The 57,220-nt window shown below is 59.4% G+C and carries 53 protein-coding genes and 1 pseudogene (2 of these 54 cut by a window edge); 14 read left to right on the forward strand and 40 right to left on the reverse strand.

Translation table 11 applies throughout. The features are described from left to right. Positions 1-251, forward strand: the 3' portion of a protein-coding gene (locus ACIOVF_RS16880) for an acyl-CoA thioesterase (RefSeq protein ID WP_045186257.1). Its footprint begins 235 nt before the window's first position; 251 of the gene's 486 nt are visible here — the last part of the coding sequence; its start codon lies beyond the left edge, outside the window; it ends in the stop codon at positions 249-251. Between the two features lie 9 nt (positions 252-260). Here the strand turns inward: ACIOVF_RS16880 and pdxY are convergent, their stop codons facing one another. Further along, complete coding sequence (gene pdxY / locus ACIOVF_RS16885) at positions 261-1,133, reverse strand: pyridoxal kinase PdxY (RefSeq protein WP_045199459.1); 873 nt, start codon at positions 1,131-1,133, stop codon at positions 261-263. 119 nt (positions 1,134-1,252) lie between these two features. Here pdxY and ACIOVF_RS16890 point away from each other — a divergent pair, with 119 nt between their 5' ends. Further along, the gene (locus ACIOVF_RS16890) at positions 1,253-1,645 is read left to right on the forward strand and encodes a DUF3301 domain-containing protein (protein ID WP_045199457.1); all 393 of its coding nucleotides are present in this window, start codon (positions 1,253-1,255) and stop codon (positions 1,643-1,645) included. On the opposite strand, the gene ACIOVF_RS16895 is transcribed toward ACIOVF_RS16890, so the two are convergent. From ACIOVF_RS16895 to zigA, 3 genes are read right to left on the reverse strand one after another with little or no spacing between them, the layout of a single operon-like run. Then, complete coding sequence (locus ACIOVF_RS16895) at positions 1,642-2,613, reverse strand: CobW family GTP-binding protein (RefSeq protein WP_401290906.1); 972 nt, start codon at positions 2,611-2,613, stop codon at positions 1,642-1,644. The genes ACIOVF_RS16890 and ACIOVF_RS16895 overlap by 4 nt on opposite strands. 42 nt (positions 2,614-2,655) lie before the next feature. After that, positions 2,656-3,264, reverse strand: coding sequence for a DUF1826 domain-containing protein (locus ACIOVF_RS16900; RefSeq protein WP_401290909.1), 609 nt, complete (start codon positions 3,262-3,264; stop codon positions 2,656-2,658). Continuing rightward, positions 3,264-4,472, reverse strand: coding sequence for a zinc metallochaperone GTPase ZigA (gene zigA / locus ACIOVF_RS16905; RefSeq protein WP_195885341.1), 1,209 nt, complete (start codon positions 4,470-4,472; stop codon positions 3,264-3,266). The genes ACIOVF_RS16900 and zigA overlap by 1 nt, the downstream gene beginning before the upstream one ends. Positions 4,473-4,591: 119 nt before the next feature. Here zigA and ACIOVF_RS16910 point away from each other — a divergent pair, with 119 nt between their 5' ends. Continuing rightward, the gene (locus tag ACIOVF_RS16910) at positions 4,592-4,978 is read left to right on the forward strand and encodes a hypothetical protein (protein ID WP_045199449.1); all 387 of its coding nucleotides are present in this window, start codon (positions 4,592-4,594) and stop codon (positions 4,976-4,978) included. A gap of 23 nt (positions 4,979-5,001) precedes the next feature. Continuing rightward, positions 5,002-5,889 carry a GTP cyclohydrolase FolE2 gene (gene folE2 / locus ACIOVF_RS16915; RefSeq protein ID WP_401290914.1) on the forward strand — a complete coding sequence of 296 codons (888 nt, stop codon included), beginning with the start codon at positions 5,002-5,004 and terminating at the stop codon, positions 5,887-5,889. A 6-nt stretch (positions 5,890-5,895) separates the two neighbouring features. Here folE2 and ACIOVF_RS16920 read toward each other — a convergent pair whose 3' ends face one another. After that, positions 5,896-6,423 carry a DUF3617 domain-containing protein gene (locus ACIOVF_RS16920; protein ID WP_401290917.1) on the reverse strand — a complete coding sequence of 176 codons (528 nt, stop codon included), beginning with the start codon at positions 6,421-6,423 and terminating at the stop codon, positions 5,896-5,898. Positions 6,424-6,550: 127 nt separating this feature from the next. On the opposite strand from ACIOVF_RS16920, the gene cls reads away from it, so the two are divergent. Further along, positions 6,551-7,990, forward strand: a complete 1,440-nt coding sequence (gene cls / locus ACIOVF_RS16925; protein WP_045199443.1) for a cardiolipin synthase — start codon at positions 6,551-6,553, stop codon at positions 7,988-7,990. A gap of 6 nt (positions 7,991-7,996) precedes the next feature. Here the strand turns inward: cls and cfaB are convergent, their stop codons facing one another. After that, positions 7,997-9,181, reverse strand: coding sequence for a C17 cyclopropane fatty acid synthase CfaB (gene cfaB / locus ACIOVF_RS16930; RefSeq protein WP_401290920.1), 1,185 nt, complete (start codon positions 9,179-9,181; stop codon positions 7,997-7,999). A 209-nt stretch (positions 9,182-9,390) separates the two neighbouring features. Between cfaB and lpdA the strand changes: the two genes are divergently transcribed. Then, complete coding sequence (lpdA, locus tag ACIOVF_RS16935; protein ID WP_401290923.1) at positions 9,391-10,791, forward strand: dihydrolipoyl dehydrogenase; 1,401 nt, start codon at positions 9,391-9,393, stop codon at positions 10,789-10,791. Positions 10,792-10,853: 62 nt separating this feature from the next. Here lpdA and hcnC read toward each other — a convergent pair whose 3' ends face one another. The 30 genes and pseudogenes from hcnC to rpmH form a co-directional block, all read right to left on the reverse strand. Further along, the gene (hcnC, locus tag ACIOVF_RS16940) at positions 10,854-12,110 is read right to left on the reverse strand and encodes a cyanide-forming glycine dehydrogenase subunit HcnC (protein WP_093377819.1); all 1,257 of its coding nucleotides are present in this window, start codon (positions 12,108-12,110) and stop codon (positions 10,854-10,856) included. A gap of 3 nt (positions 12,111-12,113) precedes the next feature. Beyond that, positions 12,114-13,508, reverse strand: a complete 1,395-nt coding sequence (gene hcnB / locus ACIOVF_RS16945; protein WP_401290927.1) for a cyanide-forming glycine dehydrogenase subunit HcnB — start codon at positions 13,506-13,508, stop codon at positions 12,114-12,116. Beyond that, entirely contained in the window at positions 13,505-13,819 is a 315-nt protein-coding gene (hcnA, locus tag ACIOVF_RS16950; protein ID WP_093377810.1) for a cyanide-forming glycine dehydrogenase subunit HcnA, read from the reverse strand. The genes hcnB and hcnA overlap by 4 nt, the downstream gene beginning before the upstream one ends. Positions 13,820-14,014: 195 nt before the next feature. Next, positions 14,015-14,329: pseudogene (locus ACIOVF_RS16955) on the reverse strand (transposase); the annotation flags it as partial. A 34-nt stretch (positions 14,330-14,363) separates the two neighbouring features. Continuing rightward, positions 14,364-15,425 (reverse strand): DNA polymerase IV, encoded by a 1,062-nt coding sequence (gene dinB / locus ACIOVF_RS16960; protein ID WP_156160221.1) that lies wholly within the window; start codon positions 15,423-15,425, stop codon positions 14,364-14,366. A gap of 44 nt (positions 15,426-15,469) precedes the next feature. After that, positions 15,470-17,614: an ornithine decarboxylase gene (locus ACIOVF_RS16965; RefSeq protein ID WP_401290932.1), complete on the reverse strand. Its 2,145-nt coding sequence runs from the start codon at positions 17,612-17,614 to the stop codon at positions 15,470-15,472. Continuing rightward, entirely contained in the window at positions 17,589-18,803 is a 1,215-nt protein-coding gene (locus tag ACIOVF_RS16970; RefSeq protein WP_401290935.1) for an MFS transporter, read from the reverse strand. The genes ACIOVF_RS16965 and ACIOVF_RS16970 overlap by 26 nt, the downstream gene beginning before the upstream one ends. Positions 18,804-18,825: 22 nt before the next feature. Next, positions 18,826-20,232: a coproporphyrinogen-III oxidase family protein gene (locus ACIOVF_RS16975; protein WP_401290938.1), complete on the reverse strand. Its 1,407-nt coding sequence runs from the start codon at positions 20,230-20,232 to the stop codon at positions 18,826-18,828. Next, a complete protein-coding gene (gene speD, locus ACIOVF_RS16980) occupies positions 20,216-20,605 on the reverse strand; it encodes an adenosylmethionine decarboxylase (RefSeq protein WP_401290941.1) in 390 nt (129 codons plus the stop codon). Before speD ends, ACIOVF_RS16975 begins: the two co-directional genes overlap by 17 nt. Before the next feature lie 628 nt (positions 20,606-21,233). Further along, positions 21,234-23,069, reverse strand: coding sequence for a glutamine--fructose-6-phosphate transaminase (isomerizing) (gene glmS, locus ACIOVF_RS16985; protein ID WP_401290944.1), 1,836 nt, complete (start codon positions 23,067-23,069; stop codon positions 21,234-21,236). Positions 23,070-23,080: 11 nt separating this feature from the next. Next, entirely contained in the window at positions 23,081-23,848 is a 768-nt protein-coding gene (locus ACIOVF_RS16990; protein ID WP_401290947.1) for a DeoR/GlpR family DNA-binding transcription regulator, read from the reverse strand. Between the two features lie 187 nt (positions 23,849-24,035). Then, complete coding sequence (gene glmU, locus ACIOVF_RS16995) at positions 24,036-25,403, reverse strand: bifunctional UDP-N-acetylglucosamine diphosphorylase/glucosamine-1-phosphate N-acetyltransferase GlmU (RefSeq protein ID WP_093377778.1); 1,368 nt, start codon at positions 25,401-25,403, stop codon at positions 24,036-24,038. 123 nt (positions 25,404-25,526) lie between these two features. Continuing rightward, a complete protein-coding gene (locus ACIOVF_RS17000; protein WP_045199415.1) occupies positions 25,527-25,946 on the reverse strand; it encodes a F0F1 ATP synthase subunit epsilon in 420 nt (139 codons plus the stop codon). Between the two features lie 44 nt (positions 25,947-25,990). Further along, complete coding sequence (atpD, locus tag ACIOVF_RS17005) at positions 25,991-27,367, reverse strand: F0F1 ATP synthase subunit beta (RefSeq protein ID WP_045199413.1); 1,377 nt, start codon at positions 27,365-27,367, stop codon at positions 25,991-25,993. Positions 27,368-27,394: 27 nt separating this feature from the next. Further along, a complete protein-coding gene (atpG, locus tag ACIOVF_RS17010) occupies positions 27,395-28,255 on the reverse strand; it encodes a F0F1 ATP synthase subunit gamma (protein WP_045199412.1) in 861 nt (286 codons plus the stop codon). Positions 28,256-28,305: 50 nt separating this feature from the next. Beyond that, complete coding sequence (gene atpA, locus ACIOVF_RS17015; protein WP_401290952.1) at positions 28,306-29,850, reverse strand: F0F1 ATP synthase subunit alpha; 1,545 nt, start codon at positions 29,848-29,850, stop codon at positions 28,306-28,308. Between the two features lie 21 nt (positions 29,851-29,871). Continuing rightward, complete coding sequence (locus tag ACIOVF_RS17020; protein WP_045199409.1) at positions 29,872-30,408, reverse strand: F0F1 ATP synthase subunit delta; 537 nt, start codon at positions 30,406-30,408, stop codon at positions 29,872-29,874. 12 nt (positions 30,409-30,420) lie between these two features. Beyond that, positions 30,421-30,891: a F0F1 ATP synthase subunit B gene (locus ACIOVF_RS17025; protein ID WP_010222733.1), complete on the reverse strand. Its 471-nt coding sequence runs from the start codon at positions 30,889-30,891 to the stop codon at positions 30,421-30,423. A 57-nt stretch (positions 30,892-30,948) separates the two neighbouring features. Continuing rightward, the gene (gene atpE, locus ACIOVF_RS17030; RefSeq protein WP_003097235.1) at positions 30,949-31,206 is read right to left on the reverse strand and encodes a F0F1 ATP synthase subunit C; all 258 of its coding nucleotides are present in this window, start codon (positions 31,204-31,206) and stop codon (positions 30,949-30,951) included. 143 nt (positions 31,207-31,349) lie between these two features. Then, complete coding sequence (gene atpB / locus ACIOVF_RS17035) at positions 31,350-32,219, reverse strand: F0F1 ATP synthase subunit A (protein WP_045199403.1); 870 nt, start codon at positions 32,217-32,219, stop codon at positions 31,350-31,352. A gap of 16 nt (positions 32,220-32,235) precedes the next feature. After that, the gene (locus tag ACIOVF_RS17040) at positions 32,236-32,643 is read right to left on the reverse strand and encodes a F0F1 ATP synthase subunit I (protein ID WP_401290957.1); all 408 of its coding nucleotides are present in this window, start codon (positions 32,641-32,643) and stop codon (positions 32,236-32,238) included. 149 nt (positions 32,644-32,792) lie between these two features. Beyond that, positions 32,793-33,665 (reverse strand): ParB/RepB/Spo0J family partition protein, encoded by an 873-nt coding sequence (locus tag ACIOVF_RS17045; protein ID WP_045199401.1) that lies wholly within the window; start codon positions 33,663-33,665, stop codon positions 32,793-32,795. Positions 33,666-33,674: 9 nt separating this feature from the next. Then, complete coding sequence (locus ACIOVF_RS17050) at positions 33,675-34,466, reverse strand: ParA family protein (RefSeq protein ID WP_010222720.1); 792 nt, start codon at positions 34,464-34,466, stop codon at positions 33,675-33,677. 18 nt (positions 34,467-34,484) lie between these two features. Beyond that, positions 34,485-35,129, reverse strand: a complete 645-nt coding sequence (rsmG, locus tag ACIOVF_RS17055; RefSeq protein ID WP_045199399.1) for a 16S rRNA (guanine(527)-N(7))-methyltransferase RsmG — start codon at positions 35,127-35,129, stop codon at positions 34,485-34,487. Then, complete coding sequence (gene mnmG, locus ACIOVF_RS17060) at positions 35,126-37,018, reverse strand: tRNA uridine-5-carboxymethylaminomethyl(34) synthesis enzyme MnmG (protein ID WP_045199648.1); 1,893 nt, start codon at positions 37,016-37,018, stop codon at positions 35,126-35,128. Before mnmG ends, rsmG begins: the two co-directional genes overlap by 4 nt. A gap of 518 nt (positions 37,019-37,536) precedes the next feature. Beyond that, on the reverse strand, positions 37,537-38,907 hold the full coding sequence (mnmE, locus tag ACIOVF_RS17065) for a tRNA uridine-5-carboxymethylaminomethyl(34) synthesis GTPase MnmE (RefSeq protein ID WP_401290962.1): 1,371 nt from the start codon (positions 38,905-38,907) through the stop codon (positions 37,537-37,539). Positions 38,908-38,990: 83 nt separating this feature from the next. After that, positions 38,991-40,673, reverse strand: coding sequence for a membrane protein insertase YidC (yidC, locus tag ACIOVF_RS17070; RefSeq protein WP_045199395.1), 1,683 nt, complete (start codon positions 40,671-40,673; stop codon positions 38,991-38,993). A 2-nt stretch (positions 40,674-40,675) separates the two neighbouring features. Then, entirely contained in the window at positions 40,676-40,921 is a 246-nt protein-coding gene (yidD, locus tag ACIOVF_RS17075; protein ID WP_080764817.1) for a membrane protein insertion efficiency factor YidD, read from the reverse strand. Beyond that, on the reverse strand, positions 40,914-41,318 hold the full coding sequence (gene rnpA, locus ACIOVF_RS17080; protein WP_213604342.1) for a ribonuclease P protein component: 405 nt from the start codon (positions 41,316-41,318) through the stop codon (positions 40,914-40,916). Before rnpA ends, yidD begins: the two co-directional genes overlap by 8 nt. Before the next feature lie 13 nt (positions 41,319-41,331). Then, the gene (rpmH, locus tag ACIOVF_RS17085; protein WP_002551315.1) at positions 41,332-41,466 is read right to left on the reverse strand and encodes a 50S ribosomal protein L34; all 135 of its coding nucleotides are present in this window, start codon (positions 41,464-41,466) and stop codon (positions 41,332-41,334) included. Positions 41,467-42,058: 592 nt separating this feature from the next. On the opposite strand from rpmH, the gene dnaA reads away from it, so the two are divergent. Genes dnaA through gyrB form a run of 4 tightly spaced genes read left to right on the forward strand, consistent with a single transcriptional unit; the run spans position 42,059 to position 48,265 of the window. Then, positions 42,059-43,576 carry a chromosomal replication initiator protein DnaA gene (gene dnaA / locus ACIOVF_RS17090; RefSeq protein WP_093377769.1) on the forward strand — a complete coding sequence of 506 codons (1,518 nt, stop codon included), beginning with the start codon at positions 42,059-42,061 and terminating at the stop codon, positions 43,574-43,576. 40 nt (positions 43,577-43,616) lie between these two features. After that, positions 43,617-44,720 (forward strand): DNA polymerase III subunit beta, encoded by a 1,104-nt coding sequence (dnaN, locus tag ACIOVF_RS17095; RefSeq protein WP_038997897.1) that lies wholly within the window; start codon positions 43,617-43,619, stop codon positions 44,718-44,720. Positions 44,721-44,739: 19 nt separating this feature from the next. Continuing rightward, complete coding sequence (gene recF, locus ACIOVF_RS17100) at positions 44,740-45,843, forward strand: DNA replication/repair protein RecF (RefSeq protein ID WP_010222707.1); 1,104 nt, start codon at positions 44,740-44,742, stop codon at positions 45,841-45,843. 4 nt (positions 45,844-45,847) lie between these two features. Further along, a complete protein-coding gene (gene gyrB / locus ACIOVF_RS17105) occupies positions 45,848-48,265 on the forward strand; it encodes a DNA topoisomerase (ATP-hydrolyzing) subunit B (protein WP_045199388.1) in 2,418 nt (805 codons plus the stop codon). 90 nt (positions 48,266-48,355) lie between these two features. Here gyrB and ACIOVF_RS17110 read toward each other — a convergent pair whose 3' ends face one another. The 3 genes from ACIOVF_RS17110 to ACIOVF_RS17120 all read right to left on the reverse strand — a co-directional run bounded on the left by ACIOVF_RS17110 (position 48,356) and on the right by ACIOVF_RS17120 (position 52,232). Then, positions 48,356-49,246, reverse strand: coding sequence for a DUF2950 domain-containing protein (locus ACIOVF_RS17110; protein ID WP_045199386.1), 891 nt, complete (start codon positions 49,244-49,246; stop codon positions 48,356-48,358). A 14-nt stretch (positions 49,247-49,260) separates the two neighbouring features. Beyond that, complete coding sequence (locus tag ACIOVF_RS17115; protein WP_401290970.1) at positions 49,261-50,766, reverse strand: DUF3300 domain-containing protein; 1,506 nt, start codon at positions 50,764-50,766, stop codon at positions 49,261-49,263. Positions 50,767-50,918: 152 nt separating this feature from the next. Then, positions 50,919-52,232, reverse strand: coding sequence for a sigma-54 interaction domain-containing protein (locus tag ACIOVF_RS17120; RefSeq protein ID WP_401290973.1), 1,314 nt, complete (start codon positions 52,230-52,232; stop codon positions 50,919-50,921). 239 nt (positions 52,233-52,471) lie between these two features. Here ACIOVF_RS17120 and ACIOVF_RS17125 point away from each other — a divergent pair, with 239 nt between their 5' ends. Genes ACIOVF_RS17125 through ACIOVF_RS17135 form a run of 3 tightly spaced genes read left to right on the forward strand, consistent with a single transcriptional unit; the run spans position 52,472 to position 55,485 of the window. Further along, positions 52,472-53,356, forward strand: a complete 885-nt coding sequence (locus tag ACIOVF_RS17125; RefSeq protein ID WP_045199380.1) for an MBL fold metallo-hydrolase — start codon at positions 52,472-52,474, stop codon at positions 53,354-53,356. Positions 53,357-53,392: 36 nt separating this feature from the next. Beyond that, positions 53,393-54,670: an FAD/NAD(P)-binding oxidoreductase gene (locus ACIOVF_RS17130; protein ID WP_401290977.1), complete on the forward strand. Its 1,278-nt coding sequence runs from the start codon at positions 53,393-53,395 to the stop codon at positions 54,668-54,670. After that, positions 54,667-55,485: a sulfite exporter TauE/SafE family protein gene (locus tag ACIOVF_RS17135; RefSeq protein WP_093377741.1), complete on the forward strand. Its 819-nt coding sequence runs from the start codon at positions 54,667-54,669 to the stop codon at positions 55,483-55,485. Before ACIOVF_RS17130 ends, ACIOVF_RS17135 begins: the two co-directional genes overlap by 4 nt. A gap of 4 nt (positions 55,486-55,489) precedes the next feature. Here the strand turns inward: ACIOVF_RS17135 and ACIOVF_RS17140 are convergent, their stop codons facing one another. Continuing rightward, entirely contained in the window at positions 55,490-56,377 is an 888-nt protein-coding gene (locus ACIOVF_RS17140; RefSeq protein WP_045199374.1) for a LysR family transcriptional regulator, read from the reverse strand. A 137-nt stretch (positions 56,378-56,514) separates the two neighbouring features. On the opposite strand from ACIOVF_RS17140, the gene ACIOVF_RS17145 reads away from it, so the two are divergent. Continuing rightward, positions 56,515-57,220, forward strand: partial view of a GMC family oxidoreductase gene (locus ACIOVF_RS17145; protein ID WP_401290982.1) — the 5' end (the start) only. The gene runs 944 nt beyond the window's last position; only the first 706 of its 1,650 coding nucleotides appear in the window; its start codon is at positions 56,515-56,517; the stop codon falls past the right edge of the window.

Below are 57,220 nucleotides of genomic sequence, written 5' to 3' on the forward strand. Positions count from 1 at the left end.
CCGGCAACACCTCGATGGAAGTCGGCATCAAGGTGGTCACTGAGAATATTCGCGAGCGTTCGGTGCGCCACAGCAACAGCTGCTTCTTCACCATGGTCGCCGTCGACGACGACCGCAAGCCGGTTGCGGTGCCGCCGCGCCAGCCTGAAAGCAGCGAAGAGAAGCGCCGTTTCCTCCAGGGTAAACAGCGCCGGCTGATCCGTCAGGAGCTGGAAAAGCGCTACCAGGAGCTCAAGGGCGATGCCCTTTAAGACCGCCCGTTAAAAGGCCAGAGGCTGCGCCGCAAAGCGCAGCCGCGGGTGCACGATGCGATCTTGCGCCCGCACCAGTTCCAGCTCGTAGCTGGCACAGGCCTGGGTTTCCAGCAGCACTTCGTGCACCGCGGCGGCGGTGAATTCAAACGCCGCTACCCAGTCATCGCCCAGCAGCAAGCGCGCCAGGAACAAGCCTGATGTCAGGTCACCAACGCCTACCGGCTGGCGGGCGAATGCCAGCAGCGGGCGGCGGATGTGCCAGCTCCCTTCGCCGGTCACCAGCAGCATCTCGAAATCTTCCGCGCCACGCCCCGGGTACGCCAGGTGCTTGACCAGCACCGCTTTCGGGCCGCGCTCCAGCAGGCTGCGGGCCATGTCGACACAGTCTTGCAACGACTCGGCACGGCGCCCGCAGAAGCTGTCCAGTTCCAGCTGGTTCGGGCACAGCACATCAGCACGGGCCAGCGCTTCTTCGAGCAGAAACTCGCTGACCTCGGCCGGAACGATACAGCCCTTCTCGGGATGGCCCATCACCGGGTCGCAGAGGTACAAGGCGCGCGGGTTGGCCGCCTTGATCCGGGCCACGCCGCTGAGGATCGCCCGCCCCTGCTCGGCACTGCCCAGGTAGCCGGACAACACCGCATCGCAGTTGCCCAGCTCACCGATCGTCGCAATCCCTTCTACCAGTGCAGGTATTTGCGCTGGAGCAAGCACTTCTCCGGTCCACTGGCCATACTGAGTATGGTTGGAGAACTGCACGGTATTGAGCGGCCAGACCTTCACCCCGACCCGCTGCATGGGAAACACTGCGGCGCTGTTGCCGGCATGGCCGAAAACCACGTGGGACTGGATGGCGAGCAGATGCGGTGTACGTTTCATGCAGGTCTTCCGAAAGCGTAGGAATGAAAAACAAGGCGCGCAGTATGGCGCTAAATGCCACCTGTACGACAGACCGGGGAGGCAGTTAAGCTGGGCATACCTCGTTGGAGCATATGTAAATGTTGACCCTGGGAAATCTCTTCGTGCTGATGCTGCTGGCCACGGCAGGCGCCTGGTTGTGGCATAACCACGGCTTGCGTGAAAAGGCTCTGGAGCGGGTCAAGCAGCACTGCGCCAAGCTCGACCTGGAGCTGCTCGATGGCAATGTCGCGCTCAAGCGCATCGGCTTTGTTCGCGATGCCAACGGCCGCAAACGCCTGGCCCGGGTGTACAACTTCGAATTCACCGTGACCGGCGAACAGCGCCACCCCGGTACCGTCACCCAGTTCGGCGCCCATACCATGCAGATCGAACTGGCGCCCTACCCGTTCGAGATCAAGACGCCGCCACACCACGATAACGTGGTCGAGATGAACCAGTGGCGTCAGGACCACAACCGCTGGCGTAACTAGACGCGGCAGGCCAGCATGGCCTGTTTTAGCGCTTCAGGAGCTTGCGGCTCGGCGAAAATCAGCTCCAGCCGCGAGTCGCGCCGCCATTCGCTGCGGCTCCACAGCAAGGACGGCTGTCCAGCCAGGGCATTGAGCGCTTGCCAGCCGTCCAGGCTGTGGATAACTGCCTTGGCCCGGCGCCAGTCTAACTCCCGCAGAAATTGCTCGATGCGGGCACGATCAAACACCTGAGCCGGGTGCCAGCGCCAACCAATGCTCCAGCCCTCCGCCGCCTCCTGGATGCTGCAAATTGGCTCCTGCGGATTTGTCCACAGGCTGCCTATGACTGCGGAAACACTGGCTGATGCCAGTTTATCCACAGCCAGGGAATGGCTTGGCGGAGCACTTGCCACCGGCACTTCGGACAACGGCAGATGGCCGAAATCGGTCCAGTACAGGCGAGCATCCGCCAGCCGGGAAGTTATCCACAAGCGCTGTAGTTCGTCCAGACCAGCGGATTTATTCAGCACCAGCAGCCCGGCGCTGGCCAGGGTCGAGTGCTGAGCTTGCGGCAAGGCAACACCCGCAGCCAGCTGCTCGGCATCGAGCACCAGTACCGCCGGTTGTACCGCCAGCACCCCCTGCCAGGGCGGTAAGCGCAGTTGCTGCAACAACTGCAACGGATGGCCCAACCCGGATGGTTCGATAAACAGCCTATGCGGCTTGGCCTTGCGCAACAGGCGACCCAGGCCGACCTGGAATGGCATGCCGTTGACGCAGCACAAGCAACCGCCGGCCACCTCTCCCAGGGCAATCCCATCGTCATCGGTTGCCAGCAGCGCTGCGTCCAGGCCGATCTGGCCGAACTCGTTGATCAGCACCGCCCAGCGCTCATCGGCGGGCCGCTGCGCCAGCAACTGGCGAATCAGGCTGGTCTTCCCGGCGCCGAGCGGGCCGGCAATCACGTGGGTAGGAATGTTCTGCAGCATGGGACGGAGAGTGCCTGAAATTTTCGTCACTATGCCGTTATATCAGGCCATCCAGTCAAGGCTGAGGATCAAACGCCGCTCACCATTGGCCAAGGCCGGCGAACGATGGACCAGCCCGCCTCCCTGATTACCAAGCCATCTCTCGCCCTTGAGCAAAGCCACCTCACCCTCGGCCAATTGGCGGATTGCCTCGGCATGCGGTTGCTCCCGAGCCAGTTGCGTACGGTCGATTGCACCTTCTCCCAGCCATTCACTGCCCGGCCCGACGTAGGTGCTCAGTAAACGCAGAGGGACGTGATCGACATGAAACCGCGGGCACATGGCGTTGCCCAGCACCTGCAGGCGCAGGCCGACTCGCCGGGCGTCGAGCAAGCAGGCGTAGGCAGCCACCAGCCAGGCAACGTCGGTAACAAACGCCACATGGCCTTCCAGGTCGGCATACCCGCCCAGCAAGCCACTGAGGTCCGGCAACTGTTGTTGCTCATCCAGCTCGATGACCCGGCTTTCACCCAGTGGCTGGTTCAGCGACAGCAGCAAGCGGGCAAAGTCTTCGATCTGCACCGGCAAGCGGCGCTGCCATACCGCGAGATTGACGCCATCCTGCAACGCCTCGGTGAGCACTTGAGGCGTGTCGCCGAAGGCCTGGCGCATCACGCCGCGTCCTCGTCAAACCACGGGCCGAACGGGTCGGGTAGTTGCCGCCAACTGTTCACGCCTGCGGCCATTTCTGCATCGTCGAGCAGGCAGCTCGAGAGCTCGGCATCCAGCCGGGCGAAGTCGATATTCTGACCGATGAATACCAGCTCCTGGCGGCAATCACCACACTCTGCAGTCCAGTTCTTGAAGATCTGCGCGCTGCTCTGCTCATCCTGCGGCCACTGCTCACGGGGTACGAAGCGCCACCAGCGCCCGGCAAAACCGTGGCGCATCATGCCGCCGGCCTGCGACCAACTGCCGGCATCCTGGTGCTTGCTGGCGAGCCAGAAGAAGCCCTTGGAGCGCAGCAACCGGCCGTTGTCCCAGGGCCTGTGGATAAAATCGTAAAAGCGCTGTGGATGCAGCGGCCGGCGCGCTTGCCAGGTGGTCGCGGCAATTCCGTATTCCTCGGTTTCCGGCACGTGTTCGCCGCGCAGTTCCTGCAGCCAGCCAGGCGCCTGGGCGGCGCGGTCGAAGTCGAACAGACCGGTGTTGAGGATCTGCTGCAGCGCTACCTGACCCATGACCATCGGCACGATCTGCGCCTGGGCGTTAAGGCTGCGCAAGATCGCGCTGAGCTCTTCGCGCTCGGCGCTGCTGATCAGATCGATCTTGCTCAACAGAATCACGTCAGCGAACTCCACCTGCTCAATCAAGAGGTCACTGATCGAGCGCTCGTCTTCGTCACCAAGGGTTTCGCCGCGGCTGGCCAGGCTTTCGGCGGCCTGATAATCACGCAGGAAGTTCAAGCCATCGACCACCGTGACCATGGTATCCAGGCGCGCCTGATCAGCCAGGCTGCGGCCTTGCTCGTCACGAAAGGTAAAGGTCTCGGCGACCGGCAGCGGCTCGGAGATGCCGGTGGACTCGATCAACAGGTAATCGAAACGACCCTCGCGGGCCAAGCGCGCGACCTCTTCGAGCAGGTCTTCTCGTAAGGTGCAGCAGATGCAGCCGTTGCTCATCTCCACCAGCTTTTCTTCGGCGCGGTTGAGGCTGACGTTGCGCTGCACCTCGCTGGCGTCGATGTTGATTTCACTCATGTCGTTTACGATCACCGCGACCCGCAGGTTGTCGCGGTTTTTCAGCACGTGATTAAGCAGCGTGCTTTTACCGGCACCCAAAAAGCCGGAAAGCACAGTGACGGGAAGACGGTTGGGCATGGGGGCTATCCTCATCGGGGCGAGTGCATTCGAACGATGCATTGCGCAATGTTATATTATAACAATACAATCTCGCCAACCCACTTCGCTCAGAACATGACCAAAGGCCGACCTGGAAGATGAAATCACGTTGCCTTTTTGCCTTCGCTGCATTGCTGCTGTGCGAATCCGCCGTTGCAAACGGCGCGCCCCTCAGCAACGGCCTGGCACTTTGTACCCGCAGTGCAACCTTGCTTGCCTGCAGCGATGCCCAGGGCAATTACTACAGCGTGCAAACCCAGGGCAGTACCACCTACCTGCGCGGCTTCGAAATGGAGGGCCGCCGGCTGTGGGCACAAACCAATAGCCGCTACGGCCAGCTGACCTTCTTCACAGGCGTGGCGAGCAACGGCGAAACCTGGGTCGGATACAGCCAGCGTGTGGGCTGGACCACCTTGAACAAGGTCTCCAGTTCCAGCGGGCAGCGTTTCAATCTGCGCTGCAATCGCCTGAGCGGCTGCCAATAGCCTTCTTGAAAAGTGAACCCCTGATGAGCGCTTTCACCCTTCCTGACATCGCTGCCCAAGCCACCACTTCCCAGTTGCCATTGGATTGGGTCGGCATGTGTGGCATTGCCCTGCCGCTACAGTTCAATGGGCAGATGTTGCCAGCAACTGCCGACGCGGGCGTCAGCCTTGATGATGGCGCCTCCCGCGGCATTCACATGTCGCGCTTGTACCTGGCGCTGGAAGCCCTCCAGCATCAATCCTTAAGCCCGGCGCTGATCCATAAAGTTCTGGAGGATTTTCTCGACAGTCATATAGGCCTTTCCGCCAGTGCGTTCCTGACCCTGCGATTCGAACTGATGCTCAAACGCCCTGCCCTAATCAGTCAATTGGCGGGTTGGAAAGGCTATCCAGTGACATTGAATGCACAAGTGAAAGACGGAGTGTTCCACGTGGAACTATTCGTCGATGTGGAATATTCCTCCACCTGCCCGTGCTCCGCTGCCTTAGCCCGACAGCTAATTCAGCAGCAATTCATTACCGATTTTGGCGATTGCAGCTTGAGTCATGAGGCTGTCTTGAGTTGGCTGGGCAGTGCTCAAGGCATTGTCGCCACGCCGCACAGCCAACGCAGTGTGGCAAAGCTGCAGGTTCGTCTGTGCGAAGGGTTTAACGAACTGCCGATTGAACCACTGATTAATCAGGCCGAAAGTGCCTTGGGCACCGCAGTACAAACAGCGGTAAAGCGCGCCGATGAGCAGGCCTTTGCCTTGGCTAATGGGCAGAATCTGATGTTCTGTGAAGACGCCGCCCGACGCTTGAATCTGGCCCTGAAAACTCTGCCGTGGCTCGGTGGCTTCTACCTGCGCGTGGAACACGCCGAAAGTTTGCATGCCCACGACGCAGTGGCCCACAGCCAATGGCGCTGGTGAAGCGCCTCAGATTCGCGGTTTGACCGTACCGCAATCATTGCCCAACCACAGCGCACGAGTGTTCATGCTGCCCTGCTGCTGCACACCAGAAGCATTGAAGGTGCCGTTAACCTTGGTCGTGAACTCGCGGTCGCTGACGAACGTCGCTTCACCATTGCCCTGGGCTTTCGGACAACTGAAGGTGAACTTCCAGACATTGCCGTTGCGCTCGGTAATTTTCTGAGTACAGCCAGACTTGGGATCCTGCAGCGGTATGTCGTTGGTTTTCACCTGCTCTGGCGTCAAGCAGGAACGTACACCCTGACCGGCCACACTGATACCTTGCTTGGCCAGACCACCCTCGATCATCGCCCGCTGTTCCGGCGGCAGGTTCTTCAATTGGCCAAGCATAAAGCCCATGTCCGGAAGCGGTTTGCCATCGACCTGCATGTTGCTGGTGGTCAGCTCCCACAACCCAGGTTGCAGCATCTGCGCATGCACCAAAGGACTTGCCAGACCCAGCATCAGCGCCAGCAGCGGCAGACGATATTTCATGTAGTGACTCCTCGATACTCCAGCCCCAAGCTGGAACACAGCTTAGACGTCAATTTGTGCTTTCGGTTGCAAGTGCTGGCATGAACATGCTCTGTTAGGGGCAGAGCCTTCGGACAGCAGGATGCGTATGGATTACCACAGCCCCTACTTCTTCGGTTACCTCATTGGCGTGATACACCTGCTGGGTGCAATCGCCGCCCTGCACGCCGTGTTCACTGTGCGTACGGCCCAGGGTGCAATTGCCTGGGCGTTGTCGCTGCTGTTCATTCCCTACTTCACCCTCATCCCTTACCTGGTTTTTGGCAGCCGCACCTTCGATGCCTACATCCAGGCCCGGCGCCAGGCCAACCGCGAGATGCACGTGGCTATGGCCGATCTCAACTGGCGACCCTGGGTCGAGGAAGCCCTGGCCGCGCGCAATTCGGAGTCCTATGGTGCGCTGCGGGCGATGCCCAAGCTGGGGCGCATGCCGTGCCTGGCCAACAACCAGGTACGCCTGCTGGTCGACGGCAAGGCCACCTTCGACGCAATCTTTCGCGCCGTCGCTAGCGCACGCGATACGGTGCTGGTGCAGTTCTTCATCATTCACGACGATGACCTGGGCCGACAGCTGCAAGCGCTGCTGCTAAAAAAAGCAGCCGAAGGCGTGAAGGTCTATGTGCTCTATGACAGCGTTGGCAGCCACGCCCTGCCCTCTGCCTACAGCCACAAGCTGCGCGAAGGCGGCGTCAACATCCGCGCCTTCGCTACCCGCCGCGGCTGGTTCAATCGCTTTCAGGTCAACTTTCGCAATCACCGCAAGATCGTCGTGGTCGATGGCTTGCTGGGGTTTCTTGGCGGGCACAACGTGGGCGATGAGTACCTCGGCGCCAACCCCAAGCTGTCGCCCTGGCGCGATACCCATGTCCAGGTCAGTGGGCCGGTGCTGGCCTGCCTGCAGGAGTCGTTCGCGGAAGACTGGTTCTGGGCATCGCGAAAACTGCCGCCGCTGATCCTGCCGGACACCTACCCGGAAGATGGCGTGCTTTGTCAGGTGCTGGCCAGTGGACCGGCCGACCCGCAAGAAACCTGTTCGCTGTTCTTCGTCGAAGCCATCCACTCGGCACGCGAACGCCTGTGGATCACCAGCCCGTACTTCATCCCCGACGAAGCGGTGTTCGCTGCCTTGCGCCTGGCGGTGTTGCGCGGGGTAGATGTACGCATCCTGATTCCTTCGCGCGCAGACCACCGCATCGTTTACGCCGCCTCCAGCCTGTTCGCCTTTGAGGCGGTGCGCGCCGGGGTGCGGATGTTTCGTTTCGAGCCGGGGTTCCTGCATCAGAAGGTGGTGCTGATCGACAACGAGATCAGCGCCATCGGCAGCGCCAACCTCGACAACCGATCGTTCCGGCTCAACTTCGAGATCATGCTGCTGACCGTCGATCGCGCGTTTGCCGATCAGGTCGAAGCAATGCTCAGCCATGACTTCGATCGGTCCCGGGAAATCACCGCCGAAGACACCCGCGATACGCACCGCCTGCAACAACTGGGGATGCGTATCGCCCGGCTGATCTCACCGATTCTGTAAGGCGTTCTAGCGGTAGAAGTCTTCGCGGGTCAGCGGCAGGTCATGGCTGCCATCGGCGAAAGGCTTCACCGCCAGGATCTGGTGCAGGTTGATCCAGCCCTTGGCAAAGGCATAGGAGCAACCCGCCAGGTACAGGCGCCAGATGCGTAGGGCCTTCTCCGGTACCAGCGCGCCCGCCTTGTCGAGTTGCGCTTCGAGACGGTTGCTCCAGTGCTCGAGGGTGCGCGCGTAATGCAGGCGCAGGCTCTCGACGTCGACGATCTCCAGGCCTGCTTCACTGATCCGTGCACTGATCATCGACAAGTGCGGCAGCTCGCCATGGGGGAACACGTAGCGCTCGATGAAACTGCCGGCACCGCGCCCGACCGGTCGCCCGTCGGTGTGCCTGGAGGTAATGCCGTGGTTCATCACCAGGCCGCCCTCGCGCACCGCACCAAACAGACGTTGGCAATACAGCGCCAGGTTGGCGTGGCCGACGTGCTCGAACATGCCGACACTTACTACCTTGTCGAAGCGGCCGTCCTGGGGCAGGTCGCGGTAATCGAGAATCTGCAGTTCCACCTGCCCTTCCAGGCCATCGGCCTTGACCCGCTCACGACCGAGCTTGAGCTGCTCTTTGCTCAGGGTGATGCCAAACACCTTGGCACCGAACTCCCTGGCCGCATAGCGCGCCAGCCCGCCCCAGCCACAACCGACATCCAGCAGATAGTCACCCTTTTTCAGGCGCAGCTTGCGGCACAGGTGCTCGAACTTGTTCTGCTGAGCTTGCTCAAGGGTGTTGGTAGGCGATTTGAAATAGGCGCAGGAATAAGCCATGTCGCTGTCCAGCCACAGCTGGTAGAAGGCGTTGGACAGGTCGTAATGATAGGAAATCGCTGCCGCATCGGTAGCCTTGTCATGCTCGGTACGCACCGGCTGGTCGTCTTCTTCATCCTTGAGCAAGGCCACGCTGAGTTCGTCACAGACGCGGATCACCTCACCGATGGAGCCCTCCAGTTCCAGCTTGCCTTCAACGAACGCTGCGCCCAGCTCATCCAGGCTCGGATGAGTCAACTGGGTGATCAGTTGCGGGTCCTTGACCAGGATGGTGACCTGCGGCTTCGGACCCAGATCGAACTCATGGCCATCCCAGAGCTTCAGTCGCAGCGGCAGTTGCAGGCTTTGCAGAACAGGTGGAAGTTGCGCAAGCATGAAATGAGCCTCCTTTTTTCATCGGACGTCTGCCAAAAAGGGTAGTTCATCTGTGGGAAGTTTCAGCCAATGCGGACCATAGTCTGAGCCTATCTGGCCCGTTCCAGACCTTGCGCCGGAGCCTGGAGCCTACGATTCATTGTATACAATCGAGCGATTTGCAGATTAGTCTTGGCGCCATTGTCGATTCTTCATCCTGGAGTACAACAATGAAAACCTATGATGTAGTAATCATTGGCGGCGGGCCCGGCGGCTACAACGCGGCTATTCGTGCCGGTCAGTTGGGCTTGAGCGTAGCGTGCGTGGAAGGTCGTTCGACCCTCGGCGGCACTTGCCTGAACGTCGGCTGCATGCCATCCAAGGCCCTGTTGCATGCCTCCGAATTGTATGAGGCGGCGGTTGGCAGCGAGTTCGCCAACCTCGGCATCGAGGTCAAACCGACCCTCAACCTTGCGCAGATGATGAAGCAGAAGGATGAGAGCGTCAGCGGCCTGACCAAGGGCATCGAATTTCTGTTCCGCAAGAACAAGGTCGACTGGATCAAGGGCTGGGGCAAGCTCGATGGTGTCGGCCGGGTCAAGGTCACCGACGACCAGGGCGCGGTAACCGAGTTGCAGGCCAAGGACGTCGTCATTGCCACCGGCTCCGAGCCGACGCCGCTGCCTGGCGTGACCATCGACAACCAGCGCATCATCGACTCCACCGGCGCCCTGGCCCTGAGTGAAGTGCCCAAGCACCTGGTGGTAATCGGCGCCGGGGTCATCGGCCTGGAGCTGGGTTCGGTATGGCGCCGCCTGGGCAGCCAGGTGACTGTGGTCGAGTACCTCGATCGCATCTGCCCCGGTACTGATGAAGAAGCGGCAAAAACCCTGCAACGCGCCCTGGCCAAGCAGGGCATGAAGTTCAAGCTCGGCAGCAAGGTCACCCAGGCCAGCGCTTCGGCGCAAGGGGTGACCCTGAGCCTGGAGGCTGCCGCAGGCGGCAGCGCCGAAACCCTCGAAGCCGACTACGTACTGGTCGCCATTGGCCGTCGCCCCTACACCCAGGGCCTAGGCCTGGAAAGCGTCGGCCTTGAGACCGACAAGCGCGGCATGCTCGCCAACCAGCACCACCGCACCAGCGTCCCAGGCGTATGGGTAATTGGCGATGTCACCTCCGGGGCGATGCTCGCGCACAAGGCCGAGGACGAGGCTATCTCCTGCATCGAACAGATTGCCGGCAAGGCCCACGAGGTCAACTACAACCTGATTCCGGCGGTCATCTACACCCGTCCGGAACTGGCCAGCGTCGGCAAGACCGAAGAGCAGCTCAAGGCCGAAGGCCGCGAGTACAAGGTCGGCAAGTTCCCCTTCAGCGCCAACAGCCGGGCCAAGATCAACCACGAGACCGAAGGCTTCGCCAAGGTTCTCGCAGATGCCCGCACCGATGAAGTATTGGGCGTGCACCTGGTTGGCCCAAGCGTCAGCGAGATGATCGGTGAATATTGCGTGGCCATGGAGTTCAGCGCTTCGGCCGAAGACATCGCCCTCACCTGCCACCCGCACCCGACCCGCTCCGAAGCCCTGCGCCAGGCGGCGATGAACGTCGACGGCAAGGCGATGCAGGTCTGATCAGTCAGGCCGGTCGAACGGATGAAGCCGGCCTTCAAGGCTGAAGGCCGGCTTATCCACAATCAGGCCAGGGCAGCCTGTTGGTTTTCCACAGCCAGCAGGTCAAAACGCGAGGCCAGGAACGGGGTGATATCCAGCGGCAGGGTTTCCTGGTTCACGACCTTGTCGATCAGCACGCCAGTGATGGCCGAGGTAAGGATGCCGGTGCGAAAGTGTCCACAGGCATTCACGTAGCCGCTGACTTCGCTGACCGGCCCCAGGATCGGCAGCTCGTCCGGCGAGCCCGGGCGCAAGCCGGCCCAGGTGCGCTTGAGGTTGATCTGCGCCAGCTCCGGCACGCAGCGCACCGCGCCCTGAACCAGGCCGTTGATCTCCGGGAAAGTGTTGCTGACGTCGAAGCCTTTGTCCTCGGTGGTGCTGCCGATCAGGATCTCGCCGTTGTCCTTCTGCGCCATGTAACAGTCGCTGGTGGTCAGGCAGCCTTGCAGCAGCTTGGGCATGCGCTCGGTGAGGATGATCTGGCCTTTGACCGGCTTGACCGGAATCCGCAGGCCAGTGGCCCACTCGCTCAAGTCTGCGGCCCAGGCGCCGGCGGCGTTGATCAAGGTATCGCAGTGAAAGGTGCCCTCTTCGGCGGTTTGCACGCCGCTGACCCGCGAACCCTGATGCAGCACACCAGTAATGTTGGTGTTGTGGAACAGGTCGACACCGTTCTGGCGCGCCGCCTCCATATAGGAATCGGCCAGGCGGAACGGGCTGACCTGGTGATCGCAGAGAAACTCCAGGGCACCATGGGCCTCATGGCTCACCGCAGGTTCGGCCTGGCGCAGGGCATCGCGGTCGAGCCAGCGCACCTGGTCGGCCAGGTGCGGGATCTGCGCAACGATGTGCTCGGCGTAGAGGCGGTCTTCATCGTCGTAGATCACGTACTTGAGGCCCGTGCGCTCGAACTTGAAGTCCATGCCGTGGCGCTCGATCAGCTCGCGGTGCAGCTGTGGATAAAGTGCGTTGGACTGCAAGGCAAAGTCGAAGAACGACTGCGGCAGGATGTGCGGCGTGCTCGAATCCACCGCCACTGCCGCGCCATGGGCTTCGCGCTTGTGCTTGGCCGACATCATGCGAAAGAAGATTACTCCGCAGCCCAGGCCCACGGACTCACCAATGGCCCACAGGCCACCGGCAGACGCGCGGGTGGCATTGCCCGGGCGCTTGGCATCGATCAGGGCGATCTTCAGGTTCTTGCGTTTGGACAGCTGGTAGGCGCAGGACGCACCGATCACACCGCCACCGGCGATGACCACATCATAGGTTCTGTTCATGCTTCAGGCTTCCGTGCCGAGTTGCTGAAATGCGGAAAATGGAATCGGGTCGATCGGGAAACGTGGCCGCAGCCAGCCGACATCGGCGCGCCCGGTGGCCTCTCGCAAGCGATCGCTGCAATAGCCCACGCACATACGCCCCTGGCAGTCGCCCATGCTCACCCGGGTGCGCATCTTCAGCCCGGCCATGTCTTCGACGCCTTGCTCCAGGGCGCGGTCGATGTCGCTGCGAGTGACGTGCTCGCACCGGCAGATAACGGTGTCGGGCTGCGGCAGGTCGATCTGTTTGGTGCCGCGGTGGGTGTAACGCTCTACACCGGCGCGAAAACGTTTGATCGCCGCCAGCTGTCCGAGGTATTTCTCGCGCAGTTCGATCGCCTCTTCTGCGTTGAGTACCTCCTGCTGGAGGAGGATCGAGACGGCGGCGATACGCCCGGTGAGCATCGCCGCCTCACCACCACGAATGCCGCCCATGTCGCCGGCCAGGTGGATGTGCGGCTGGCTGCTTTGCTGCCATACGTTGCATTCCGCGCGCAGGTAGCCGTCTTCGTTGAAGCCGTGGTCCAGGCCCAGTTGCTGGCTGAGCTGGGTGCGTGGAATAAAGCCATAGCCCACCGCCAGGGTTTGCGCCGGCTCGCGCTGGGCGCGGGAAAGGTCTGGCTGCCAGTCGTCACCGTAGGGCGCCACAGTCACTTCAGCCAGCTCGCCCTCACCCTTGGCTTCGACAATCCCCCAGCCGTAGTACATGGGGATGCCATTGAGCTTCATGTAGCCGAGCATGCTCAGGCCATCGAGGAACAGCTGCGGCTTGTTCATCAGCGCCAGGCTTTCGCGGGCAATCTTGCTGAACGGGCAGGCTTCATAGACGCCGGCAACCTTAGCCCCGGCTGCGTGCAGCTGGCAGGCCACCAACGGCAACAACGGCCCGGTGCCAGCGATCACGGTATTGCCCAGGGGTTTGACCACGCCGCTCTTGATCTGCAGTTGCAACCCGCCGAGCAGCATCACGCCCGGCAAGGTCCAGCCGGCGAAAGGTACGTTGCGCTCGTGGCAACCGGCTGACAGCAGCAGGTGGGAATAGTCGATTTCGTGCAGGGTTTCTTCGGCATCGAGGACCATCAGACGCTGCTCGTCACCACCGACCACGCGGCTGTTAAGGCGCAGGTCGATGCGATCGGCGCAGGCGGCGAAGTCCTTGTGCAGTTTTTTCAGCGCCTTACTGTAGCGGGCACCCAGGTAGCCCAGGTCGACGCCGCTGCGCAGCGGTCCGCGAAACACCACGCCACCCGGGCGTGAGGCTTCATCAAACAACAGGCTCGAGACGCCGTGCCTGGCCAGCTCGATAGCCGCTGCCATACCTGCCGAACCACCACCGACAATAACTGGACGCAAGCTCATGGTGCCTCCTGCCCGGCAAAACGGTTGGTCCCGGTTTCGACCCGCATGCCCGGCTGTACCTCGGTTTGGCAGGCGCGGCGCTTGGGCCGGCCGTTGATCGACACCAGGCAGCAATGGCACACGCCCATGCCGCAGAAAGCGCCGGTCAATTGTTGGTGATCGTTAAGCGCCACCTGGCGCAGGCCCACGGCGTTAAGCACGCTGAGCACGGTTTCACCGGCAGCGACCGCCACCGCCTGGCCGTTGAGTTCGATGGTCATGTCCGCCCGCGACAGGGGCTGGATATCTAGCTTTCGCTCCAGAGTCTGCATAGCTTTTCGTCCGTGAAAAAGAAACATGGACTGCGCACACTAAGCCAAGCGCGCGTCAGGACTATTGATCCAGGCCAGCTAATGGGTCCGATTGCCGGACAAACTGGCAGTACTGCGCTCAGGTCCTCGTTATGGACGCTTTCACTCCCGTCGCGCCGCAGATACACGTCAGGCACAGCATTTGACCAGTTGCTCCTTGAGGGGGACCGGATCGAGGGTCCAGGTATCCATGTCGATCAGGCCGTCATCGTTGAGGCGCACATGCAGCCGCTCCACTACACGATCCAGGGTTCCATCATCACGCCAGTCGCGAAAACGTTGATACACCGTCGACCAAGCGCCAAAGCGTTCCGGCAAGTCGCGCCATGCTGCACCGGAGCAAAGAATCCAGAAGATCCCGTTGATCATCTGCCGGTCGTCATTGCGAGGCCGGCCGGTCTTTTGTGTGCTTGAAACCAGATCCATGATCAACATCCACGCAGCATTGGGAAGTTCGTAGCGCCTAACCATTCGGGGCCTCCTGCCACTCGGGTTTACTTGTTGTTTACCAGGGGAGTTCAAGTTGAATGTCGTCCTGGATCTTTCTTTTGACCTTTACCGAGAGCCCGATCAAACGCACCGACCGGCCCTCGCGCCTGGTGTCCCAAAGCAACCTGCACAGGGCAGTCACCGTTTCTTGGCTGAGGGTGTTGGAAGCCGCCTCCGTAGACGAGATCGAGAAGTCCGAGAACTTGAGCTTTACCAGGTTTTTGATAATCAGATAGTCATTACCCATTTCGGCAACGCGCTCCCTCAAACCCTCCAGCAATCTGTCCAGCTCTTGCAGGCAGCTGGAAAAATCGTGGCAGTCGAAAGGTAGTGTTCGTTCAATACCAATCGACTTGATCTGGGTTACCCGCTCTTCCTGTTCTTCAATTCCCTGACATCGCTCCCACACGTAAAACCCATGCACGCCGAGGTAGCGCATGAGCAACGGGATTTTCTCTTCGGTGACGTGTTTGCATTGCCGACAGCCGAGGTTCTCGAGCACCGCGTAGGTCTTGGGGCCGACGCCTGGGATCTTGCGCACATCAAGCTCATCGAGAAAACCACGGACGTCCTTGGGCACGATGACAAACAGACCATTGGGTTTTTGCACCTCGGAGGCAATTTTCGCCAAATACTTCAACGGCGCGACGCCGGCAGAGGCAGTCAGCCCCAGCTCCTGCTCAATCACCGCACGGATATGCACGGCCATATGGGTTGCCGAACCGTTGAATGCAGATTGGCCGGTGACCTCGAGCGATGCCTCGTCCAGTGACAGAAACTCGACTTTGTCGGTATAGCGGCGAAATATGGCATCAAGCTTTCGCGTCACGGCTTCATACACTTCAAACCGGGTCGGCAGCAGCACCAGCTCCGGGCAGAGTCGTTGTGCAGTTGCGGTGGCCAGACCACTCCTTACCCCAAACTCCCTGGCCAGATAGTTCGCAGTGCTGATCACCCCTCGCTCAGCCGCTGTCCCGCCCACAGCCACAGGGCGCCCTACCAGGTGAGGAGCGTCCAGAAGTTCCACGGAGACAAAGAACGAGTCCATGTCGACATGGATGAACTTGCGCTCGTTCATGTCTTTGGTAGATTCCACCATTGGCTCTCTTGCACCGTTGAACATCAGCCAGTGACCAGAACGTGAACTTGCAGGCTCACGCTGGCGTCAGCATTGAGCCGCTGGTATACGCCTTGAATATGCGGAGCAAAGTCCGGGTATTGGTTACTCAGTGCTTCAATGGCGCTCAGGTAGCGAATCAACGAGCTGTTCCAGCGTTCCCCAGGCGCGATGCACATAACCCCCGGCGGGTAAGGGATTACGCCTTCTGCGGCAATACAGCCTAAAGCTTGTTCGAGTGCGACCAATTGGTAGTTACCACGGATGAAAGCCTGCTGCGCCGCATAGGGCGTCAACTCGGCCTGCGCCGACGTCACCGAACTGAAAATGTCCGATTGCAGTTGCTCAATCTGATACTGCGAGAACAGGGTGTTGATGGCGCAGCACAATTCGCGCAGCGATAAATCGTTATAGCGAGCTTGGCCGCTTGCCAGTGAAGGCAGCGCCTCAGCCACCGGGACTTCGTCCTCGATCATCTGCTCAAGTTGCGCCAGAGTGTGCGCCAGGCGAGAGAGCTGCGCAGCCTCGGTAGAGGGCGAAACCAACAGGGTAACGTTGTAGAAGTCAGATTTCTCCGGAGTGAAATTCATCTCGCGCAGGTAGGCGGTGACGATACTCGCTGGAATAGCGGGCAACCCGCCCTGCTCGTCAGTGTGCAACTTGCGCGTTGTAAAGATGACCTTGCAAGGGTCCAGGTAGTGCAAGTCAGACTCGATCGGGCTGGCCCCCAGCGTCTCGTGGCGAACCGGTTGAAACACTTGGGCATACACCTCCAGCGATGTATCGCCCTGCCCCGCCGGCAACCGCCTGTCGCCATAGTAAGGCTGAATAACACGGCAACGCTGGGCAACCTCGCGCCTGAAACCCATGGCCATTGCCACTGCCGCACTCCACGCGCGCTTGCCGTTGCCATTGGCATGGATCGCGGCATTGACTTCCAATGACATCAACAATGGATAGAACGGGCTGGTCGAGGCGTGCAGCATGAACGCGCTGTTGAATACCGATCGTGAGCAGTAGCGTGGCTGGTTACGTATGTGACTGTCTTTTTTATGGATCTGCGAGGTCTGGGACAGGCCTGACATCTGCTTGTGGACCGATTGCGTGACGATGATCCCCGGGCAATCCGCCGTCAGGGCAATGTTCAACGGCGAGCGCTGCGCCAGTAGCTCAACAAAAGGTTCGTAGCCCAACCAGGCGGAATCGAAGAGTACGTAGTCACACAGGTGACCAATCCGTTGCAGCAGAGCAGCGGCGTCGACCACAACGCCATCGCAGGTTGCGTGCTGAACAACTGCCAGACGAAATGGGCGCTGCTGTCGCGCCTTGGACGGATCGATACGGGCCGCCTTCAGGCGTAGTTGTTGCTCATCCAGGGCATGTCTTTTGTAGCCACCCAGCACGCCACACCCATCGCGGAAATTATCGAGGTATACCGGCCTGGCGGCACTTTGTACCAATGCGCCCAGGTACACCGACTTGTGGTTGTTGCGATCCATCAATACCAGATCGCCCGCAGCCAGCAACGCGCTGGTGACGACTTTGTTTGCGGTGGAAGTACCATTGAGCACGAAGTAGGTTTCATCGGCGTTGAACACTTCTGCGGCCAGCCGTTCAGCCTGGGCCACCGGACCTTCATGGCTGAGTACGTCACCCAGCTCGGGAGCCGCGTGCGGCACATCGACCTTGAATACCTCGCTGCCAAGCAATTGCTTGAAGCGCAGCCCGGCCGGATGCAGGTCCAGGCACTGGCCGCCCTGATGCCCGGGGCAAGCAAAGGTAGGCCGTTTGCGCGAGACAAACTCTGCGACTGCCGAGGTAAAAGGTGGCAGTGAAGCCAGGTCAAATGCCTTGGCAGTTTCAACTACCCGCGCAATATCGTGCGCACTCAGCGGTACCTGGAGCAAGGTTGGTTGAAGATCCGCAAGCACTGCCGGAAGTGCAGCGTACCCGTTGCCATGGAGCACAAACAGTGGCGTGCCCCAGGCCGCGACGCAATCGACCACATCTGCCGACAGCGCATCCTCAACGCACAGCACCAACGCCGATGCTGACGCCAACTGACCGCGCCCTGCAAATGTCCCAAGCGCCACGCCGGGAAGTGCTTCAATCCCGACTGCCGCACTACAAACAATCCTTGTCTGTAACATCTTTTTTTGCGCTCCAACCTAGCGGTGCAATACACAGCATGAACGTCATGCCAACAAACGTAGCCGGCCCCACAAGCAGAAACATAAGGCTGGCGATCAGCCCGGACACTGCATCACCAATAACCGCCGTGAAGTAGTACAGGGAAAAATTCTTGCCGACTTCATTGGGACTGGACAGCGTCTGGATATTGGTAATGATGGCAATGTCAACAAAGGCGCCGACAAAACCCACGCACAGCAACAGAACTATAAACAGGTACGTATTGAACTGCAGGGCGACGGCAGCCAGTAAAAATAGCCCGCCATACAGTAACCAATAAATAATCACCGAGCGGGCGGTGGTTGACTTGTTGAGTGTTACATACAGCATGCCACCGATAACCGTACCGAAAGCCAGCAGGGCAAAGATATACCCCACCGCAGCCTCGGACTGAAAATGATCCATAACCGATGCCGGCAAGATGAAGCGAATAACCGACGTGGCAAACATTGCACACACGGTGGTGCAACAGATCACGGTAAACAGGGGTGTATTGAGCTTGCGTAAACTACCCACGCTGCGTGTGGTGTCCTTGTAGATTGCCCAAACATCGAAGCGCCCCTTCGAAGTTGTCACGCTCGAGACCAGGGTGGCGCTACAGGCGGCCGACAGCAACAAACTGACCGAGAAAAACGCAAACGCATAACTGGCATCGAGCACGATCGAAATCAGTGAAAATATCAACGGTCCGATAATCGAAGACACATCTTCGATCACTTGCACCCCGCTGTTTACCGACGCCAGATGGTCGTCGTCCACTATATCGGGGAAATAGGCACGAAAGCTCGGCGTGTACAGGCAATCAAGTGCGGTCATCACCATCGAGGCGATAATAACCACCGCCACCGTGGCCTCGGCAAATTCAAACAACACAAACAGCAGTGCGGCCACTACGCTTTTTAAAAGTTCTGCCGAAATCAGTGTGTGTTTTTTCTGCCGATGGTCTGCTAGCCAGCCACCAATCGGCGAAAACAATGCACTGGGCAAGTAACGAAAAAAGTACACCAGGCCAATCAGCAAAAAGTCGGCCTCAGTCAAGGTCACCACGGCCACTGCAAAGGCTGTTTCGAAAGCAAACTCACCGCATTTTGAAAAAAAGTAGGCGGCTGACAGCCGTTGTGTACCGTGGTTTAACGCTAGTGCCTGCATATCCATTGCCTGCTGGGTGGTTCTAGCCTGCGGAGTAGATTAACTCGTCCCGAGTAATGTCGCGTCCGTTGGCATTAAGCTTCTCGAAGACTATCTTTTTCAAGATGTTTTGTTCACTTTCAGGAATTAAGTAAAACATAATGTTGCTGTACCATAACCAACCCAGCCTGGTCAGTTCGAAGGTCGCATCCGTTTCAACTATCAGGTCGGCCTTGACCAGTTCCTGAACCCTGTCCAGTAGCCCTTGCGGCATCTGGCTCATCGCCACTTTGGATTTTTCGATTTCGCCGTGATACGGCAGGCGCAGTACCAGTGGCTTGACCAGATCAAGCACCGGAGCATGCTGGCTGACCTGGCAGACATAGTCACCTGCGGTCATCTTGGCGATGTATTGCTCACGCAATGAGGTGTTGGTAATCACATTTTCAGCCACCGACGAGATGGCGCCGACGCCGAAGCCCAGCAGGTCATGGTTTGTATAGCCATAGACGTGCTCGTGGTAAATGAACGAGTAGTCGCGGGTGATCAGAGGCGACGCTGCGCTCGCCTGGCGCACGTAGCCATGGCCGTTATACGGGACAAAACCCTTGTGGCGCATATGCTCGTCAATCATCAGCTTCATGTTCAGCTTGCGCATGGCCGGGAACACTTGCGCCGTACGCTCCCTGATTTGCTTGTGCAGCTTTACCGAGGTGGCGACATTGTTGATCGGGTAAATGTCGATGTTGCTCAGGCCCAGTTCGACCGCTTTGTCGATGTCACACAGGGTCTGGTTTTCGTTACTGCCGTTCATCCCATACATGATGTCGCACAACACGTGCCCGAAGGTCGGCACCAGCAACGCGGCGGCGCGTTCGATTTCGCGGATGTCCTCATTCAGGTTAAACAGCTTGCGCCAGGTCGGGTCGATGGTCTGTAAACCGAAGCGGGCATGGGTCACGCCAATGTCCGCGAGTGCAAGGGTGCGTTCTCGGGTGACACTGGTGATATTGAACTCGAAGGAGAACTCTTCCACCGTCGACATATCGAAGTAGTGGTGTAATGCCTCACCGATGTCATAGATATTCTGCGGCGACAATAGCGACGGCGTTCCCCCTCCAAAGAAAATGGCCCTGACCGGTACTGCCTTGAAGTCGACCAAGCGCGATTTGTACTCAATTTCCTTGATCAGCGCCTTGGTGTAACGGTTAATATCCTCTTCGTTTTTGTACAAGCCGCGGGTGAACGGGCAGAACGAACAGATCGCTTCACAGAACGGAATATGAAAGTACAACGCCCGTGAGGTTGATTGGCTGTTGGCATGGTTCAGCAGCGTTGTCAGTTGTGTTTCACTGGGGCGAAACACGTCCAGTGATTGCGAAGGAAAAAAGAAATTGTACAAGGGGAACTGGTAATCGAACTTGACCATTCCGTTATTGACAAGTTTCATTCACCACCCCTTCTTCTACAAGCACATGACTGCCGCGCAGCAACGTGCGCGTCGTTACCTGCACTTCGTTGCCGAAGAAACCCTGAATGCCTTCATTGATTGAGACATTGTTGGAACCGCAGGTATAAACGTCGATGCTGATGTAATGAGTTTCCGGGTAGGTGTGGTAGGACAGGTGCGACTCAGACAACAAGTACAAACCGGTAACGCCTTCACCTCCGGCACTGAACTTGTGCGTCAAATGGTCCAACACCGTGAAACGCGAACGTTGCAAGGTACCGAGGAAAAAGTTATGCAACGCCGGCGCGTCCTTCAACAAGCGCGCATCAGCACCGGTAATATCCCAAATAGTATGATAGCCAAAGTCGTCCATGAAGGTCGTTGCTCCTGTCCCTGAGAGGCCGAGTAAGTACAATTAAAAAGAGGGGGAAATTTCTTTCCCCCTCTTTTATCACGCTCTTACCACAAGCAAACACCCTTGGTGGTAACGCCAGTCACTTCAGTTTGAAACAGGTCAATTGCAGAGTTCATAATACATTCCTTGTTTACGATTTTGAGTTGGCCTGTAACAGCAGGCGTCACAAAACTAGCAGGAAGTATTTCGCGGAAAAGTCGAAATTTGTAAATAAATCTTTCTAAGCGAGTTACACTTTAAATATCGCCGACGTTTCCAAACAATTAGCTAACGTGCTGCCTTCAAGATGCTCCATGGAAATGGGCATTGGCTACCGCTCCACTCACAGTGAAGTAGTCCTTTTCGCACAAGCGTAGGCGGGGAAGAAGATGCGAAAAAAAGTGTGTCTGACGCGAGGTCGAGTATTTTTCTGGCACGCCGAATCGCTCACGTAGCACAAAAACCCGAACGATTGGCTACGAACAAGCGAGTCGATTTCAGCACTGCTGATCAACAGGCAGCGTCCGGAATCAGCCGCTGCCTGAGAATCAGAAACCAGGCCCCTTCTCCCATCACTGGCAGGAAAAGGGACCAGGCACAGCGCTCGTTACTCGACAGTTACCGATTTCGCCAGGTTACGCGGCTGGTCGACGTCGGTGCCCTTGAGCACAGCGACGTAGTAAGACAGCAACTGCAGCGGAATGGTGTAGAGGATCGGCGCCAGAGCGTCGATGATGTGCGGCACTGCGATCACGTGGGTGCCTTCGCCATTGCTCATGCCAGCCTGTTCGTCGGCGAAGACGATCAGCTCACCGCCACGGGCGCGGACTTCCTGCAGGTTTGACTTGAGCTTTTCCAGCAGCTCATTGTTCGGCGCCACGGTGACTACTGGCATGTCGCTGTCGACCAGCGCCAGCGGGCCATGCTTGAGCTCACCGGCCGGGTAGGCTTCGGCGTGGATGTAGGAGATCTCTTTGAGCTTCAGCGCACCCTCCATGGCCACCGGGAACTGCGCGCCGCGGCCCAGGAACAGGGTGTGGTGCTTGTCGGCGAACAGCTCGGCGGTCTTCTCGACGATCGCATCCATGGCCAGGGCTTCGCCCAGGCGAGTTGGCAGGCGACGCAGCTCTTCCACCAGCTCCGCTTCGACGCCTGCAGCCAGGGTGCCGCGCACCTGGCCCAGAGACAGGGTCAGCAGCATCAGCGAAACCAGCTGGGTGGTGAAGGCCTTGGTCGAGGCCACGCCGATTTCCGGACCAGCCTGGGTCAGCAGGGTCAGGTCCGACTCGCGCACCAGCGAGCTGATGCCGACGTTGCAGATCGCCAGGCTGCCGAGGAAGCCCAGTTCCTTGGCGTTGCGCAGGGCGGCCAGGGTGTCGGCGGTTTCACCCGACTGCGAGATCGAGACGAACAGGGTGTCAGGCTGCACCACCACCTTGCGGTAGCGGAACTCGCTGGCGACTTCGACCTGGCAAGGAATACCGGCCAGGCTTTCCAGCCAGTAACGGGCAACCATGCCGGCATGGTAGCTGGTGCCGCAGGCAACGATCTGTACATTGCGCACCTTGGCAAACAGTTCAGCAGCTTGCGGGCCGAAGGCCTGGACCATGACGTGGTCCTTGCCCAGGCGGCCTTCCAGGGTGCGTTGCACCACGGTTGGTTGCTCGTGGATTTCCTTGAGCATGAAGTGACGGTAGGCGCCCTTGTCGGCAGCTTCGGCACCTTCGTGGTACTGCACGGTCTCGCGCTGCACTGCAGTGCCGGCGACGTCCCAGATGGTGACCTGGTCGCGGCGAATTTCGGCGATGTCGCCCTCTTCCAGGTACATGAAGCGGTCGGTAACCTGGCGCAGGGCCAACTGGTCGGAAGCCAGGAAATTCTCGCCATGGCCCAGGCCGATCACCAACGGGCTACCGCTGCGGGCGGCCAACAAGCGGTCTGGCTGCTTGGCGCTGATCACGGCCAGGCCGTAGGCGCCATGCAGTTGCTTGACTGTAGCCTTGACGGCATCGGCCAGGTCCGGCAAGGTTTTGAGGGTGTGCGCCAGCAAGTGAACGATCACCTCGGTGTCGGTCTCGGAGCTGAAGACGTAACCCAGGCCCTTGAGCTGTTCGCGCAACTCTTCGTGGTTCTCGATGATGCCGTTGTGCACCACTGCCAGTTCATGACCAGAGAAATGCGGGTGGGCATTGTGTTCGGTTGGCGCGCCGTGAGTCGCCCAACGGGTGTGGGCGATACCCAGGTTGCCAGCCAGCGGTTCGGCGGCAACGGCGGCTTCCAGCTCGCTGACCTTGCCGATACGGCGACGGCGCTCAAGGTTGCCCTGCTGGGTGAAGACGGCCAGACCTGCGCTGTCATAGCCGCGGTACTCGAGGCGCTTGAGGCCTTCGATCAGAATGGTTGTGATGTTACGTTCGGCGACGGCACCAACGATTCCACACATTATTCATGCTCCTAGGTGATAGCGGCGCAAATCACGTTGATGCCGCGGGCTTCAATCTGTACGCGTGCCTCATGGGGCAGGCGCTCATCGGTAATCAGGGTGTTGACGCTGCTCCAGGGCAGCTCAAGGTTGGGAATCTTGCGCCCGACCTTGTCGGACTCGACCATGACGATCACTTCCCGGGCGACTTCAGCCATCACCCGGCTCAGGCCCAGCAGTTCGTTGAACGTGGTGGTGCCGCGCGCCAGGTCAATGCCGTCGGCGCCAATGAACAGTTGGTCGAAGTCGTATGAGCGTAGTACCTGCTCGGCCACCTGGCCCTGGAACGATTCGGAATGCGGGTCCCAGGTACCGCCGGTCATCAACAGTACCGGCTCATGCTCCAGCTCGCTAAGGGCGCGGGCCACATTCAACGAGTTGGTCATGACCACCAGGCCCGGTTGATGACCCAGCTGCGGGATCATCGCGGCGGTGGTGCTGCCGCTGTCGATGATGATGCGGGCATGTTCGCGGATACGGCCTACGGCAGCCTTGGCGATCGCTTGTTTATAAAGCGAAACCGGCTGGCCCTGTTCGGTAAACAGTTCCTGCGGCAGGGTCACTGCCCCACCGTAGCGGCGCAACAGCAGGCCATTGGCTTCGAGGGCTGCGAGGTCCTTGCGAATGGTCACTTCGGAGGTTTCGAAACGCTTGGCCAAGGCGTCGACGCTCACCTCGCCCTGCTCATTGAGCAAAGCCAGGATGTTATGACGTCGTTGGGGGGTGTTACGTTTCGACATGGCGCGCTTAAGTTTCGATTCGAAAGATAATGATGCCAATCAAAACCTATAGTGGCTGATGTGTCAAGAACAGCGGAGAAAAAATTTTCCTGTGAATAACTTGCATAGCAGCAAAATTTTATCCACAGAACGAAAAAGGCCGACTTATGCACAATGCAGTCGGCCCTTTCTATTAGCTGTGAGTAACTCAGCTCTTTTTGAGCTTCTCCGGCCGCTTCCAGCCATCAATGTTGCGCTGACGCGCACGACCGACTGCCAGCTGCGCCGCCTCGACGTTCTGAGTAATGGTCGAACCGGCGGCAGTGGTAGCGCCGTCGAGGATATCCACAGGCGCGACCAATGAGTTGTTCGAACCGATGAACACGTCTGCGCCAAGTACTGTCTTGAACTTGTTGGCGCCATCGTAGTTGCAGGTGATGGTACCGGCACCGATGTTGGTGCGTGCGCCGACCTCGGCATCGCCCAGATAAGTCAGGTGACCGGCCTTGGCGCCTTCACCGAGGTGGGCGTTCTTCAGTTCAACAAAGTTACCCACATGGGCGCGAGCGTCGAGCACGCTGCCAGGGCGCAGGCGGGCAAACGGGCCGGCATCGCTGCCCTCACCCATGATTGCGCCTTCCAGGTGGCTGTTGGCTTTGACCACCACGCCTTTGCGCAGGGTGCTGTTCTTGATCACGCAGTTCGGGCCGATGACCACGTCGTCTTCGATCACCACGCGGCCTTCAAGGATCACGTTGATATCGATGAGCACATCGCGACCAACGGTCACCTCACCGCGCACATCGAAGCGCGCCGGGTCACGCAGGGTCACACCCTGGGCCATCAGACTGCGGCCTGCGCGCAACTGGTAGTGACGCTCCAGCTCGGCAAGCTGACGACGGTCATTGGCGCCCTGCACTTCCATCGGGTCCAGCGGCTGCTCGGTCGCGACCACCAGGCCATCGGCTACAGCCATGGCGATGACGTCAGTGAGGTAGTACTCGCCCTGGGCGTTGTTGTTCGACAGACGGCCCAGCCAGTCAGCCAGGCGCGCGCCCGGGACGGCGAGAATACCGGTGTTGCCTTCCTTGATGGCTTTCTGTGCGTCGCTGGCATCTTTGTGCTCGACGATCGCTGCCACCTGGCCCTGCGCATCACGGACAATACGGCCATAACCGGTCGGGTCATCCAGGGTCACAGTCAGCAGGCCGAGCTGCTGTGGGGTGACCTTGGCAAGCAGGCGCTTGAGGGTATCGACTTCGATCAGCGGAACGTCACCGTAAAGGATCAGTACGGTTTCGGCGCTCAACGCCGGCAGTGCCTGGGCGACGGCGTGGCCGGTACCCAGTTGCTTGTCCTGGAGGACAAAATTAAGGTCATCGGCGGCCAGGCGCTCACGTACCAGCTCCGCACCGTGCCCGATCACCACATGAATGCCCTGCGGCTGCAACTGGCGGGCGCTGTGGATAACATGGCCGAGCATGGAGTCGCCGGCGACCGGATGCAGTACCTTGGGCAGCGCCGAGCGCATGCGGGTACCTTGGCCGGCGGCGAGAATTACGATATCGAGAGACATTGACTGGCTACCAATCCTGGAAGGTCAGCGCTGTGACCAGAAGAAGAAATTCGGAAAAAGAAAAAGGGTAGCCGAGGCTACCCTTTAACTCAATCGCAACAGAAAGTGATCGGCGAGTGCCGGTTACTTCATTTTGCGAATTTGCTGGACGGTACGCAGCTGGGCTGCGGCCTCGGCCAGACGTGCGGCAGCGGCGCCGTAATCGAACTCCGCGCCTTTTTCGTTCAGGGCGTTCTCGGCAGCCTTGAGGGCTTCCTGAGCCTGAGCTTCATCCAGGTCGCTGGCACGTTGCACGGTATCGGCAAGCACCTTGACCATGTTCGGCTGAACCTCGAGGAAACCACCAGAGATGTAGAACACCTCTTGGGCGCCACCCTGCTTGGTCAGCGTGATCGGACCTGGCTTCAGATTAGTGATCAGCGGGGCGTGGCCTGGAGCGATACCAAGATCACCCAGGTTGCCGTGCGCAATCACCATCTCGACCAGACCGGAGAAAATTTCCCCTTCCGCGCTGACGATATCGCAATGGACTGTCATAGCCATCTGCTTGCCTCAACCTGATTAGCGCCCCTTGCGGGGCGCCGGGATTACAGTTTCTTGGCTTTCTCGACGGCTTCTTCGATGCTGCCGACCATGTAGAACGCTTGTTCTGGCAGGTGGTCGTAGTCACCTTTGAGGATGCCGCTGAAGCCTGCAATGGTGTCTTTCAGGGAAACGTATTTGCCTGGAGAACCGGTGAAGACTTCGGCCACGAAGAACGGCTGGGACAGGAAGCGCTGGATCTTACGAGCGCGCGATACCAGCTGCTTGTCGGCTTCGGACAGTTCGTCCATACCGAGGATGGCGATGATGTCCTTCAGCTCTTTGTAGCGCTGCAGAACATACTGAACGCCACGAGCGGTGTCGTAGTGCTCGTTGCCGATCACGTTCGGGTCCAGCTGGCGCGAAGTCGAGTCCAGTGGATCGACCGCTGGGTAGATACCCAGGGAGGCGATGTCACGGGACAGTACGACGGTAGCGTCCAAGTGGGCGAAGGTGGTCGCTGGCGACGGGTCGGTCAGGTCGTCCGCAGGTACGTATACGGCCTGGATCGAGGTGATCGAACCTTCCTTGGTCGAAGTGATACGCTCTTGCAGAACGCCCATCTCTTCAGCCAGGGTCGGCTGGTAACCTACTGCCGAAGGCATACGGCCCAACAGTGCGGATACTTCGGTACCGGCCAGGGTGTAACGATAGATGTTGTCGACGAACAGCAGAACGTCGTTACCTTCGTCACGGAACTTCTCAGCCATGGTCAGGCCGGTCAGCGCTACGCGCAGACGGTTTCCTGGTGGCTCGTTCATCTGACCGTAGACCAGCGCTACCTTGTCGAGAACGTTGGAGTCCTTCATCTCGTGGTAGAAGTCGTTACCCTCACGAGTACGCTCACCCACACCGGCGAACACGGAATAACCGCTGTGCTCGATGGCGATGTTACGGATCAGTTCCATCATGTTTACGGTTTTGCCTACACCGGCACCACCGAACAGACCGACTTTACCACCCTTGGCGAACGGGCAAACCAGGTCGATAACCTTGATGCCGGTTTCCAGCAGGTCGTTGCCGCCTGCCTGGTCAGCGAACGAAGGAGCGTCGCGGTGGATACCCCAGCGCTCTTCTTCACCAATCGGGCCAGCTTCGTCGATCGGGTTACCCAGTACGTCCATGATCCGGCCCAGGGTCGCTTTACCGACTGGTACGGAGATGGCTGCGCCGGTGTCTGTAACGTCCAGACCGCGCTTCAAGCCTTCGGTCGAGCCCATCGCAATGGTACGAACCACGCCGTCGCCCAGCTGCTGCTGAACTTCCAGGGTGGTTTCCGCGCCTACTACTTTCAGCGCGTTGTAAACACTCGGCACGGCGTCACGTGGGAATTCCACGTCGATGACGGCGCCGATGATTTGAACGATACGTCCGCTACTCATAGCTGGATCCTCTGAATATTTGAACCGTTAAACCGCGGCAGCGCCGCCGACGATTTCCGAGATCTCTTGGGTGATCGCAGCCTGACGCGCCTTGTTGTAGATCAGCTGCAATTCGCTGATCAGGTCACCGGCGTTGTCGGTGGCGTTCTTCATCGCGATCATCCGGGCAGCTTGTTCAGCTGCGTTGTTCTCGACCACCGCCTGGTAGACCTGCGACTCCACGTAACGCACCATCAGGCCGTCCAGCAGCTCTTTGGCGTCAGGTTCGTAGAGGTAGTCCCAGTGGTGCTTGAGTTCTTGATCCGGGGTTGCAACCAACGGAATCAACTGCTCGACCGTTGGGGTTTGCGTCATGGTATTGACGAACTTGTTCGATACCACGGACAGACGATCGATACGACCATCCAGGTAAGCGTCCAGCATGACCTTGACGCTGCCGATCAGATCATTGATCGACGGCTCTTCGCCCAGGTGGCTGATCGCTGCAACGACGTTACCGCCGAAGCTGCGGAAAAACGCCGCACCCTTGCTGCCAACCACGCAAAGATCGATCTCGATACCTTGCTCGCGGTTGACCGCCATGTCCTTGACCAGGGCCTTGAACAGGTTGGTGTTCAAGCCACCGCACAGACCACGGTCACTGCTCACGACGACATAACCGACGCGCTTTACTTCGCGTTCGATCATGAAGGGGTGGCGGTATTCCGGGTTGGCGTTGGCCAGATGACCGATAACCTGGCGGATACGCTCCGCGTAAGGACGGCTAGCAGCCATGCGCATTTGTGCCTTGCGCATTTTACTGACCGCCACTTTTTCCATGGCGCTGGTAATTTTTTGCGTGCTTTTGATGCTCGCAATCTTACTGCGAATCTCTTTTGCGCCTGCCATGTAACACCTATCAGGTTAGCAAGCGGGGGCCGCAAAGCCCCCGCTGCGGCTTACCAGGTTTGGGTGGCCTTGAACTTCTCGATACCGGCTTTGATGCCAGCGTCGATTTCGTCGTTGAAGTCACCCTTCACGTTGATCTTCGCCATCAGTTCGGCGTGATCACGGTTGAAGTAAGCGATCAGTGCTTGTTCGAAGCTACCGATCTTGGCGATTTCAACGTCGGTCAGGAACCCACGCTCAGCGGCATACAGCGACAGCGCCATGTCCGCGATGGACATTGGAGCGTATTGCTTCTGCTTCATCAGCTCGGTAACACGTTGACCGTGTTCGAGTTGCTTACGGGTGGCTTCGTCCAGGTCAGAAGCGAACTGGGCGAATGCCGCCAGTTCACGGTACTGAGCCAGAGCGGTACGGATACCACCGGAGAGCTTCTTGATGATCTTGGTCTGAGCGGCACAACCCACACGGGATACCGAAACACCGGCGGTCACTGCAGGGCGGATGCCCGAGATGAACATGGCCGATTCCAGGAAGATCTGACCGTCGGTGATGGAAATCACGTTGGTCGGAACGAACGCGGAAACGTCGCCAGCCTGGGTTTCGATGATCGGCAGTGCGGTCAGGGAACCGGTCTTGCCAGTTACAGCACCGTTGGTGAACTTCTCGACGTACTCTTCGGAAACGCGCGATGCACGCTCCAGCAGACGGGAGTGGAGATAGAACACGTCACCTGGGTACGCTTCACGTCCTGGTGGACGGCGCAGCAGCAGGGAGATCTGACGGTAGGCAACGGCCTGCTTGGACAGGTCATCGTATACGATCAGCGCGTCTTCACCGCGGTCACGGAAGAACTCGCCCATGGTGCAACCGGCGTATGGCGCCAGGAATTGCAGTGCGGCGGATTCCGAAGCACTGGCAACCACCACGATGGTGTTGGCCAGGGCGCCGTTTTCTTCCAGCTTGCGAACGATGTTGGCAACGGTGGAACGCTTCTGGCCGACAGCAACATAAACACAGAAAATACCGGAGTCTTTCTGGTTGATGATGGCGTCGATCGCCATGGCGGTCTTACCGATCTGACGGTCACCGATGATCAGCTCGCGCTGGCCACGGCCGACCGGGATCATGGCGTCGACAGATTTGTAGCCAGTCTGTACAGGCTGGTCTACCGACTTACGCCAGATCACGCCCGGAGCAACTTTCTCGACCGCGTCGGTCTCGGTGTTGCCCAGTGGGCCTTTGCCGTCGATTGGGTTGCCCAGTGCGTCAACAACGCGACCCAGCAGTTCCTTACCAACTGGAACTTCGAGGATGCGGCCGGTGCACTTGGCGCTCATGCCTTCAGCGAGGGTGTCGTAGGCGCCCAGGATTACCGCACCAACGGAGTCTTGCTCCAGGTTGAGGGCCATACCGAACACGCCACCTGGAAACTCGATCATTTCGCCGTACATGACGTCGGCCAGACCGTGAATCCGCACGATACCGTCAGAAACGCTGACGACGGTACCCTCGTTGCGGGCTTGGGAGGTCACGTCGAGTTTCTCGATGCGACCCTTGATGATTTCACTAATTTCGGAAGGATTGAGTTGCTGCATTGCTCTGCTGCCCCTTCAAACTCAAGATTTCAATGCTTCGGCCAGTTTCGCGATTTTGCCGCGAACCGAGCCATCGATTACCAGGTCGCCGGCGCGGATCACGACACCACCGATAAGGGAGGCGTCCTCCGTCGCATGCAGGCGCACTTCCCGGCTGAGCCGTGCACTGAGAACCTTGGCGAGTTTGTCTTGCTGTTCTTGGTCCAACGCAAAAGCACTAGTGACTTCCACGTCCACGGATTTCTCTTGTTCAGCCTTGTACAGGTCGAACAAAGCCGAAATCTCCGGCAACAGCAGGAGACGGTCGTTTTCCGCGGCAACATGAATGAAATTCTGTGCCTGTGCATCGAACTTGTCACCGCACACGTCAATAAACGTGGCGGCCTTTTCTGCGCTCGTCAGTCGCGGGGCCTTGAGCAGGCGCTGCATCGTGTCGTCTTCCGACACTGCAGCAGCCAGGCCGAGCATGGCTGACCAATTGGCCAGTTGCTGATGGGCCTGGGCGTGCTCAAAGGCCGCCTTAGCGTAAGGTCGGGCCAACGTGGTCAGTTCTGCCATGATCGCCCTCGCTTAAATTTCAGCGGCCAGTTTATTAACCAGCTCCGCATGCGCGTTTTGATCGATTGTGGCGCCAAGGATCTTTTCAGCACCGCCGACAGCCAGCAGACCCACTTGGGCACGCAGGGCGTCTTTGACACCGTTAATTTCCTGTTCGATCTCGGCCTGAGCCTGAGCCTTCACACGGTCAGCTTCGACGCGGGCCTGATCACGGGCTTCCTCGACGATCTGAGCACCGCGCTTCTTGGCTTGCTCAATGATTTCGGCTGCCTGAGCTTTCGCTTCGCGCAGTTGCTGACCCGCTTTGTCTTGGGCCAACTCCAGGTCGCGAGCTGCTCGGTTGGCAGCGTCCAGTCCATCCGCGATCTTCTTCTGACGTTCTTGCAATGCCGCGATGACCGGAGGCCACACGAACTTCATGCAGAACAGCACAAAAATGAAGAACGCAACGGACTGACCAATCAGGGTTGCATTAATGTTCACGCCAACACCTCGCTCGTTCTTTGTCCATCACACCAAACCACTCGAGAATTCGAGTGATTAGCCGGCGATTTGACCAACGAAGGGATTAGCGAAGGTGAAGAACAGAGCGATACCAACACCGATCATGGTTACGGCGTCGAGCAGACCGGCAACGATGAACATTTTAACTTGCAGCATTGGAACCATCTCTGGCTGACGAGCAGCGCCTTCCAGGAACTTGCCGCCCAGCAGGCCGAAACCAATGGCGGTACCCAGAGCACCCAGGCCGATCAGCAGAGCAACAGCGATAGCGGTAAGACCAACTACAGTTTCCATCTTTCCTCCCGACTTTTACGTCGTATTGGTTAGGTTTTTTAGTTTGAAGCGGTAAAACAAAATCGTTTGGTACAGCTGCCCTTGCGGACTTTTTCGACCCTCCCCCGGACTGGCGCAAGGGTCATCAGACACGCCAGGCGGTCTTAATGGTTATCTTCGTGAGCCATCGACAGGTAGACGATGGTAAGCATCATGAAGATGAACGCTTGCAGGGTGATGATCAGGATGTGGAACACAGCCCACGCCCACTGCAGCACCACGCCCAGGCCGCTGAGCCAGAGCAGGCCGCTGCCGAACATCACGGCAATCAGGATGAACACCAGCTCGCCGGCATACATGTTGCCGAACAGACGCAGGGCCAGCGAGATTGGCTTGGCAATCAGGGTGACGAATTCGAGCAGGAAGTTGACCGGAATCAGCAGGATCTGAACGAAGATGTTCTTGCTGCCAAACGGGTGCAGGGTCAGTTCGCCGAGGAAGCCGCCGATGCCCTTGACCTTGATGCTGTAGAAAATGATCAGGGCGAAGACGCTGAAGGCCATGGCCAGGGTCGCGTTCGGGTCGGTGGTCGAAACGGCACGGAACGGAATGTGCGGATCACCGGAGATCAGGATGGCCAGCTGTGGAATCCAGTCGACCGGGATCAGGTCGACGGCGTTCATCAGGAAGACCCAGACGAAAATGGTCAGCGCCAGTGGGGCGATCACCGGGCTGCGGCCGTGGAAGCTGTCCTTGACGCTGCCGTCGACGAACTCAACCAGCACTTCTACGAAGTTCTGCAGGCCGCCAGGCTGGCCGGAAGTCGCCTTCTTGGCTGCCATGCGGAACAGGAATACGAACAGCAGACCCAGTGCGACCGACCAACCCAGGGTGTCCAGGTGGAAAGCCCAGAAGCCCATTGCCTTGGCTTCTGCTGCGGAATGGGCAAAGCCCCAACCGCCGTCTGGTAGTTGACCGAAGGTCAGGTTCTGCAAGTGGTGCTGGATATAGCCCGAAGCGGTTTCTGCTGCCATGGTTGCCTCAAACGCCCTAAGGTCTCGAAAGTCTTATATTCATCAGCAGGGGCGCGAACCAGCTGACCAACTGGGTCAGCAGAAAGACACCGAAGACTGCTAACGGCGCCAATGGCTTCACTCCTGCAAACGTCAGTGCAAAAAGCACTGCCGTCAAAATCAATTTGCCTGCCTCGCCAGCGTAGAACGACTTGACGATGGCCTGCGCTGCCCTGGCTCCGGTAAACCGAAAAGCCTTCCAGGCGAAATACACATTCGGCAGCCAGGCAATCAGCCCTCCGCAGAGTGCCGAATATCCACTGACCGCCCCGTGCCACTGCCACAACGCCAAAGTTGCCAGCAGAAACACGACACATTGAGCCAACAGTACCGGAAAAACCGCCCAGCGATGGAAAGGCAAGCGGTTTGGCGTGCGGGTTTCCATCACAACTGCTCCTCGAAAGTCGACCAACCAGTCAGCTATGACTTGGCATAATTTGTGCCGACAAAATGCGCGCAGAGTATAGGGGCGGTTTAACCCCTATTCAACTGCCGGGTAGTGATTTCCGACTGCGCGCTACAAAAGGAATTGTTTCAGCGGATGTGAGCAAGCACACCTTGCAACTCATCTAGTGAGTTGTAACGGATAACTAACTGGCCCTTGCCCTTGTTGCCGTGACGAATCTGTACGGCCGAGCCCAGACGCTCTGCCAGACGCTGTTCGAGGCGGGTGATGTCCGGGTCCGGCTTGGCAGGTTCTGCAGCCTCAGGCTTGCCGTTGAGCCACTGGCGAACCAGTGCTTCGGTCTGGCGTACGGTCAGGCCGCGTGCGACAACGTGACGCGCCCCGTCGACCTGCTGTTCATCCGGCAATCCGAGCAATGCCCGGGCGTGACCCATCTCCAGGTCGCCGTGGGACAGCATGGTCTTGATCACTTCCGGCAACGAAATCAGGCGCAGCAAGTTGGCCACGGTGACCCGCGACTTGCCCACGGCATCGGCGACCTGTTGCTGGGTCAACTGGAACTCCTGCTGCAGGCGCTGCAGGGCAATGGCCTCTTCCACCGGGTTGAGGTCTTCGCGCTGGATGTTCTCGATCAGGGCCATGGCGATGGCCGCTTCATCGGGCACATCGCGGACCATGGCCGGGATGGTGTCCATGCCGGCCTGCTGGCTCGCGCGCCAGCGGCGTTCACCGGCGATGATCTCGAATTTGTTGTCGGCGATCGGGCGCACCACGATCGGCTGCATCACGCCCTGGCTCTTGATCGAGTGGGCGAGTTCTTCCAGTGCCTGCGGGTCCATATCCCGGCGCGGCTGGTACTTGCCGCGCTGGATCAGGTCGAGCGGCAGGTGTTGCAGTTCCTTTTGGTCGACCTGGACAGCCTGCTCTTCGAGCGCGCTGACGGTCGGACCACTGAGCAGTGCATCCAACCCACGTCCGAGACCCCGTTTCTTAACGGCCATGCGGATTCCTTAAGTTGTCTGTGCAGTGCGGGTTTGACGACGTTGACGACGAACCAGTTCCCCGGCCAGGGCCAGGTACGCGAGGGCGCCACGCGATTGCTTGTCGTATGCCAGGGCCGGCATGCCGAAGCTCGGAGCCTCGGCCAGGCGGATGTTGCGTGGAATCACGGTGTCGTACAGCTGGTCGCCGAAGTGTTCCTTGAGCTGCGCGGACACATCGTTGATCAGGCTCAGGCGCGGGTCGTACATGGTCCGCAGCAGGCCTTCGACCTTGAGCTGCGGGTTCAGACGCTCGCCGATCCGCTTGATGTTATCCACAAGGTCGCTCAAGCCTTCCAGGGCAAAGTATTCACATTGCATCGGAATGATCACGCCATCGGCGGCGACCAGGGCGTTGAGGGTCAGCATCGACAGCGACGGCGGGCAGTCGATCAGGATGTAGTCGTAATTCTCGCGGATCGGCGCCAGCGCGGTGCGCAGGCGGCTCTCCTTCATCTGCATTTCCAGCAGAACCACTTCGGCAGCGGTCAGGTCGCGGTTGGCCGGCAGCAGTTGATAGCCGCCGTGCTCGGAGAAGTGCATGGCCTGGGCCAGGTCGCATTCGCCGATCAACAGGTCATAGACCGAATGTTCCAGGACGTGTTTATCCACACCGCTACCCATGGTGGCGTTGCCCTGTGGATCGAGATCGATCAGCAGCACGCGGCGCTTGGTTGCCACCAGCGATGCTGCGAGATTGATACAGGTGGTGGTTTTGCCCACACCACCTTTCTGGTTCGCGATAGCGAATACCTTAGCCATTCTTGCTTGTGTTCCCAATCATGCCGTGCGGCGCAGTATCAGCAGATGGCGTTGGCCTTGGCAACCCGGAACGGTCAAGGCCTGCTCGCTATCCACTCTGAAATCTGCCGGCAATGCTACCAGCTCATCGGCAGGATGCAGCCCTTTCATTGCCAGCCACTGCGTCTGGGCGTCGCCGAGGTGGCGCGTCCAGTTGGTGAAGTTCTCCATGCTGCTGAAAGCACGGGAAACAATTCCGGTGAAAGGCAGCTCCGGTTGGAACTCCTCGACCCGCTTGTGGATAACTGTGAGGTTATCCAGTTTGAGCTCCAGCTTTACCTGGGTCAGGAAGCGGGTTTTCTTGCCGTTGCTGTCGAGCACCGTGACTTGCTTGTGCGGATGCAGGATAGCCAATGGAATGCCCGGCATGCCACCGCCGCTGCCGACATCCAGCCAGCGCTCGCTGTGGATAAACGGCATGACGCTGAGGCTGTCGAGCAGATGGCGGGACACCATTTCGTCCGGATTGCGCACGGCGGTCAGGTTGTAGGCCTTGTTCCACTTGATCAGCAAGGCCAGGTAGGCCAGTAGTTGTGCGTGCTGGGCCTCGCTCAGCTCGACACCGAGCTGGCGGGCGCCTGTGGACAACTCTTCGGCGTGTTGAGGGGTGACCTGAGAACTCAAGCGCTTTGCTCCAACTCGCGGCCTGCGCCGCGTTTTTTCAGATGAATCAGCAACAGGGAAATCGCCGCCGGGGTCACGCCGGGGATACGCGAAGCCTGGCCCAGGGTCTCGGGCCGGGTCTGGCCGAGCTTGCCCTGGATTTCCTTGGACAACCCGGAAATACCGCTGTAGTCGATATCGTCGGGCAGGCGGGTGTCTTCGCTGGCGCGCAGCCGGGCGATTTCTTCCTGTTGCCGGTCGATGTAGCCGGCGTATTTGGTTTTGATCTCGACCTGTTCGGCGACTTGCGGGTCGATATCCGAGCCGCCGGTGACTTCCATCAGCCCGGCGTAATCGATTTCCGGACGGGTCAGCAGGTTGAGCAGGTTGTATTCATGGCTCAACGGCGTGCCAAATTTTTCGGCAATTGCCTGGCCTTGCGCGGTGTCCGGGCGTACCCAGGTGGACTTCAGGCGCTGCTCTTCCAGGGCAATGCCTTCGCGCTTGGCGCTGAATGCGGCCCAGCGCGCGTCATCGACCAGGCCCAGCTCGCGGCCTTTTTCGGTCAGGCGCAGGTCGGCGTTGTCTTCGCGCAGGATCAGCCGGTACTCGGCCCGCGAAGTGAACATACGGTAGGGCTCCTGGGTACCCAGGGTGATCAGGTCGTCGACCAGCACACCGATATACGCCTCGTCGCGACGCGGGCACCAGCTTTCACGGCCTTGGGCGCGCAACGCGGCGTTGGTCCCGGCAAGCAAACCCTGGGCGCCGGCTTCTTCGTAACCGGTGGTGCCGTTGATCTGGCCAGCAAAGAACAGGCCGCCGATGACCTTGGTTTCCAGGCTGTACTTGAGATCACGCGGATCGAAGTAGTCGTACTCGATGGCATAGCCCGGGCGCACGATGTGGGCGTTTTCCATGCCGCGGATCGAACGCACGATCTGCAACTGCACATCGAACGGCAAGGATGTGGATATCCCGTTCGGGTACAGCTCGTGGGTGTTCAGGCCTTCCGGCTCGATGAACACCTGGTGGCTTTCCTTGTCGGCAAAGCGGTGGATCTTGTCTTCGATCGACGGGCAATAGCGCGGGCCGATGCCTTCGATGACGCCGGAGTACATCGGCGAACGATCGAGGTTCGAGGCAATGATCTCGTGGGTACGGGCGTTGGTATGGGTAATCCAGCAGCTGACCTGACGCGGGTGCTGTTCCTTGGAGCCCATGAACGACATCACCGGAATCGGCGTATCCCCCGGTTGCTCGGTCATGACCGAGAAATCCACCGAGCGACCATCGATGCGTGGCGGCGTGCCGGTTTTCAGCCGGCCAACACGCAGCGGCAGTTCCCGCAGGCGGCGCGCCAAGGCAATCGAGGGTGGATCGCCGGCACGGCCACCGGAGTAATTCTGCAAACCGATGTGGATAAGTCCGCCGAGGAAGGTGCCGGTGGTCAATACCACGGAGTCGGCGAGAAAACGCAGACCCATTTGTGTCACCACGCCGCGTACCTGGTCCTGCTCGACGATCAGGTCGTCGCACGACTGCTGGAATATCCACAGGTTGGGCTGGTTCTCGAGAATCTCGCGCACCACCGATTTGTAGATGGCGCGGTCGGCCTGGGCGCGAGTAGCGCGCACTGCCGGGCCTTTGCGGTTGTTCAACACACGGAACTGGATACCGCTCTTGTCAGTGGCCAGTGCCATGGCACCGCCGAGCGCATCGATTTCCTTGACCAGGTGGCTCTTGCCGATGCCACCGATGGCCGGGTTGCAACTCATATGACCGAGGGTTTCCACGTTGTGGGTCAGCAGCAGGGTTTTTACACCCATGCGTGCAGACGCAAGCGCAGCCTCGGTACCGGCATGGCCGCCGCCGATGACGATCACTTCAAAACGGGAAGGGAAATCCACCACGCACCTCGTGCCTGTTTCGGGAATAGATAGGGATAACGCACAAGTATAGGGACTTACCCCCCTCTAAAGGAACCTTTTGCACAAAATTTAACCAGGCTGTGGATGAATGGCGTGCAATAGAAATTAAAAGAGAGAAATTTATTAAAGCTTTGTTTTTATGTTTATTCTTAGTCAGCCACCTTTCTGTGGATAAGGCTCTACAGGCCTTTATTTACCTTATGTACAGAGATTCAAAACCCTGTGGTCTACCGGGCATGAGCGTTCTGGATAAGCGCTTTAAGCCTGTGGATGAAATGGCCAGTTACCCACAAGCGCAGTTATCTCCAGCTTTGAAGGCCAGTTATCAACGGAGCTGAAGGTGGGTTTTCCACAGGGCTTATTTCAGAGAATTGTGGATAGACACGCAGGAGTGAGTACAGCACGAGCACTGTGGCTGTACTGACCAGGAGAGAGGATGGGTGAAAATTTGATGCTGCAGCCGGGTCCGTTGCAGACCCGGCTGTGGATAACGACCTTTACTTGCCGATGCAGAAGCTGGAGAAGATTCGCCCGAGCAAGTCATCGGAGCTGAAAGCCCCGGTAATTTCACCCAGGGCCTGTTGTGCCTGGCGTAGATCCTCTGCCAGCAGCTCACCCGCACCGGCTAGGGTCAGCTGCGCACGACCGTGCTCCAGGTGCGCGCTAGCCTGGCGCAATGCCTCCAGATGGCGCCTGCGGGCGCTGAAGCTGCTTTCGGCAGTCTGTTCATAACCCATGCAGGCCTTCAGGTGCTCGCGCAGCAGCTCCAGGCCCAAGTCGCTGTCCTTGGCACTGAGGGTAATGGTGACGTGGCCATCTTCGCTCTGCTCCATGGCAATGGCTTCGCCGCTCAGGTCAGCCTTGTTGCGAATCAGCGTGACCTTGGCCGGATCCGGACGCAGATCGAGGAATTCTGGCCACAGGGCAAACGGATCACTGGCTTCCGGCGCTGTGGAATCCACCACCAGCAACACCCGGTCGGCTTCGTTGATGGCCTTGAGGGCGCGCTGCACACCGATCTTTTCCACATGATCGTCGGTGTCGCGCAACCCGGCGGTGTCGACCACGTGCAGCGGCATACCGTCGATGTGGATATGTTCGCGCAGGATGTCGCGGGTGGTACCGGCGATATCGGTGACAATCGCTGCCTCGCGACCCGCCAGTACGTTAAGCAGGCTCGACTTGCCGGCATTCGGCCGGCCGGCAATCACCACTGTCATGCCGTCACGCAGCAAGGCGCCCTGCCCGGCTTCACGCTGCACTGTGGATAAATTATTGCGCACGTCATCGAGCATGCTCAGCACATGACCGTCGGCGAGAAAGTCGATTTCTTCCTCGGGGAAGTCGATCGCAGCTTCCACGTAGATGCGCAGGCTGATCAATTTCTCCGTGAGGTTATCCACACGACGGGAAAATTCGCCCTGCAGCGAGCGCAAGGCATTACGCGCCGCCTGTGTAGAACTGGCTTCGATCAGGTCGGCGATTGCCTCGGCCTGGGCCAGGTCGAGTTTGTCATTGAGGAACGCACGCTCGCTGAATTCACCCGGGCGCGCCAGGCGGCAACCCAGTTGTACACAGCGCTGCAGGAGCATATCGAGCACCACCGGGCCGCCGTGGCCCTGCAGCTCCAGCACGTCTTCACCGGTGAAAGAGTTGGGCCCGGGGAAAAACAGCGCGATGCCTTCATCCAGCACCAGGCCATCTTCCGCGCGGAACGGGCCGTAATGGGCGTGCCGCGGTGTTAGCGGTTTTCCACAGATGGCCAGCCCGGCTTGTTTGGCCAGAGGCCCGGATAGCCGCACGATCCCCACACCCCCACGTCCCTGGGCGGTAGCGATGGCGGCAATGGTTTCACGCACAGTGTTCATGCTCGAAGGCCTCACGACAAAAACGACAGATAGCAAAACGCCCCACGAGGGGGCGTTTATCCACAGGTTAGCTGGCTAACCCGTCAAGCAGCGGCTTTCTTGGTAGCCTTTTCGATGCTGCGGGTGATGTACCACTGCTGTGCGATCGACAGGCAGTTGTTCACAACCCAGTACAGCACCAGACCTGCAGGGAACCACAGGAAGAAGAAGGTGAAGATGATTGGCATCAGCTTCATCACCTTGGCCTGCATCGGATCCGGCGGAGTCGGGTTCAGTTGCTGCTGGATGAACATGGTTGCGCCCATGATGATCGGCAGGATGAAGAACGGATCCTTGATCGACAGGTCAGTGATCCAGAACATCCACGGCGCCTGACGCATCTCGACGCTTTCCAGCAGAACCCAGTACAGCGAGAGGAAGACCGGCATCTGCACCAGGATCGGCAGGCAGCCGCCCAGCGGGTTGATCTTCTCTTTCTTGTACAGCTCCATCATGGCTTGCGACATTTTCTGCCGGTCATCGCCGTGCTGCTCTTTGAGGATTGCCAGTTTCGGCGCAACGGCACGCATGCGCGCCATCGAACGGTAGCTGGCAGCCGACAGCGGGAAGAACAGACCTTTGATCAACATGGTCAGGACGATGATCGACCAGCCCCAGTTGCCGAGCAGGCTGTGGATATGTTGCAGCAGCCAGAAGATTGGCTGGGCAATGAACCACAGGATGCCGTAGTCGACGGTCAGTTCCAGACCTGGGGACAACTCTTTGAGCTTCTCCTGGATCTTGGGACCGGCGTACAGCATGGTGCTGGTTTCGCCTTTGCCACCAGCGGCAACGTTCAGTGCCGGGCCGGTGAAACCGATGATGTAGTTGCCCTGGCTGTCTTTACGGGTCTGAACGATGTTGTTGTCAGACTTGTTTGGAATCCAGGCAGTTACAAAGTAGTGCTGCAGCCAGGCAACCCAGCCGCCGGTAACATTTTCTTTCAGATTTCCCTTGTCGATGTCTTTCATCGACACCTTTTTGTAGGGCTCCGAACTTGTCCACAGGGCCGCACCGAGATAAGTCGCGGTACCGGTTGCGGTGCTCGAGGAAGGATCCGAGCTCGCGTCGCGCTTGAGTTGCGCGAACAGGTTACCGGTCCAAGGCTGGGCGCTCTGGTTGTCGATCAGGTAGGTGACGGTCAGGTCGTACTCACCGCGCTTGAAGCTGAAGCGCTTGATGTAGTTGACGCCGGCATCGCTGAACTTCAGGTCGACGACCAGTTGGTCCTGACCATCGGCCAGTTGGAAACTTTTCTGATCAGCGGCATACAGCGGACGGCCGGACGAACGCGCATCCGGGCCGTTGGCGCCAGTCAGACCGCTCTGTGCCAGGTAAGTACGCTCGCCACCGTTGTCGAACAACTGGAACGGAATGTCCGGATGATCCTGGCGGCGTGGGTATTTCGGCAGCGTCAGCTGGGCGATATCACCACCGTTTGGATCGATAGCCAGATCGAGGACATCAGTCTTGACCCGAATCAGGTCCTTGCTGACCACTACCGGGGCAAGTTCTGCTGGGCTGGATTCAGCGTTGGCGCTCGGTACATCGGCGCTGGCGCCAGTGTTACCGGCCTGCGCGGTGTCCGGCAGGGCCGGGGCAACGTTGCTGGCAGCAGTATTCTGAGTCGGCAGGGCAGCCTGGCCATAGTCCTGGTTCCAGTTAAGGACCATGACGTAGGACACGATTGCCAGGGCGACGATCAGGATCGTGCGTTTAATATCCATGATTACTCGGCTATCGAAGAAGTACGGGAAGAGGAGGCAGGTGGAACCGGGTCAAAACCACCGGCATTCCACGGATGACAACGCCCCAGGCGACGAACGGTAAGCCACCCGCCGCGTAAAAGGCCATGTGTTTCGATGGCTTCGTACGCATAGCAGGAGCAACTGGGGTAGAAACGACAGTGACTGGCCATCAGTGGACTAATGGCATAGCGGTAAAACTGGATCGGAACGAGCGCCAGTTTACGCATCTTGACTGTCTACCCCCACAGAGTCGGTGTTAACCACTGGAGCGGGCCGACTGCGTGCAAGGCGCTTCCAGAGCTTGCCAAAATGTTGGTGCAATTCTGGGTTTTCAATCTCGCCCAACCCTTTGCGCGCGACGATCACGATATCCCAACCAACAAGCGAATGCTGGTTCAGGCGAAACGAATCGCGCATCAGGCGTTTCAGGCGATTGCGTTGAACGGAGAGCTTGACGCTCTTTTTCCCGATCACAAGCCCCAGGCGGGGATGATCAAGACCGTTCTCGCGAGCAAGGATCAGCAGGCATTTCCCTGGAACCTTGCCGGTTGGGGAGTCGAAGACCGCTTTGAAGTGTCGGGGAACAAGCAGACGCTTTTCCCGACTGAAGTCCTGACTCACCACCAGTGCCGAAAAATCAAACTGCCAGGCGCTTACGGCCTTTGGCACGGCGACGCGACAGAACGGCACGACCGTTCTTGGTGGCCATACGGGCACGGAAACCGTGAGTGCGAGCGCGCTTGATGGTGCTTGGTTGGAAAGTACGTTTCATGGCGTGTTACCTGGTTCGTCGACAACGGGCCGGAATGGCCCCCGTTTTAAGAGACCGGCGATTCTAGAGAAAGCAGGGCCGTAGGTCAATTTCCAACCAGCTTTTCCTTATGGACGGAAAATCGGCTTCGTTCCAGGCACCGCTCGGGGTGTGCTGACAGGTTGTGAGTAACGGATCACTTAAACATAGAAAAAAAGAGAGGACTTATTTAAAGCTTTTTAGTGAATCTTATAAAGCTTATGTGGAAGATTTCTGTGGATAACACGCTACAGCCCTTTAAATATCGTATGTACAGAGAAAAGAAACTCTGTCGAGAAGAGGTGCTCTGACTGTGCTGTAGCCTCGGAAAAGCTGTGGATCAAATGGTCTGTTATCCACAGGCGGGTTATCCACCGATTTCGACCCCCAGTTGTGCAAAGACCTCAGGGTAGGTTATCCACAGGGCTTATTCACAAGCTCAAAACGACATTTTGGTCACTAAACTGCTGATTTATCGCCATCCTCAACGCAGCTGCATGTGGATAACTGCGCTGGCGCTGGGTACAATGGGCGCTTGTTTTTGCCTCACCGGCTTTCAACTCAGGGGATATCCGTGTCAGTGGAACTTTGGCAGCAGTGCGTGGAGCTTCTGCGCGATGAACTGCCTGCCCAGCAATTCAACACCTGGATCCGTCCGCTACAGGTCGAAGCCGAAGGCGACGAGTTGCGCGTCTATGCGCCTAACCGTTTCGTTCTCGACTGGGTCAATGAAAAGTACCTGAGCCGTCTGCTCGAACTGCTGGGTGAACACGGCAACGGTATTGCGCCTGCCCTTTCCTTATTAATAGGCAGCAGACGCAGTTCGGCACCACGTGCCGCACCCAATGCGCCGCTGGCTGCAGCCGTCGCCGCCTCGCAGGCCCAGGCTGCCCAAACCGCGGTGGTCAGCGAACCGGTCGCCGCACCTGTTGCAGCGCCGGCACCGGTGGCAGAAGTCGAGCAAGCGCCTTCGCGTGACAGCTTCGATTCCATGGGCGAGGCCAACGCCGCGCCAGCTCCAAGTGGCCGCACCGAACAACGCACCGTGCAGGTCGAAGGTGCGCTCAAGCACACCAGCTACCTGAACCGCACCTTTACCTTCGAGAACTTCGTCGAAGGTAAGTCCAACCAGCTGGCCCGCGCCGCAGCCTGGCAGGTTGCCGACAACCCCAAGCATGGCTACAACCCGCTGTTCCTGTACGGCGGCGTGGGCCTGGGTAAAACGCACTTGATGCATGCTGTGGGTAACCACCTGCTCAAGAAGAACCCGAATGCCAAGGTGGTGTACCTGCACTCCGAGCGTTTCGTCGCCGACATGGTCAAGGCGCTGCAGCTCAATGCCATCAACGAATTCAAGCGCTTCTACCGTTCGGTCGACGCGCTGCTGATCGATGACATTCAGTTCTTTGCCCGTAAAGAGCGTTCCCAGGAAGAGTTTTTCCATACCTTCAACGCCCTGCTCGAAGGCGGCCAGCAAGTCATTCTGACCAGCGACCGTTATCCGAAGGAAATCGAAGGCCTGGAAGAGCGCCTGAAGTCGCGCTTTGGCTGGGGCCTGACCGTTGCGGTAGAGCCTCCGGAGTTGGAAACCCGGGTAGCGATCCTGATGAAGAAGGCCGACCAGGCCAAGGTCGACCTGCCCCACGATGCGGCTTTCTTTATCGCCCAGCGTATTCGCTCGAACGTGCGTGAACTCGAAGGCGCCCTGAAGCGGGTGATTGCTCATTCACACTTCATGGGCCGCGACATCACCATCGAGCTGATTCGCGAATCGCTCAAGGATCTTCTGGCACTGCAGGACAAACTGGTGAGTGTGGATAACATCCAGCGCACCGTTGCCGAGTACTACAAGATCAAGATCTCCGATCTGTTGTCCAAACGTCGTTCCCGTTCGGTAGCCCGTCCGCGGCAGGTCGCCATGGCCTTGTCCAAAGAGCTGACCAACCACAGCCTGCCGGAGATCGGCGACGTATTCGGCGGCCGCGATCACACCACCGTGTTGCATGCGTGCCGCAAGATCAACGAACTCAAGGAATCCGACGCGGATATCCGCGAGGACTACAAGAACCTGCTGCGGACTCTGACGACTTGATGAACGTCAGCGCAGCTTATTAAAGGCAAGGGACTAGACCATGCATTTCACCATTCAACGCGAAGCCCTGTTGAAACCCCTGCAACTGGTCGCAGGCGTCGTCGAGCGCCGCCAGACCTTGCCGGTACTGTCCAACGTACTGCTGGTGGTACAGGGTCAGCAATTGTCGCTGACCGGTACTGACCTGGAAGTGGAACTGGTTGGCCGCGTGCAACTGGAAGAGCCGGCCGAGCCAGGCGAAATCACCGTGCCTGCGCGCAAGCTGATGGATATCTGCAAAAGCCTGCCCAACGACGTGCTGATCGACATCAAGCTCGATGAGCAGAAGCTCGTGGTCAAGGCTGGCCGTAGCCGCTTCACCCTGTCGACCCTGCCGGCCAATGACTTCCCGACTGTCGAAGAAGGCCCAGGCTCGCTGACCTGCAACCTGGAGCAAAGCCGTCTGCGCCGCTTGATCGAGCGCACCAGCTTCGCCATGGCCCAGCAGGACGTACGCTACTACCTCAACGGCATGCTGCTGGAAGTGTCCACCGACACCCTGCGCGCTGTCGCCACCGACGGTCACCGTCTGGCCATGTGCTCGATGCGTGCCGATATCGGCCAGGCTGATCGCCACCAGGTCATCGTGCCGCGCAAAGGTATCCTCGAACTGGCGCGCCTGCTTACTGAGCCGGATGGCATGGTCAGCATCGTGCTGGGTCAGCATCACATTCGTGCTACTACTGGTGAGTTCACCTTCACCTCGAAGTTGGTCGATGGCAAGTTCCCGGACTACGAGCGCGTGCTGCCCAAGGGCGGTGACAAGCTGGTGGTCGGTGACCGCCAGGCACTGCGCGAGGCCTTCAGCCGTACCGCGATTCTGTCCAACGAGAAGTACCGCGGCATCCGTCTGCAACTGGCCAATGCCCAGTTGAAGATCCAGGCCAACAACCCTGAGCAGGAAGAAGCGGAAGAAGAAATCAGCGTCGAGTACAACGGTAGCTCGCTGGAAATCGGCTTTAACGTCAGCTACTTGCTCGACGTCCTGGGTGTCATGACCACTGAGCAGGTTCGTCTGATCCTGTCGGACTCCAACAGCAGCGCCCTGCTGCAGGAAGCTGACAACGACGACTCTGCTTACGTTGTCATGCCGATGCGTCTGTAATTTGTCCAGCAGACTCTAGATGTCCCTCAGTCGCGTTTCTGTCACCGCGGTGCGTAACCTGCACCCGGTGACCTTCTCTCCCTCCCCCCGCATCAATATCCTGTACGGCGCCAACGGCAGCGGTAAAACCAGCGTGCTGGAAGCCGTTCATCTGTTGGGCCTGGCCCGTTCGTTTCGCAGCACCCGCCTGACACCGGTGATTCAGTACGAGCAATTGGCTTGTACGGTGTTCGGCCAGGTCGAGTTAAGTGAAGGCGGTTCCAGCAACCTGGGGATTTCGCGGGATCGGCAAGGTGAGTTCACCATTCGCATCGATGGGCAGAATGCTCGCAGTGCAGCCCAGTTGGCAGAGATTCTGCCCCTGCAACTGATCAATCCGGACAGCTTTCGCCTGCTCGAAGGCGCGCCGAAAATACGCCGGCAGTTCCTCGATTGGGGGGTGTTCCACGTGGAACCCCGCTTCATGGCCACTTGGCAACGCCTGCAGAAGGCTTTGCGGCAGCGGAACTCATGGTTGCGGCATGGTACACTTGACGCTGTTTCGCAAGCGGCCTGGGACCGGGAACTGTGCCTGGCCAGCGCGGAAATAGATGAATACCGTCGCAACTACATCAAGGCCTTGAAGCCAGTCTTTGAGCAAACCCTGAGCGATTTGGTCGAGCTCGAAGGGCTGACCCTGAGCTATTACCGTGGCTGGGACAAGGATCGCGAACTCAGTGAAGTGCTCGCCTCCTCCCTGCAACGTGATCAGCACATGGGCCACACCCAGGCCGGCCCACAACGTGCAGACCTGCGCCTGAGACTCGGCGCCCATAACGCGGCTGACATTTTGTCTCGCGGCCAGCAGAAGCTGGTGGTCTGTGCATTGCGTATTGCTCAAGGCCATCTGGTTAGCCAAGCGCGTCGCGGCCAATGTATTTATCTGGTGGATGACTTGCCGTCGGAACTCGACGACCAGCACCGCCGCGCACTTTGTCGCTTGTTGGAAGACTTACGCTGCCAGGTGTTTATCACCTGTGTAGATCAAGAATTATTGAGGGAAGGCTGGCAGACGGAAACGCCAGTTGCTTTGTTCCACGTGGAACAGGGCCGTATCACCCAGACCCACGACCATCGGGAGTGAAGGCATGAGCGAAAATCAAACGTACGACTCCTCCAGCATTAAAGTGCTGAAAGGGCTAGATGCCGTGCGCAAGCGTCCCGGTATGTACATTGGCGACACCGATGATGGTAGCGGCCTGCACCACATGGTGTTCGAGGTGGTCGATAACTCGATCGACGAGGCACTCGCCGGCCACTGCGATGACATCACCGTAATTATTCACCCAGACGAATCCATCAGTGTTCGCGACAACGGTCGCGGCATTCCGGTCGACGTGCACAAAGAGGAAGGCGTATCTGCTGCCGAGGTCATCATGACCGTCCTCCACGCCGGCGGTAAGTTCGATGACAACTCCTACAAAGTATCCGGCGGTCTGCACGGTGTAGGTGTGTCGGTGGTTAACGCCCTTTCCGAACAGTTGATCCTCACCGTTCGCCGCAGTGGCAAGATCTGGGAACAGACTTACGTCCACGGTGTTCCACAAGCGCCGATGAAAATCGTTGGCGACAGTGAAACCACCGGTACCCATATCCACTTTAAGCCGTCGGCTGAAACTTTCAAGAATATCCACTTCAGCTGGGACATCCTGGCCAAGCGGATTCGCGAACTGTCCTTCCTCAACTCCGGCGTCGGCATCCTGCTGAAGGACGAGCGCTCCGGTAAAGAAGAACATTTCAAATACGAAGGCGGTCTGCGTGCGTTCGTCGAGTACCTGAATACCAACAAGACCCCGGTCAACCAGGTCTTCCACTTCAGTGTTCAACGCGAAGACGGCGTGGGCGTGGAAATCGCCCTGCAGTGGAACGACAGCTTCAACGAGAACCTGTTGTGCTTCACCAACAACATTCCGCAGCGCGACGGTGGTACCCACCTGGTCGGTTTCCGCTCGGCGTTGACCCGTAACCTGAACAACTACATCGAGCAGGAAGGCCTGGCCAAGAAGAACAAGGTTTCGACCACCGGCGACGATGCCCGTGAAGGTCTGACCGCGATCATCTCGGTGAAGGTACCTGATCCGAAGTTCAGCTCGCAGACCAAAGACAAGCTGGTGTCCTCGGAAGTGAAAACAGCCGTGGAACAGGAGATGGGCAAGTACTTCTCCGACTTCCTGCTGGAGAACCCGAACGAAGCCAAGGCCGTTGTCGGCAAGATGATCGACGCCGCGCGTGCTCGTGAAGCTGCTCGTAAAGCGCGGGAAATGACTCGCCGCAAAGGTGCGCTGGATATCGCCGGCCTGCCGGGCAAACTGGCGGATTGCCAGGAGAAGGACCCTGCCCTTTCCGAACTGTACCTGGTGGAGGGTGACTCCGCGGGTGGTTCGGCCAAGCAGGGTCGTAACCGCAAGACCCAGGCGATCCTGCCGCTCAAGGGCAAGATCCTCAACGTCGAGAAAGCACGTTTCGACAAGATGATCTCGTCCCAGGAAGTGGGCACGCTGATCACCGCGCTGGGCTGTGGTATCGGCCGCGAAGAGTACAACATCGACAAGCTGCGCTATCACAACATCATCATCATGACCGATGCTGACGTCGACGGTTCGCACATTCGTACCCTGCTGCTGACTTTCTTCTTCCGTCAGCTGCCGGAACTGGTCGAGCGTGGCTACATCTACATTGCCCAGCCACCGCTGTACAAGGTCAAGAAAGGCAAGCAAGAGCAGTACATCAAAGACGACGACGCCATGGAAGAGTACATGACCCAGTCGGCTCTGGAAGATGCCAGCCTGCACCTGGACGAATCCGCACCACCTGTTTCCGGCGTCGAGCTGGAGCGTCTGGTCAACGAATTCCGCACCGTGATGAAGACCCTCAAGCGCCTCTCGCGCCTGTACCCGCAGGAGCTGACCGAGCACTTCGTCTACCTGCCGGCGGTATCGCTGGAGCAGTTGGGCGACCACGCTGCCATGCAGGAGTGGCTGGGCAAGTTCGAAGAGCGTCTGCGCACCAGCGAGAAGTCCGGCCTGCTGTACAAGGCCAGCCTGCGCGAAGACAAAGAGCGCAATGTCTGGCTGCCGGAAGTGGAAATCACCTCTCACGGCCTGGCCAGCTACGTCACCTTCAACCGTGACTTCTTCGGCAGTAACGACTACCGCACCGTCACCGCCCTTGGCGCACAGCTGAGCACCCTGCTGGGCGAAGGCGCCTACGTGCAACGTGGCGAGCGCAAAAAAGCCATCACCGAGTTCAAGGAAGCACTGGACTGGCTGATGACCGAAAGCACCAAGCGCCACACCATCCAGCGATACAAAGGTCTGGGTGAGATGAACCCGGATCAGCTGTGGGAAACCACCATGGACCCAACCGTGCGCCGCATGCTCAAGGTGACCATCGAAGACGCGATCGCTGCCGATCAGATCTTCAACACCCTGATGGGCGACGCCGTTGAGCCACGTCGTGAGTTCATCGAGAGCAACGCCCTGGCGGTGTCCAACCTGGACTTCTGATCAGCTGTAGGTTCAAAGTAAAGCAACATCATCAAGCCCGCTCACGCGGGCTTTTTGTTGTGCTGGTTTTCCTGTGTTGAGCTGTTCGGTTCAGCGCCCCTCTTCCTCGTCCTTTACTTCGCTCCAACTGCTGTCGGGGTCGAAACGGGTAATCGCGGCAGCGCGCTTGGCGCTGTCGCGGCCGAGGTCTTTCTCGAACAGTTCGCCGTCGTGGCTGATCATGAAGCTCATCACGCCCGTGTCGCCATAGTCCGCCGGCCAGGCGATCACGGCAAAGCCGCGGGTCATGTGATTACCGATCTTGTAGTCATAGGCGCCGCCCGGCGCCGAAGGGCCTTGGCCAGTGAGGATGCGATAGTGGTAGCCGTGCCAATCATCGCCCGTTGCGGTATCACCAAAAAGCGGTCCGAGCGGGCTTTCTTCGACGCCCTCCTCTTGCGGCCAGTACAAACCGTCGAACTGCCCGTCGCTGCTGATGAGTTTCTGCGCGTACTCGAATATCCCATCGTCATTGCGATCAACCTCGGCGTAATCCATCTGCGCGTCGTGATAGGCGCGCACTGATTGAATGGTCGCCAGCTCGTTGCGTCCGATGCGGCGCAGGCGGATTTCCGCGGCGCCGGCTTTGGTGTCGAATGCCCAACCGTCAGTACTGTGTCTGATGGGAATCGGGAACACCCAGGGCGTGTCGCCGACGACCAGATGTGCACGCTTCGGGTTGTCGGACTGAACCTGATGTTTTTCCTTGTAGAGGGCGAGAAAGGCATCGACATCTTTGCGATCGATGTTCTTGGTCGGGATGTAACTCTCCCAGTCGTTGCCAAGCAATTTCGCCAACAGTTGGCTATCGGCCTTTTCGCTACCAAGCGCCTGCACCAGTGCTTCGCCGGCGGCTTCGGGGTGTGGGAAATGTTCCTGAGCGTAGCTGCTGGACGTCCAGCACAGCAGCAGAATCAGCACAATTCGGCTCGCAGCATTCATGACTGATTCTCCTCTCAACGGCGACGGCCGCCACCGCCGGATTGCATCCGCGCGGGTCGTTGTACCTGGTGGCCCGCAGCGGCTGCAGATGGTCGGCTGGCGCTGCGTTGGCTGAGCTGGCCACGATTGCTTGCGATGCGTGACTGCGAAGGGTTGCGCACACCGGCCAACGCATTGTTGCGCGGTGCCTGGGCGCTAACATGTTGCTGACGGGCTTGCTGGCGTACTTGTTGGTTGCGCCCCGCCTGCTGAGGCTGGCGGTTGTTCTGCGGCGCCTGTGCTCGCTGGCGGGCCTGACCGTCATTTTTCAGTTGGCGGTCGGCAACCTGAGCACGCTCGCGTGCATTGCCGGACGGGTTGATGCCCTGTTTTTCCAGGCGCTGTTGGGCGCGCTCGCGGTCGGCACTCTGCACCCGTTGGCGGGCTTCAAGGTTGCTGGTTGCCGGTGCTTCGATGCCGCGCTGTGTCAGGGTTTCACGGGCTCGTGCGCGATCTTCGACCCGGGCCGGGGTGTCACCGCGGTAGGCTGTGCGCTCTGCACTGCCGGGTAAGCGTCGGTCGAACTGGGCTCGACTGGCCTGATCGCGGTACGGGACGCCGTCGCGATACGCAGGATTATGGCGCCAGGTGTTCTGGTTGGCATCGAGCCTGCGGTTGACGTTGTTGATATTGTTGTAGCGATTGACGTTGATATCGACGTCATGATCGTCCCAGTCGCAATCCCCCCAGAGTGAATTGACGATTGCGACGCCTGCACCAAAAGCCAGGCCGGAGGCTAACGCCGTGCCGATGGCATACCCCGGTGGCGGCGGATAATACGCGGGTGGGTAGGACGGCGAGGACCAAGTGCCGTACACCACGGAGGGGTTGTAGCTTGGCACGTATACAACCTGCGGGTTGGTCGGCTGGATAACGATAGTCTGTGCCGGCGCGGCACCTTGTACCACCGTGGTCGTGCCGCCTGCGGGGGCGCTTGATGGTTGCACGATAACCGTCTGCTGTTCGTTGGACTCCAGGTGCCCGGCAGCCTTGGCCTTGGCGCGCAGGCGCTGCACCGAGTTCATCACCGCGTCGGGCTGGGCGAGAAAGGCATCGCCGACGCGCTGCACCCAGACCGGGTCCTGACCAAGTGTCGCCAGCACCTGCGGGAAAGCCACCAAGGATTGCACGCTGGGGTCCCAAGGTTGCTCGGCGACCTGCTTGACCGCGGCATCACCGCTGACGTTCGGATGCGCCTTGGACCAGGCAACCGCGTCGGCGACATTGCCTGGATAGGTGGTGGCCATCAGCACCTGTGCGAGTAAAGCGTCCGGATACAACGCCAACGGTGCGAGCATTTGATCAAGCTGTTCGGTGCTGAACACCGCCTCGCTCGGCGCCGCCGGCGCGGCTGGTGTGGCCGGTGCAGCCGCTGCGGGTGCCGTAGCCGTGGCCTTGGGTTGCGCGTCCTCTTCGAAACAACCAGAAAGCGCGAGCATGGCGATGCTGAGCAGGATCGCCCGGTGAAGGCAGGAAGACATGACGATGCTCCTGTGGCAGAAAAGACAGAGCGGAACGTCAGGCGTCCTGGCACCTGGTTACCGACTCGGCAATCGACGCATGGAACGCTCTGCGGTGGGTGAGCAGTTTCAGCGTAGAAGAAAAAGCCGCAGTTGGTTGTCTTGCGTCAGTCTCAAAGACCCAGTTCGCGCAGGCGCCGGTACAAAGTGCGTTCACTCATGCCCAGGTGACGCGCCAGCTCGCTGCGTGATCCATTGAAGCTGTCCAGGGCCTGGGCCAGTTGCCCGAGGTTGTCTTTGCTGCGGCGGCTGATGCTTGGCGCCGGCTCAAGTCTCGAACCGAGCTCAGCAGGCAGGTGCTCGGCACGTATCAGTCCGTCGTCGGCGAACAGCCGCGCTCGTTCGAGGATATTACGCAGCTCGCGAATGTTGCCAGGATAGGCGTACAAGCTCAGTCGATTCATCGCATCTGGGTTGACCTTCGGTGCCGCCGCCCCTGCCATCCGTTGCAACAGGCTCTCGATCAACAACGGCAGATCGTCGACCCGTTCGCGCAATGCCGGCAAGCGGATCGGAAAACCGCTGATGCGGTAATACAGGTCTTCACGGAAGCTGCCCGCTGCAGCCATTTCCTTGAGCGGTTTGTGGGTCGCCGAAACCAGCCTGAAGTCGGAGTGAACCGTACGCAGGCTGCCGACCGGGCGAAAGCTGCCAGACTCGATCAGGCGCAGCAGTTTGACCTGCATCGCCAACGGTACTTCGCCGATTTCATCGAGGAACAAGGTGCCGCCATGAGCCGCTTCCGCCAGGCCGATCTTGCGCTGATGGGCGCCGGTAAAGGCGCCCTTCTCGTAACCGAATAGCTCGCTCTCGAATAACGACTCCGTCAGGCCGGTGCAGTCGACCACCACCAGTGGGCCGCTGGCTCGAGGGCTGCCCAGGTGCAGAGCGCGCGCAAACAACTCTTTGCCGGTCCCGGATTCACCCTGGAGCAACACCGGAATTTGCGCAGGTGCCGCGCGCTGCAGGCTGGCCAGTGCTTCCTGGAACGCCGCTGAGCGGCCGACCAAGCCTTGTTGCTGGGGCTGCGCCGAGGCGACGGTGATGCGGGTCAGGCGCTCGACGAACGCCACCACCTCACCTTGCTCATCGAGGATCGGGCGCAACTCGACATCCACATGTTCCGGCCCGCGCGGGGTGTGGTGCACATGCAGAACACGCTCGGGGACACGGCTGTCCCAGGCCTTGCGCATCGGGCAGTGTTCGCCGGCCTGGTCGCAAGGCACGGCGTAGTGATGGGACACCCGGTGGCACTTGGCGCCGATGGGCGGTTGGCCGTCGATGCCGAACTGGCGTCGGTATGCAGCGTTGGCGGCAAGAATGTTGTAGTCGGTGTCCAGCACGATGGTCGGCTGGGCGTCGTGTTCGAGGTAGGACACCAAAGCCTGCACAGCAGGATGAGGAACAACAGTGGACGAGAAGGACATGGCGACACCTGGGCAAGCTCGGGCGAAGCTTAACTGAAGCTGCCAGGGACTGCCAAAAACTGCCAACTGCCGCCATGTCACTGCCAACTATGCTGACAGTCTGGCAGTGCTTTTCCCTACGCAGCCCGCGAACATTGGGAAACAGCCTACCGGTTCGATGGCACATATCTTGATGACAGCCTGTCCATTGCCAGCAAGGCTAGATAGCTGGCACCTGTGATGAATTCGGAGCGTGGTAAATGATCATCGGCGGCAACTTGTATGTGGAGGCACTGTTCGACAGTGTCACCTCGACCATCAGCTATTTGCTGATGGACCGGAGCAGTGGCGACTGTGCCTTGATCGACAGTGTGCTGGATTACGATCCGAAGTCCGGACGCACCAGCAGTGCTTCGGCAGACAAGCTGATCGAGCGGGTGACTGAACTGGGCGGTAAGGTCCAGTGGATTCTCGAAACCCACGTGCACGCCGATCACCTGTCGGCGGCGGCTTACCTCAAGCAGGCGCTGGGCGGCCAGATTGCCATTGGCAGCCAGATCACCCAGGTGCAGAAAGTCTTCGGTGCGCTGTTCAATGCCGATGGCGGCTTCGCCCGCGATGGCAGCCAGTTCGATGTGCTGTTCGACGACGAGCAGCCCTTCACCATCGGCAACCTCAAGGCACGTGCCCTGCACACGCCCGGCCACACGCCGGCGTGCATGACCTACGTGGTGGAGGTCGACGGGCAAAGCATCGCCTTTGTCGGCGACACGCTGTTCATGCCCGATTACGGCACCGCCCGTTGCGACTTCCCTGGCGCCAGTGCGCGCACTTTGTATCGCTCGATCCAGCGCATCCTTGCCCTGCCCGCCGAGACGCGCCTGTTCATGTGCCACGACTACCTGCCGGGTGGCCGCGAACTGCGCTACATGACCACGGTGGCCGAACAGCGCGCCAGCAACATCCACATCCGTGAAGGCATCAGCGAAGACAGCTTCGTCAGCATGCGCGAAGCCCGCGACGCCACCCTGGAGATGCCGGTGCTGATCCTGCCTTCGGTGCAGATCAACATGCGCAGCGGCCAACTACCTGAACCTGAAGACAACGGAGTGCGCTACCTGAAGATCCCGCTCAACGTGCTCTGAGTTTCACCCCAGAATTATTATTAGAAGGACCCTGCCATGCTTGCTCAACCCTCCCCTGCCGAGGTGCCGAAAGGCGACCACCATAAAGTGCTGATCGTCGGTGCCGGTGCTGCCGGTGTCGCTGCCGCCTCCAGCTTGATCTGCCGCGACCCTTCGCTGGATGTCGCGATCATCGACCCGGCCGATGTGCACTACTACCAACCGGGCTGGACCATGGTCGGCGCCGGTATCTTCCAGGCGCCTTCGACGGCGCGCACCATGGCCTCGACCATTCCCGGCGGCGTGCAGTGGATCAAGGCGCGGGTCGAGAGCTTTGATCCGCAGGCGCAAACGGTGACGCTGAATGACGGGCGACTGCTCAGTTACGAACAGCTGGTGGTCTGCGCTGGGCTGAAGCTCGACTGGGATGCCATCGAGGGCTTGAGCGAAACCCTTGGGCGTAACGGCGTGACTTCCAACTACCGCTATGACCTGGCGCCCTACACCTGGCAACTGGTGCAGAACCTGCGTGAAGGCCGGGCGTTGTTCACCCAGCCACCGATGCCGATCAAATGTGCCGGCGCACCGCAAAAGGCCCTGTACCTGTCGTGTGACCACTGGCTTCGCAACGGTCGGCTGGGCAACATCCAGGCGCAGTTTTTCAATGCCGGTGGCGTGCTGTTCGGGGTGCCTGACTATGTGCCGGCCTTGATGGAGTACATCGACAAGTACGCGGTAGACCTGCAGTACGCGCATCGCCTGGTGGCGGTCGATGGCCCGGGCAAGCGCGCTACCTTTGTGCGCACCTTGCCCGATGGCAGCAGCGAAACCCGGGTGCAGCCTTTCGACATGCTGCATGTGGTGCCGCCGCAGGTTGCCCCTGATTTTATTCGCAACAGCCCACTGGCTGACCAGGCCGGCTGGATCGATGTCGATCCGGCTACCTTGCGTCATAAACGCTATGGCAACATCCACGCCTTGGGCGATGGCATCAACACCAGCAATGCCAAGACTGCAGCGGCTGCGCGCAAGCAAGCGCCGGTGGTGGCCAACAATGTGCTGGTGGCGCTGGGGCGCCTGCCCAACCTCGCCCACTACGATGGTTATGGCTCCTGCCCGTTGACTGTCGAACGCGGCAAGATCGTGCTGGCCGAATTTACCTATGGCGGCAAGCTGGCGCCGAGTTTCCCGCGCTGGCTGCTCGATGGTCGCCGGCCAACGCGCCTGGCTTGGCTTCTGAAGGCGCAGATCCTGCCACCGCTGTACTGGCGGTGCATGCTCAAGGGCCGTGAGTGGCTGGCCAAGCCGCGGGTTGCCGCCGAGGGCCTGCGGTGATCGAGCATCAATTTCTTGCGGCTGGGCTGGGCGCGATCATTGGTGCGGTGCTGGCGCTGACCGGCGCCGGTGGCGGCATTCTGGCCGTGCCCTTGCTGGTATTCGGTCTGGGCTTGTCGATGGTCGAGGCGGCGCCAGTCGGCTTGCTCGCCGTCGGCATGGCGGCGGCGGTGGGTGCCCTGTTGGGCCTGCGCCAAGGTCTGGTGCGTTATCGTGCGGCGTTGTTTGTGGCGGTGATCGGCATTGCGATTGCGCCCTTCGGCTTGATGCTTGCCCATCGCTTACCGAACGGGCCGTTGGCTCTGACTTTCGCCGTGGTGCTGGTCTATGCCTGTGCACGCATGTTGCTCAAGGCGCACCGCGAACTCCGTGGCCAGCCACCACTGGGCCAACGCATGGTCATGCCCTGTGTGCTCAACCCCTTGCAGGGGCGGCTGCGCTGGACTCTGCCCTGCGCCCGCGCCCTGGCGTTTACCGGCGCGATGTCCGGATTGCTGTCGGGGCTGCTCGGGGTTGGCGGCGGCTTTGTGATCATCCCGGCGCTGAGCCGTTACACCAACCTGGACATGAAGAGCATCGTTGCCACTTCGCTGGCGGTGATCGCCCTGGTATCGACCGGCAGCGTGGTCAGCGCCACGGTTGGCGGCGTCATGCATTGGTCTGTGGGCGCGCCGTTTGCCGGCGGTGCGGTGCTCGGGCTGCTGCTGGCGCGTCAGGTCGCCAGCAAACTGGCCGGGCCACGACTGCAGCAGATGTTTGCGACCGTGGGTATCTGTGCGGCAGTGCTGTTGGCGGCGAAAACCCTGGGCGGCTGAGGCCCTACTCCGCCAGCAAGGCGTCCTGCTCCTGCGCGCACAGGGCCAGGAGAAAATCCCAGACCACGCGCAGGCGCACCGACTTGTGCAGCTCACGGCGGGTACAGATCCAGTAGCTACGCTGGATGGTCTCGCTGGGCAGCACCCGCACCAGCGCCGGATCGTGGCGGGCCATGTAGTTGGGCAACACGGCAATGCCCAGGCCGGCGCGAGCCGCTTGTTGCTGGGCGATCACGCTGGTGCTGCGAAACACCACATTGGGCGCCCGGCAGAAGCTGTTCAAAAACAGCAGCTCCTGGCTGAACAGCAGGTCGTCGACGTAGCCGATCCAGCTGTGCTTGGCCAGGTCTTCGCGGTGATTGAGCGCTGGTGCCTGGGCCAGGTACTCGGGGCTGGCGTACAGCGCCAGGCGGTAATCGGTAAGTTTGCGGGTTATCAACAGGTCGGCGTTGGGCCGCTCCAGGTGAATGCTGATCTCCGCTTCGCGGTTGAGGATGCTGACAAACCGCGGTACCGCCACCAGCTCCACTTCAAGGCCTGGGTAGCGTTCGAACAGGCTGCCCATGCGCGGGGTGAAGAACATGATGCCGATGCCTTCGGTGACTCCCAGGCGAATCTTGCCCAGCGGGGTGATGGCCTGGGTGATTTCTTCCTGGGCCAGCAGGGCGACGTTTTCCATGGCTTCGGCGTGCTTGAGCAGGGCCTGGCCGGAGGGCGTCAGTTCGTAGCCCTGGGCGTGCTGGACGAACAAGGCGGTACCCAGGCTCTGTTCGATATTGTCGATATGCCGGGCCACGGTGCTGTGGGTGGTGTTCAGACGTTTGGCCGCAGTCAGCAGCCGGCCGCTGCGCTGTAACTCGAGAAAAAACCGCAGATCATTCCAGTCGAACATGCTTTTCCTTGTGAATCAGGTGTTCACGGACGTTGTGTTAAAACGCACAGCACTTGAGTGAAATCTAACGTTTTCATCCCGAAATTAATCAATAACATGGGCTGGGACAAGAATAATAATCAGGCGCGAGGTTGCCCATGCCATCAGCCGATCCTGTCTACGACTATGTGGTGGTTGGTGCCGGTCCTGCCGGGTGCCTGCTCGCCAATCGCTTATCCGCCGACCCAGGCTGCCGGGTGCTGTTGCTCGAAGCGGGTGGGCGCGACAACTACCCCTGGATTCACATTCCGGTGGGTTACCTCTACTGCATCGGCAACCCACGCACCGACTGGTGCTTCAAGACCGAAGCGCAACCCGGCCTCAATGGCCGTGCCCTGGGTTATCCACGGGGCAAGGTGCTCGGTGGCTGTTCTTCGATCAACGGCATGATCTACATGCGTGGTCAGGCGGGCGATTACGATCGCTGGGCCGAGCAGGGCAATGCCGGTTGGGCCTGGAAGGATGTGCTGCCACTGTTCAAGGCCAGCGAAAACCACTTCGGCGGCGCCAGCGAAGCCCATGGCAACGAAGGCGAGTGGCGGGTCGAGCAGCAGCGCTACTCCTGGCCGATCCTCGATGCCTTCCGCGAAGCCGCGGCGCAGAGTGGTATCCCTAACGTTGCTGACTTCAACACTGGGGATAACCAGGGCTGTGGATACTTTCAGGTCAACCAGCGTTCCGGCATTCGCTGGAACTCGGCCAAGGCGTTTTTGCGCCCGATCCTTAAGCGCCCCAATCTGACGGTACTGACCGATGTGCTGGTTGACCAGGTGGTGCTGGTAGAAGGCCGCGCTTCGCAGGTAC

Source organism: Pseudomonas sp. NPDC087612, from assembly GCF_044743505.1.
Classification (GTDB): Bacteria; Pseudomonadota; Gammaproteobacteria; order Pseudomonadales; family Pseudomonadaceae; genus Aquipseudomonas.

Bases quoted from the DNA above. Each gene is read 5' to 3' on its own strand.
- pdxY (WP_045199459.1), bottom strand. From the start codon at position 1,133: ATGAAACGTACACCGCATCTGCTCGCCATCCAGTCCCACGTGGTTTTC.
- ACIOVF_RS16890 (WP_045199457.1), top strand. From the start codon at position 1,253: ATGTTGACCCTGGGAAATCTCTTCGTGCTGATGCTGCTGGCCACGGCA.
- ACIOVF_RS16895 (WP_401290906.1), bottom strand. From the start codon at position 2,613: ATGCTGCAGAACATTCCTACCCACGTGATTGCCGGCCCGCTCGGCGCC.
- ACIOVF_RS16900 (WP_401290909.1), bottom strand. From the start codon at position 3,264: ATGCGCCAGGCCTTCGGCGACACGCCTCAAGTGCTCACCGAGGCGTTG.
- zigA (WP_195885341.1), bottom strand. From the start codon at position 4,472: ATGCCCAACCGTCTTCCCGTCACTGTGCTTTCCGGCTTTTTGGGTGCC.
- ACIOVF_RS16910 (WP_045199449.1), top strand. From the start codon at position 4,592: ATGAAATCACGTTGCCTTTTTGCCTTCGCTGCATTGCTGCTGTGCGAA.
- folE2 (WP_401290914.1), top strand. From the start codon at position 5,002: ATGAGCGCTTTCACCCTTCCTGACATCGCTGCCCAAGCCACCACTTCC.
- ACIOVF_RS16920 (WP_401290917.1), bottom strand. From the start codon at position 6,423: ATGAAATATCGTCTGCCGCTGCTGGCGCTGATGCTGGGTCTGGCAAGT.
- cls (WP_045199443.1), top strand. From the start codon at position 6,551: ATGGATTACCACAGCCCCTACTTCTTCGGTTACCTCATTGGCGTGATA.
- cfaB (WP_401290920.1), bottom strand. From the start codon at position 9,181: ATGCTTGCGCAACTTCCACCTGTTCTGCAAAGCCTGCAACTGCCGCTG.
- lpdA (WP_401290923.1), top strand. From the start codon at position 9,391: ATGAAAACCTATGATGTAGTAATCATTGGCGGCGGGCCCGGCGGCTAC.
- hcnC (WP_093377819.1), bottom strand. From the start codon at position 12,110: ATGAACAGAACCTATGATGTGGTCATCGCCGGTGGCGGTGTGATCGGT.
- hcnB (WP_401290927.1), bottom strand. From the start codon at position 13,508: ATGAGCTTGCGTCCAGTTATTGTCGGTGGTGGTTCGGCAGGTATGGCA.
- hcnA (WP_093377810.1), bottom strand. From the start codon at position 13,819: ATGCAGACTCTGGAGCGAAAGCTAGATATCCAGCCCCTGTCGCGGGCG.
- dinB (WP_156160221.1), bottom strand. From the start codon at position 15,425: ATGAACGAGCGCAAGTTCATCCATGTCGACATGGACTCGTTCTTTGTC.
- ACIOVF_RS16965 (WP_401290932.1), bottom strand. From the start codon at position 17,614: ATGTTACAGACAAGGATTGTTTGTAGTGCGGCAGTCGGGATTGAAGCA.
- ACIOVF_RS16970 (WP_401290935.1), bottom strand. From the start codon at position 18,803: ATGCAGGCACTAGCGTTAAACCACGGTACACAACGGCTGTCAGCCGCC.
- ACIOVF_RS16975 (WP_401290938.1), bottom strand. From the start codon at position 20,232: ATGAAACTTGTCAATAACGGAATGGTCAAGTTCGATTACCAGTTCCCC.
- speD (WP_401290941.1), bottom strand. From the start codon at position 20,605: ATGGACGACTTTGGCTATCATACTATTTGGGATATTACCGGTGCTGAT.
- glmS (WP_401290944.1), bottom strand. From the start codon at position 23,069: ATGTGTGGAATCGTTGGTGCCGTCGCCGAACGTAACATCACAACCATT.
- ACIOVF_RS16990 (WP_401290947.1), bottom strand. From the start codon at position 23,848: ATGTCGAAACGTAACACCCCCCAACGACGTCATAACATCCTGGCTTTG.
- glmU (WP_093377778.1), bottom strand. From the start codon at position 25,403: ATGTCTCTCGATATCGTAATTCTCGCCGCCGGCCAAGGTACCCGCATG.
- ACIOVF_RS17000 (WP_045199415.1), bottom strand. From the start codon at position 25,946: ATGGCTATGACAGTCCATTGCGATATCGTCAGCGCGGAAGGGGAAATT.
- atpD (WP_045199413.1), bottom strand. From the start codon at position 27,367: ATGAGTAGCGGACGTATCGTTCAAATCATCGGCGCCGTCATCGACGTG.
- atpG (WP_045199412.1), bottom strand. From the start codon at position 28,255: ATGGCAGGCGCAAAAGAGATTCGCAGTAAGATTGCGAGCATCAAAAGC.
- atpA (WP_401290952.1), bottom strand. From the start codon at position 29,850: ATGCAGCAACTCAATCCTTCCGAAATTAGTGAAATCATCAAGGGTCGC.
- ACIOVF_RS17020 (WP_045199409.1), bottom strand. From the start codon at position 30,408: ATGGCAGAACTGACCACGTTGGCCCGACCTTACGCTAAGGCGGCCTTT.
- atpE (WP_003097235.1), bottom strand. From the start codon at position 31,206: ATGGAAACTGTAGTTGGTCTTACCGCTATCGCTGTTGCTCTGCTGATC.
- atpB (WP_045199403.1), bottom strand. From the start codon at position 32,219: ATGGCAGCAGAAACCGCTTCGGGCTATATCCAGCACCACTTGCAGAAC.
- ACIOVF_RS17040 (WP_401290957.1), bottom strand. From the start codon at position 32,643: ATGGAAACCCGCACGCCAAACCGCTTGCCTTTCCATCGCTGGGCGGTT.
- ACIOVF_RS17045 (WP_045199401.1), bottom strand. From the start codon at position 33,665: ATGGCCGTTAAGAAACGGGGTCTCGGACGTGGGTTGGATGCACTGCTC.
- ACIOVF_RS17050 (WP_010222720.1), bottom strand. From the start codon at position 34,466: ATGGCTAAGGTATTCGCTATCGCGAACCAGAAAGGTGGTGTGGGCAAA.
- mnmE (WP_401290962.1), bottom strand. From the start codon at position 38,907: ATGAACACTGTGCGTGAAACCATTGCCGCCATCGCTACCGCCCAGGGA.
- yidC (WP_045199395.1), bottom strand. From the start codon at position 40,673: ATGGATATTAAACGCACGATCCTGATCGTCGCCCTGGCAATCGTGTCC.
- yidD (WP_080764817.1), bottom strand. From the start codon at position 40,921: ATGCGTAAACTGGCGCTCGTTCCGATCCAGTTTTACCGCTATGCCATT.
- rpmH (WP_002551315.1), bottom strand. From the start codon at position 41,466: ATGAAACGTACTTTCCAACCAAGCACCATCAAGCGCGCTCGCACTCAC.
- dnaN (WP_038997897.1), top strand. From the start codon at position 43,617: ATGCATTTCACCATTCAACGCGAAGCCCTGTTGAAACCCCTGCAACTG.
- recF (WP_010222707.1), top strand. From the start codon at position 44,740: ATGTCCCTCAGTCGCGTTTCTGTCACCGCGGTGCGTAACCTGCACCCG.
- gyrB (WP_045199388.1), top strand. From the start codon at position 45,848: ATGAGCGAAAATCAAACGTACGACTCCTCCAGCATTAAAGTGCTGAAA.
- ACIOVF_RS17110 (WP_045199386.1), bottom strand. From the start codon at position 49,246: ATGAATGCTGCGAGCCGAATTGTGCTGATTCTGCTGCTGTGCTGGACG.
- ACIOVF_RS17115 (WP_401290970.1), bottom strand. From the start codon at position 50,766: ATGTCTTCCTGCCTTCACCGGGCGATCCTGCTCAGCATCGCCATGCTC.
- ACIOVF_RS17120 (WP_401290973.1), bottom strand. From the start codon at position 52,232: ATGTCCTTCTCGTCCACTGTTGTTCCTCATCCTGCTGTGCAGGCTTTG.
- ACIOVF_RS17125 (WP_045199380.1), top strand. From the start codon at position 52,472: ATGATCATCGGCGGCAACTTGTATGTGGAGGCACTGTTCGACAGTGTC.
- ACIOVF_RS17130 (WP_401290977.1), top strand. From the start codon at position 53,393: ATGCTTGCTCAACCCTCCCCTGCCGAGGTGCCGAAAGGCGACCACCAT.
- ACIOVF_RS17140 (WP_045199374.1), bottom strand. From the start codon at position 56,377: ATGTTCGACTGGAATGATCTGCGGTTTTTTCTCGAGTTACAGCGCAGC.